The organism is Pseudomonas sp. BIGb0164, from assembly GCF_024810135.1.
Taxonomy (GTDB): Bacteria; Pseudomonadota; Gammaproteobacteria; order Pseudomonadales; family Pseudomonadaceae; genus Aquipseudomonas.
The window spans coordinates 168,092-225,762 of sequence record NZ_JANUEA010000011.1 but is presented as its reverse complement, the minus strand read 5'-3'; the positions used below and the strand labels follow the sequence as shown (position 1 = coordinate 225,762).

47 protein-coding genes (2 of these 47 running past the window's edge) are annotated in these 57,671 nt (G+C 61.0%); 16 read left to right on the top strand and 31 right to left on the bottom strand.

Annotated features, from left to right (window positions below):
- Positions 1-1,140, bottom strand: partial view of an NADP-specific glutamate dehydrogenase gene (gene gdhA, locus M2394_RS26685; protein ID WP_178919513.1) — the 5' portion only. Its footprint begins 198 nt before the window's first position; 1,140 of the gene's 1,338 nt are visible here — the first part of the coding sequence; it begins with the start codon at positions 1,138-1,140; the stop codon falls past the left edge of the window.
- Between the two features lie 360 nt (positions 1,141-1,500).
- Positions 1,501-3,165, bottom strand: a complete 1,665-nt coding sequence (gene ettA, locus M2394_RS26680) for an energy-dependent translational throttle protein EttA (RefSeq protein WP_178919511.1) — start codon at positions 3,163-3,165, stop codon at positions 1,501-1,503.
- Positions 3,166-3,449: 284 nt separating this feature from the next.
- Here ettA and M2394_RS26675 point away from each other — a divergent pair, with 284 nt between their 5' ends.
- Together M2394_RS26675 and glyA are read left to right on the top strand one after the other, a co-directional pair.
- Entirely contained in the window at positions 3,450-7,301 is a 3,852-nt protein-coding gene (locus M2394_RS26675) for a bifunctional diguanylate cyclase/phosphodiesterase (RefSeq protein WP_178919510.1), read from the top strand.
- 240 nt (positions 7,302-7,541) lie between these two features.
- Positions 7,542-8,795 carry a serine hydroxymethyltransferase gene (gene glyA, locus M2394_RS26670; RefSeq protein WP_058427701.1) on the top strand — a complete coding sequence of 418 codons (1,254 nt, stop codon included), beginning with the start codon at positions 7,542-7,544 and terminating at the stop codon, positions 8,793-8,795.
- Positions 8,796-8,851: 56 nt separating this feature from the next.
- Here the strand turns inward: glyA and M2394_RS26665 are convergent, their stop codons facing one another.
- The 5 genes from M2394_RS26665 to M2394_RS26645 all read right to left on the bottom strand — a co-directional run bounded on the left by M2394_RS26665 (position 8,852) and on the right by M2394_RS26645 (position 13,859).
- Complete coding sequence (locus M2394_RS26665; RefSeq protein WP_259175147.1) at positions 8,852-9,592, bottom strand: hypothetical protein; 741 nt, start codon at positions 9,590-9,592, stop codon at positions 8,852-8,854.
- 110 nt (positions 9,593-9,702) lie between these two features.
- Entirely contained in the window at positions 9,703-10,359 is a 657-nt protein-coding gene (locus tag M2394_RS26660; protein WP_256732816.1) for a YopT-type cysteine protease domain-containing protein, read from the bottom strand.
- Between the two features lie 101 nt (positions 10,360-10,460).
- Entirely contained in the window at positions 10,461-11,423 is a 963-nt protein-coding gene (gene yjiA, locus M2394_RS26655; protein ID WP_259175145.1) for a GTPase, read from the bottom strand.
- Between the two features lie 156 nt (positions 11,424-11,579).
- Positions 11,580-11,777 (bottom strand): YbdD/YjiX family protein, encoded by a 198-nt coding sequence (locus M2394_RS26650; RefSeq protein ID WP_003194308.1) that lies wholly within the window; start codon positions 11,775-11,777, stop codon positions 11,580-11,582.
- 15 nt (positions 11,778-11,792) lie between these two features.
- Positions 11,793-13,859, bottom strand: coding sequence for a carbon starvation CstA family protein (locus M2394_RS26645; protein ID WP_178919504.1), 2,067 nt, complete (start codon positions 13,857-13,859; stop codon positions 11,793-11,795).
- 175 nt (positions 13,860-14,034) lie between these two features.
- On the opposite strand from M2394_RS26645, the gene M2394_RS26640 reads away from it, so the two are divergent.
- The gene (locus M2394_RS26640; protein WP_178919502.1) at positions 14,035-14,403 is read left to right on the top strand and encodes a PilZ domain-containing protein; all 369 of its coding nucleotides are present in this window, start codon (positions 14,035-14,037) and stop codon (positions 14,401-14,403) included.
- A 3-nt stretch (positions 14,404-14,406) separates the two neighbouring features.
- On the opposite strand, the gene M2394_RS26635 is transcribed toward M2394_RS26640, so the two are convergent.
- The 4 genes from M2394_RS26635 to katB all read right to left on the bottom strand — a co-directional run bounded on the left by M2394_RS26635 (position 14,407) and on the right by katB (position 18,755).
- On the bottom strand, positions 14,407-15,132 hold the full coding sequence (locus M2394_RS26635; RefSeq protein ID WP_259175144.1) for a hypothetical protein: 726 nt from the start codon (positions 15,130-15,132) through the stop codon (positions 14,407-14,409).
- Between the two features lie 16 nt (positions 15,133-15,148).
- Positions 15,149-16,516, bottom strand: a complete 1,368-nt coding sequence (gene radA, locus M2394_RS26630) for a DNA repair protein RadA (protein WP_259175143.1) — start codon at positions 16,514-16,516, stop codon at positions 15,149-15,151.
- 35 nt (positions 16,517-16,551) lie between these two features.
- Positions 16,552-17,091: an ankyrin repeat domain-containing protein gene (locus M2394_RS26625; protein ID WP_178919498.1), complete on the bottom strand. Its 540-nt coding sequence runs from the start codon at positions 17,089-17,091 to the stop codon at positions 16,552-16,554.
- Positions 17,092-17,213: 122 nt separating this feature from the next.
- A complete protein-coding gene (gene katB / locus M2394_RS26620) occupies positions 17,214-18,755 on the bottom strand; it encodes a catalase KatB (protein WP_259175142.1) in 1,542 nt (513 codons plus the stop codon).
- A gap of 287 nt (positions 18,756-19,042) precedes the next feature.
- Here katB and mscL point away from each other — a divergent pair, with 287 nt between their 5' ends.
- Positions 19,043-19,462 carry a large-conductance mechanosensitive channel protein MscL gene (gene mscL / locus M2394_RS26615; RefSeq protein ID WP_178919494.1) on the top strand — a complete coding sequence of 140 codons (420 nt, stop codon included), beginning with the start codon at positions 19,043-19,045 and terminating at the stop codon, positions 19,460-19,462.
- A gap of 44 nt (positions 19,463-19,506) precedes the next feature.
- Here the strand turns inward: mscL and M2394_RS26610 are convergent, their stop codons facing one another.
- Positions 19,507-20,283: a ferredoxin--NADP reductase gene (locus tag M2394_RS26610; protein ID WP_259175141.1), complete on the bottom strand. Its 777-nt coding sequence runs from the start codon at positions 20,281-20,283 to the stop codon at positions 19,507-19,509.
- A gap of 444 nt (positions 20,284-20,727) precedes the next feature.
- Between M2394_RS26610 and M2394_RS26605 the strand changes: the two genes are divergently transcribed.
- Positions 20,728-21,438: a LuxR family transcriptional regulator gene (locus tag M2394_RS26605; protein ID WP_259175140.1), complete on the top strand. Its 711-nt coding sequence runs from the start codon at positions 20,728-20,730 to the stop codon at positions 21,436-21,438.
- 171 nt (positions 21,439-21,609) lie between these two features.
- On the top strand, positions 21,610-22,734 hold the full coding sequence (locus M2394_RS26600; protein WP_259175139.1) for a class I SAM-dependent methyltransferase: 1,125 nt from the start codon (positions 21,610-21,612) through the stop codon (positions 22,732-22,734).
- A gap of 65 nt (positions 22,735-22,799) precedes the next feature.
- Here M2394_RS26600 and M2394_RS26595 read toward each other — a convergent pair whose 3' ends face one another.
- From M2394_RS26595 to M2394_RS26585, 3 genes are read right to left on the bottom strand one after another with little or no spacing between them, the layout of a single operon-like run.
- The gene (locus M2394_RS26595; RefSeq protein WP_176998468.1) at positions 22,800-22,967 is read right to left on the bottom strand and encodes a DUF2474 domain-containing protein; all 168 of its coding nucleotides are present in this window, start codon (positions 22,965-22,967) and stop codon (positions 22,800-22,802) included.
- A 12-nt stretch (positions 22,968-22,979) separates the two neighbouring features.
- On the bottom strand, positions 22,980-23,987 hold the full coding sequence (gene cydB / locus M2394_RS26590) for a cytochrome d ubiquinol oxidase subunit II (protein WP_176998469.1): 1,008 nt from the start codon (positions 23,985-23,987) through the stop codon (positions 22,980-22,982).
- 1 nt (position 23,988) lies between these two features.
- Positions 23,989-25,428: a cytochrome ubiquinol oxidase subunit I gene (locus M2394_RS26585; RefSeq protein ID WP_178919486.1), complete on the bottom strand. Its 1,440-nt coding sequence runs from the start codon at positions 25,426-25,428 to the stop codon at positions 23,989-23,991.
- A 318-nt stretch (positions 25,429-25,746) separates the two neighbouring features.
- Between M2394_RS26585 and M2394_RS26580 the strand changes: the two genes are divergently transcribed.
- A complete protein-coding gene (locus M2394_RS26580) occupies positions 25,747-26,985 on the top strand; it encodes an MFS transporter (protein WP_178919484.1) in 1,239 nt (412 codons plus the stop codon).
- A 133-nt stretch (positions 26,986-27,118) separates the two neighbouring features.
- The gene (locus M2394_RS26575; protein ID WP_259175137.1) at positions 27,119-30,043 is read left to right on the top strand and encodes a membrane-targeted effector domain-containing toxin; all 2,925 of its coding nucleotides are present in this window, start codon (positions 27,119-27,121) and stop codon (positions 30,041-30,043) included.
- An 80-nt stretch (positions 30,044-30,123) separates the two neighbouring features.
- On the opposite strand, the gene M2394_RS26570 is transcribed toward M2394_RS26575, so the two are convergent.
- The 4 genes from M2394_RS26570 to M2394_RS26555 all read right to left on the bottom strand — a co-directional run bounded on the left by M2394_RS26570 (position 30,124) and on the right by M2394_RS26555 (position 34,342).
- Complete coding sequence (locus M2394_RS26570; protein WP_259175136.1) at positions 30,124-32,307, bottom strand: xanthine dehydrogenase family protein molybdopterin-binding subunit; 2,184 nt, start codon at positions 32,305-32,307, stop codon at positions 30,124-30,126.
- The gene (locus M2394_RS26565; protein WP_259175135.1) at positions 32,304-33,293 is read right to left on the bottom strand and encodes a xanthine dehydrogenase family protein subunit M; all 990 of its coding nucleotides are present in this window, start codon (positions 33,291-33,293) and stop codon (positions 32,304-32,306) included. Before M2394_RS26565 ends, M2394_RS26570 begins: the two co-directional genes overlap by 4 nt.
- A complete protein-coding gene (locus M2394_RS26560) occupies positions 33,290-33,799 on the bottom strand; it encodes a (2Fe-2S)-binding protein (protein WP_259175134.1) in 510 nt (169 codons plus the stop codon). The genes M2394_RS26565 and M2394_RS26560 overlap by 4 nt, the downstream gene beginning before the upstream one ends.
- Positions 33,800-33,895: 96 nt before the next feature.
- Positions 33,896-34,342: a YolA family protein gene (locus M2394_RS26555; RefSeq protein WP_259175133.1), complete on the bottom strand. Its 447-nt coding sequence runs from the start codon at positions 34,340-34,342 to the stop codon at positions 33,896-33,898.
- Positions 34,343-34,564: 222 nt separating this feature from the next.
- On the opposite strand from M2394_RS26555, the gene M2394_RS26550 reads away from it, so the two are divergent.
- Positions 34,565-35,860, top strand: a complete 1,296-nt coding sequence (locus tag M2394_RS26550) for an NCS2 family permease (protein WP_025858939.1) — start codon at positions 34,565-34,567, stop codon at positions 35,858-35,860.
- Positions 35,857-36,936: a tRNA (uridine(54)-C5)-methyltransferase TrmA gene (trmA, locus tag M2394_RS26545; RefSeq protein WP_178919473.1), complete on the top strand. Its 1,080-nt coding sequence runs from the start codon at positions 35,857-35,859 to the stop codon at positions 36,934-36,936. Before M2394_RS26550 ends, trmA begins: the two co-directional genes overlap by 4 nt.
- Before the next feature lie 144 nt (positions 36,937-37,080).
- Here the strand turns inward: trmA and M2394_RS26540 are convergent, their stop codons facing one another.
- The 7 genes from M2394_RS26540 to M2394_RS26510 all read right to left on the bottom strand — a co-directional run bounded on the left by M2394_RS26540 (position 37,081) and on the right by M2394_RS26510 (position 46,894).
- Positions 37,081-38,397 (bottom strand): TolC family outer membrane protein, encoded by a 1,317-nt coding sequence (locus tag M2394_RS26540; RefSeq protein WP_178919472.1) that lies wholly within the window; start codon positions 38,395-38,397, stop codon positions 37,081-37,083.
- Positions 38,394-39,719, bottom strand: a complete 1,326-nt coding sequence (locus M2394_RS26535) for an HlyD family type I secretion periplasmic adaptor subunit (RefSeq protein ID WP_178919471.1) — start codon at positions 39,717-39,719, stop codon at positions 38,394-38,396. Before M2394_RS26535 ends, M2394_RS26540 begins: the two co-directional genes overlap by 4 nt.
- Complete coding sequence (locus tag M2394_RS26530; protein WP_259175132.1) at positions 39,716-41,458, bottom strand: type I secretion system permease/ATPase; 1,743 nt, start codon at positions 41,456-41,458, stop codon at positions 39,716-39,718. Before M2394_RS26530 ends, M2394_RS26535 begins: the two co-directional genes overlap by 4 nt.
- 173 nt (positions 41,459-41,631) lie before the next feature.
- Positions 41,632-42,255, bottom strand: coding sequence for a heme acquisition protein HasA (locus M2394_RS26525; RefSeq protein ID WP_178919469.1), 624 nt, complete (start codon positions 42,253-42,255; stop codon positions 41,632-41,634).
- A 103-nt stretch (positions 42,256-42,358) separates the two neighbouring features.
- A complete protein-coding gene (locus M2394_RS26520; protein ID WP_178919468.1) occupies positions 42,359-45,115 on the bottom strand; it encodes a TonB-dependent receptor in 2,757 nt (918 codons plus the stop codon).
- 195 nt (positions 45,116-45,310) lie between these two features.
- Positions 45,311-46,309, bottom strand: a complete 999-nt coding sequence (locus M2394_RS26515) for a FecR family protein (protein ID WP_259175130.1) — start codon at positions 46,307-46,309, stop codon at positions 45,311-45,313.
- Positions 46,310-46,372: 63 nt separating this feature from the next.
- Complete coding sequence (locus M2394_RS26510) at positions 46,373-46,894, bottom strand: RNA polymerase sigma factor (protein ID WP_178919466.1); 522 nt, start codon at positions 46,892-46,894, stop codon at positions 46,373-46,375.
- A gap of 206 nt (positions 46,895-47,100) precedes the next feature.
- On the opposite strand from M2394_RS26510, the gene aroQ reads away from it, so the two are divergent.
- Together aroQ and M2394_RS26500 are read left to right on the top strand one after the other, a co-directional pair.
- On the top strand, positions 47,101-47,541 hold the full coding sequence (gene aroQ, locus M2394_RS26505; RefSeq protein WP_106579308.1) for a type II 3-dehydroquinate dehydratase: 441 nt from the start codon (positions 47,101-47,103) through the stop codon (positions 47,539-47,541).
- 5 nt (positions 47,542-47,546) lie between these two features.
- Complete coding sequence (locus M2394_RS26500) at positions 47,547-48,395, top strand: shikimate dehydrogenase (RefSeq protein WP_259175129.1); 849 nt, start codon at positions 47,547-47,549, stop codon at positions 48,393-48,395.
- Between the two features lie 148 nt (positions 48,396-48,543).
- Here M2394_RS26500 and M2394_RS26495 read toward each other — a convergent pair whose 3' ends face one another.
- Both M2394_RS26495 and quiC read right to left on the bottom strand, forming a co-directional pair.
- Positions 48,544-49,209 (bottom strand): TetR/AcrR family transcriptional regulator, encoded by a 666-nt coding sequence (locus tag M2394_RS26495; RefSeq protein ID WP_178919462.1) that lies wholly within the window; start codon positions 49,207-49,209, stop codon positions 48,544-48,546.
- Positions 49,210-49,286: 77 nt separating this feature from the next.
- Positions 49,287-51,188, bottom strand: coding sequence for a 3-dehydroshikimate dehydratase QuiC (quiC, locus tag M2394_RS26490; RefSeq protein WP_259175128.1), 1,902 nt, complete (start codon positions 51,186-51,188; stop codon positions 49,287-49,289).
- Positions 51,189-51,400: 212 nt separating this feature from the next.
- On the opposite strand from quiC, the gene M2394_RS26485 reads away from it, so the two are divergent.
- On the top strand, positions 51,401-52,735 hold the full coding sequence (locus M2394_RS26485; protein WP_259175127.1) for an MFS transporter: 1,335 nt from the start codon (positions 51,401-51,403) through the stop codon (positions 52,733-52,735).
- A gap of 1 nt (position 52,736) precedes the next feature.
- Here the strand turns inward: M2394_RS26485 and M2394_RS26480 are convergent, their stop codons facing one another.
- On the bottom strand, positions 52,737-53,615 hold the full coding sequence (locus M2394_RS26480; protein WP_259175126.1) for a DMT family transporter: 879 nt from the start codon (positions 53,613-53,615) through the stop codon (positions 52,737-52,739).
- 199 nt (positions 53,616-53,814) lie between these two features.
- On the opposite strand from M2394_RS26480, the gene M2394_RS26475 reads away from it, so the two are divergent.
- The 3 genes from M2394_RS26475 (at position 53,815) to M2394_RS26465 (ending at position 56,264) form a co-directional block, all read left to right on the top strand.
- Positions 53,815-54,231 (top strand): membrane lipoprotein lipid attachment site-containing protein, encoded by a 417-nt coding sequence (locus tag M2394_RS26475; RefSeq protein ID WP_259175125.1) that lies wholly within the window; start codon positions 53,815-53,817, stop codon positions 54,229-54,231.
- A 158-nt stretch (positions 54,232-54,389) separates the two neighbouring features.
- A complete protein-coding gene (locus M2394_RS26470; protein ID WP_176998489.1) occupies positions 54,390-55,277 on the top strand; it encodes a neutral zinc metallopeptidase in 888 nt (295 codons plus the stop codon).
- The gene (locus M2394_RS26465; protein ID WP_178919453.1) at positions 55,278-56,264 is read left to right on the top strand and encodes an alpha/beta hydrolase; all 987 of its coding nucleotides are present in this window, start codon (positions 55,278-55,280) and stop codon (positions 56,262-56,264) included. It abuts the gene before it with no gap.
- Between the two features lie 133 nt (positions 56,265-56,397).
- Here M2394_RS26465 and M2394_RS26460 read toward each other — a convergent pair whose 3' ends face one another.
- Positions 56,398-56,985, bottom strand: a complete 588-nt coding sequence (locus tag M2394_RS26460) for an HAD family hydrolase (RefSeq protein WP_178919451.1) — start codon at positions 56,983-56,985, stop codon at positions 56,398-56,400.
- On the bottom strand, positions 56,982-57,671 hold the 3' portion of the coding sequence (gene tesB, locus M2394_RS26455) for an acyl-CoA thioesterase II (RefSeq protein ID WP_178919449.1). Its footprint extends 180 nt past the window's final position; only the last 690 of its 870 coding nucleotides appear in the window; its start codon lies beyond the right edge, outside the window; the stop codon is at positions 56,982-56,984. Before tesB ends, M2394_RS26460 begins: the two co-directional genes overlap by 4 nt.

Genomic DNA, 57,671 nt, shown 5'->3' with positions numbered 1-57,671 from the left:
CAGCCCGCTCACGGCCACGCCACCGGCGTTGGAGGCTTTGCCCGGGGCAAACAGAATGCCCGCGTCGATAAAGATATCCACAGCCTCCAGCGTGGTCGGCATGTTGGCGCCTTCGGCCACGCAGATGCAGCCATTGCGCAACAGGGTGCGCGCGGCCTCGGCGTCGAGTTCGTTCTGGGTCGCACAGGGCAGGGCAATATCACACGCCAGCTGCCAAGGGGTCTGGCCCTTGCGGAACTCCAGGCCGAAGCGCTCAGCCAGTTCGCTGATACGCCCGCGCTGGACGTTCTTCAGTTCCAGCAGGGCCGACCATTGCGCCTCAGTCAAACCGCTTTCGGCGTAAAGAGTGCCTTCGGAGTCGGACAGGGAAATCACCTTGCCGCCCAGGTCCATGACTTTACGCGCTGCGTATTGCGCCACGTTGCCCGAACCCGACACCGCCACGCGCTTGCCTTCCACCCGCTGGCTGTTGCGCTTGAGCATCTCTTCGGCGAAGTACACACAGCCGAAACCGGTGGCTTCCGGGCGGATCAGGCTGCCGCCGTAGTTCATGCCCTTGCCGGTCAATACGGAGGTGAACTGGTTGCTCAGGCGCTTGTACTGGCCGAACAGGAAGCCGATTTCACGGGCGCCCACGCCGATATCGCCGGCCGGTACGTCCACGTCTGCGCCGATATGGCGGTACAGCTCGCTCATGAAGGCTTGGCAGAAGCGCATCACTTCGGCGTCGCTCTTGCCCTTGGGGTCGAAGTCCGAGCCGCCCTTGCCCCCGCCCATGGGCAACGAGGTCAGGGAGTTCTTGAAGGTCTGCTCGAAGGCGAGGAATTTCAGCACACCCAGGTTCACCGAAGGGTGGAACCGCAGGCCGCCCTTGTAGGGACCGATGGCGCTGTTCATCTGGATGCGGAACCCACGATTGACCTGAACCTTGCCGTGATCATCCACCCACGACACCCGGAAGGTAATGGCACGTTCCGGCTCGCAGATGCGCTCCAGGATGCCCGACGTCAGGTAGTGGGGGTTGGCTTCAAGAAACGGCCAGAGGCTGCGTAGGACTTCTTCTACGGCCTGATGAAATTCCGGCTGGTCCGGGTCGCGTTTCTTGAGGCGAGAAAGGAAAGATTCGACAGATTCGATCATGGGAAGTCTCGGCAAATTGATTGTTTTTAAATGAGATTGAGCCGGACCTTAGCAACTCATGTCGCACCTGAAAAGGGCAAAATGTCGCCTTTGTGAATTTAAATGGTGCATTAGATATAAATAAATCAGGAAAACAGGACTTTTGTGCACCTTAAAAGGGATTGCCAACCCTAGGCATGCACCAGCCTGTAAATTGTCTTCGCAGGCGAGCCAGCTCCCACATTTGATCGATTTCTACTGTTGGAATGCGGCCGAATGTGGGAGCTGGCTTGCCTGCGATAAACCCACCTCGGTCCACCTGAAAAAATGCAAAAAAAAACGGAGCCCGAAGGCTCCGCTTTTTCAAACCACAGACCCGAATCAGGCCAGTTTCTTGTGACGCACACGGTGCGGCTGGGCAGCGGCTTCGCCCAGGCGCTTCTTGCGATCGGCTTCGTACTCGGTGTAGTTGCCTTCGAAGAACACCGCTTGGGAATCGTCTTCGTACGCCAGGATGTGGGTCGCGACGCGGTCAAGGAACCAGCGATCGTGAGAGATCACAATGGCGGCGCCCGGGAAGTCCAGCAGGGCTTCTTCCAGGGAACGCAGGGTTTCAACGTCAAGGTCGTTGGACGGTTCGTCGAGCAGCAACACGTTGCCGCCTTCTTTCAGGGTCAGGGCCAGGTGCAAGCGACCGCGCTCACCACCGGACAGGTCCTTGACGAACTTCTGCTGGTCGCCGCCCTTGAAGTTGAAGCGACCCACGTAGGTGCGCGACGGGATTTCATAGTTGCCGATGCGGATCTGGTCGGAGCCGTCGGAAATCTGCTGGAACACCGTCTTGCTGCCGTCCAGGTCCTCGCGGCTCTGATCAACGCAAGCAAGCTGCACGGTTTCGCCGACTTCGATGGTGCCCGAATCCGGGGTTTCCTTGCCCATCAGCATGCGGAACAGTGTGGATTTACCCGCACCGTTACCACCGATAACGCCGACGATCGCGCCTTTTGGCATGGAGAACGACAGGTTGTCGATCAGCACGCGGTCGCCATAGCCCTTGGTGACGTTCTTGAATTCGATGACCTTGTCACCCAGGCGCGGACCGGCCGGAATGTAGATCTCGTTGGTTTCCGAACGCTTCTGGAATTCCTGGGACTGCATTTCTTCAAAGCGCTGCAGACGCGCCTTGGATTTGGACTGGCGGGCCTTGGCGCCTTTGCGCACCCACTCCAGTTCTTCCTTCATGGCCTTTTCGTGAGCAGATTGCTGCTTGGACTCCTGGGCCAGACGGTCGGACTTGGCTTCCAACCAGCCGGAGTAGTTGCCCTCGTAAGGGATACCGGCGCCGCGGTCGAGCTCGAGGATCCAGCCGGCGACGTTGTCCAGGAAGTAACGGTCGTGCGTGATCGCAACCACGGTGCCCGGGAAATCGTGAAGGAAATGTTCCAGCCAGGCGACGGAATCGGCGTCCAAGTGGTTGGTCGGTTCGTCGAGCAGCAGCATGTCGGGCGCCGACAGCAGCAGGCGGCACAGAGCCACACGGCGCTTCTCACCACCGGACAGGTGTTCGACCTTGGCATCCCACGCCGGCAGGCGCAGCGCGTCGGCGGCGACTTCCAGCTGGCGCTCCAGGTTGTGACCGTCGCCGGCCTGCAGGATGGCTTCCAGCTTGGCCTGTTCGGCGGCCAGCTTGTCGAAGTCGGCATCCGGCTCGGCGTAGGCGGCATAGACCTCGTCCAAGCGCGCCTGGGCGTCCTTGATCACGCTGACGGCCTCTTCGACCACTTCACGCACAGTCTTGGACGGGTCCAGCTGCGGCTCCTGCGGCAGGTAGCCGATGTTCAGGTCCGGCATCGGGCGGGCTTCGCCTTCGAACTCGGTGTCGACACCCGCCATGATTTTCAGCAGCGTGGACTTACCCGAACCGTTGAGGCCGAGTACGCCGATCTTGGCGCCCGGGAAGAAGGACAGCGAAATGTTTTTCAGGATTTCCCGCTTCGGCGGAACAACTTTTCCCAGCCGATGCATGGTGAAGACGTATTGAGCCATGGTAAACCTAGCGTCAGTGACTGATGAATTGAGCGAGCGGAGCCCGTGCAGGCCATGCGCCGCGCGGGCCGTTGACGGTGATCAATGCCTGCGTGCGGAAAAAGCCTGAATGTCTGGGGCTGGAACGCCCCGCGTAACCGGCAAAGCTACCTGAATGCGCTTGGTCAGTCCAGCCAGGCAAGGGCTGGCACTTTGCCACAAGTCAAGGCATGCTAGCCGCCCTCCGGGCGTCCGGCTTATAGTGCACGTCGCGCGCCAGTCCAGCCAAACCGCAGGATCACAGCTTGTCCAAAGTCACGCCGCCAACTCCCCTGCGCGCCGCTCATATAGCGCCGGGAGCGCCCCTGCACGGCACCCTCAAAGGCGCATTGGCGACGCTTGTCCTCATGTTGCTCGCACTGTTGTTCTGGCAACTGCTGGACCAGTTGCAGCAAAACCAGAAAAACCAGCAGCAATACACCATCGACTACAGCGCCGACCTGGCTGAACAGATCAGCCTGAACATGGCCCTGAGCGCAAAGATCGCGCTGAACCTGCTCCCGATGGTCGAGCCGCCGCGCAACGATGAACAGCAACAGGCCCTGATGCGCACCCTGCAACGCTCGTTGCCGGAGCTGCGCAGCGTCGCCCTGCTGGCCCCCAGCGGTGCGATGATCAGCGACAGCGCCAAGGACAGCCAGGACGGCGCCTGGCTGGAAGAGTTGGTGCAACGCAGCCACTCCCAGCCTTATTACCTGAGCAACAACAACGACGGCACCATCATCTATCTGCTGCTGCACCAACCCAGCGGCGGTTCGCGGATGTACTGGGCGCTGCGCCTGGCACCCAGTTACCTGACCAACCTCACCCGCCAGGACGGCCAGGGTCAGCGCCCGGTGTGGGCCATCGAGAACCGCGTGAACCATCGCGTGGTCGCCCGTGACAGCGGCATGCCGGCGCAATGGGCCTCCGCCCTCACCCCGGACGAATTGAACAAGAGCGTGCTGGTCACCCCCCTGAGCAAAAGCGATTGGCAACTGCGCGGCCTGTTCGACCGCACGGCGGTGCTTGAGCAACTGCTGCCAGCGTTTATTGGCAAATGCCTGCTGGGCCTGGCGTTCTCCCTGATCCCGGTGATCGTGCTGCTGAACATGCGCCGCCGCCAGCGCCAGGTGCATGAAGGCCGGCGGCGCTACCAGGATATTTTCGAAGGCACCGGCGTGGCCCTGTGCGTGCTCGACCTGTCGGGGCTCAATGCGTTCTTCGACAGGGCGCAGTTGCACAGCCGCGAGCAATTGCACGACTGGCTGCAGGACAACCCCGCCGAGCGCCAGCAACTGCTCAAGGAACTGCGCATCACCGAGGTCAACCAGGTGGCGGTGCGCCTGCTCAACGTAGGCTCGTGCGAAGAGGCGTGGGAGCGCCTGATCGACGATTGCCCGCGCAACGCCACGGCCATCGGCTACCAGGTGCTCGAGGCGGTGCTGACCCAGCAGAAGCAGTTGGAACTGGAAATCCAGCTCAACGATGTCGCCGGCAACGAACAGTACCTGTGGCTGGTGATGCGCCTGCCGGAGCAGCAGGATGACTTCAAGGCGGTGATCCTCAGCATCAGCGACATCACCAGCCGCAAGCTGATCGAGCTGTCGCTGGTGGAGCGCGAGAGCTTCTGGTCGGACGTGGTGCGCACCGTGCCTGACCACCTGTATGTGCAGGACGTGATCAGCCAGCGCATGATTTTCAGCAACCACCACCTGGGCCACACCCTCGGCTACAACAAGGCCGAACTGCAGCAAATGGGCGAGTACTTCTGGGAGATCCTGCTGCACCCCGAAGACGCCGAGCATTACCACGACCTGCGCCAGCAGCAGCGCCAGGCCGGCTACAGCACCCAATTGCAATGCCAGTTGCGCTTTCGCCACCGCAACAACCAGTGGCGTCGCTTCGAGATCCGCGAACAGGCCCTGGCCCGGGACAAGACCGCCGTGGTCACGCGGATCATCGGCGTGGCCAAGGACGTGACCGACCAGATCGAAGCCAGCGAATCCCTGCGTGACAGCGAACAGCGCTACCGTATGCTGGCCGAAAGCATCAGCGACGTGATCTGCTCCACGGACAGCCAGTTGGCCCTCAACTACATCAGCCCGTCGGTCAGTGCGGTGCTGGGTTATGACGTGGACTGGGTGTTCAAGAACGGCTGGCAGTCGATCATCGCCAACCCGCAGCAACTGAGCGGCATTTATAGCCTGGTGGAGCGGGTCAGCCGCGCACTGGGCGATACCGCAGCGCTGAACCAGCTGCGCGACGAAGTGCAAACCCAACTGTTCCTGTTCGACTGCCTGCGCGCCGATGGCCGCAAGGTGCCGATCGAACTGCGCCTGGTGCTGGTGTGGGACGAGCACGGTGCATTTGAAGGCATCCTCGGCGTCGGCCGCGACATCAGCCAACAACGCCGCGCCGAGAAAGACCTGCGCATGGCGGCCACAGTATTCGAGCACTCCACCTCGGCGATCCTGATCACCGACCCGGCCGGCTATATCGTGCAGGCCAACGAAGCGTTCAGCCGGGTCAGCGGGTATGCGGTGAGCGATGTGCTCGACCAGTTGCCCAACATGCTCACCGTCGACGAGCAACAGGAAGCCCACCTGCGTTATGTGCTCAAACAGTTGCACCAGCACAGCACCTGGGAAGGCGAAGTGTGGCTCAAGCGCCGCAACGGTGAGCACTACCCGGCCTGGGTCGGCATTACCGCCGTGTTCGACGATGAAGGCGACCTGGCCAGCTATGTGTGTTTCTTCAGCGATATCAGCGAGCGCAAGGCCAGCGAGCAGCGCATCCACCGCCTGGCCTACTACGACGCCCTGACCCACCTGCCCAACCGCACGCTGTTCCAGGACCGCCTGCACACCGCGCTGCAATCGGCCGAGCGGCAAAAGTCGTGGGTGGTGCTGATGTTCCTCGACCTCGACCGCTTCAAGCCGATCAACGACTCCCTGGGCCACGCCGCCGGCGACCGCATGCTCAAGGAAATGGCCACCCGCCTGTTGGGCTGCGTGGCCGAAGACGACACCGTGGCGCGCATGGGCGGCGACGAGTTCACCCTGCTCCTGCAACCGCGGGTCAGCCGCGAAATGGCGCTGAACCGGGCGATCCACGTGGCCGAGCAGATCCTGGCCAGCCTGGTGAAGCCCTTCGTGCTCGAAGGCCGTGAGTTCTTTGTGACGGCCAGTATCGGCATCGCCTTGAGCCCCCAGGACGGCAACGAGCTCAGCCAACTGATGAAAAACGCCGACACGGCGATGTATCACGCCAAGGAACGCGGCAAGAACAACTTCCAGTTCTACCAGGCCGACATGAACGCCAGCGCCCTGGAGCGCCTGGAGCTGGAAAGCGACCTGCGCCACGCCCTGGACCAGAACGAATTCGTGCTCTATTACCAACCGCAGTTCAGCGGCGACGGCAAACGCCTGACCGGCGCCGAAGCCTTGCTGCGCTGGCGCCACCCGCGTCGCGGCCTGGTGCCGCCAGGGGACTTCATCCCGGTGCTGGAAGAGTTGGGGCTGGTGGTGGACGTGGGCGACTGGGTGCTCAGCGAAGCCTGCCGCCAGCTCAAGACCTGGCACCAGAACAAGGTGCGCGTGCCGAAAGTGTCGGTGAACATCTCCGCGCGGCAGTTTTCGGACGGCCAGTTGGGTGAGCGCATTGCCACCATCCTCAAGGACACCGGCCTGCCACCGGCGTGCCTGGAGCTGGAGCTGACCGAAAGTATCCTGATGCGTGAAGTCAACGAAGCGATGCAGATCCTCGACAGCCTGAAAAACCTGGGCCTGAGCATCGCGGTCGACGACTTCGGCACCGGTTATTCGTCGCTCAACTACCTCAAGCAATTCCCCATCGACGTGCTGAAGATCGACCGCACCTTCGTCGACGGCCTGCCGTCCGGCGAGCAGGACGCGCAGATCGCCCGCGCCATTATCGCCATGGCCCACAGCCTCAACCTAGCGGTGATCGCCGAAGGTGTGGAAACCCACGAACAACTCGACTTCCTGCGTGAGCATGGGTGCGATGAGGTTCAGGGCTACCTGTTCGGGCGGCCGATGCCGGCGAATCGGTTCGAGGCGCAGTTCAGCAATGATGCGCTGTTCATGTTCGATTGAGACTGTGTAGTGAGGCCACTGGCCTCTTCGCGAGCAAGCCCGCTCCCACACTCGACCGCATTTCAAAGATGGAACTCGGTCAAGTGTGGGAGCGGGCTTGCTCGCGAAGGGGCCCTCACAGGCACCACTCATCCCTAAGTGAACCCCACTTGTCCGCGACATGATGTCCTTTCATATGCCATCTAAAACCCATTGGGTTAGAATGCCCTCCTTTTCTGCCCCCGATCCTTGAGGACCGCCATGTTCAGCCGTGATTTGACTATTGCCAAGTACGACGCCGATCTCTTTGCCGCCATGGAGCAAGAAGCCGTGCGCCAGGAAGAGCACATTGAGCTGATCGCTTCGGAAAACTACACCAGCCCAGCGGTGATGGAGGCTCAAGGTTCGGTCTTGACCAACAAGTACGCCGAAGGTTACCCAGGCAAGCGCTACTACGGCGGTTGCGAGTACGTCGACGTGGTTGAGCAACTGGCCATCGACCGCGCCAAAGAGCTGTTCGGCGCCGACTACGCCAACGTCCAGCCGCACGCCGGTTCCCAAGCCAACAGCGCCGTGTACCTGGCCCTGCTGCAAGGCGGCGACACCATCCTGGGCATGAGCCTGGCCCACGGTGGTCACCTGACCCACGGCGCCAGCGTTTCCTCCTCCGGCAAGCTGTACAACGCCGTCCAGTACGGTATCGATGCCAACGGCCTGATCGACTACGACGAAGTCGAGCGCCTGGCGGTCGAGCACAAGCCAAAAATGATCGTGGCCGGTTTCTCTGCCTACTCGCAGATCCTGGACTTCCCACGCTTCCGCGCTATCGCTGACAAAGTCGGCGCCTACCTGTTCGTCGACATGGCTCACGTAGCCGGCCTGGTGGCTGCGGGCGTCTACCCGAACCCGGTGCCTTTCGCTGACGTCGTGACCACCACCACCCACAAGACCCTGCGCGGTCCACGTGGCGGCCTGATCCTGGCTCGCGCCAACGCCGACATCGAGAAGAAGCTGAACTCTGCCGTATTCCCAGGCGCCCAAGGTGGCCCGCTGGAGCATGTGATCGCTGCTAAAGCGATCTGCTTCAAGGAAGCGCTGCAGCCTGAGTTCAAGACCTACCAGCAACAAGTGGTCAAGAACGCCCAGGCCATGGCCAGCGTGTTCATCGAGCGCGGCTTTGACGTAGTGTCTGGCGGTACCGAGAACCACCTGTTCCTGCTGTCGCTGATCAAGCAGGACATCTCCGGTAAAGATGCTGACGCTGCCCTGGGCAAAGCCTTCATCACCGTGAACAAGAACTCCGTGCCAAACGACCCACGTTCCCCGTTCGTCACCTCCGGCCTGCGCTTCGGCACCCCGGCTGTGACCACTCGTGGCTTCAAGGAAGCAGAGTGCAAGGAACTGGCCGGCTGGATCTGCGACATCCTGGCAGACCTGAACAACGAAGCCGTGATCGACGCGGTCCGTGAGAAGGTCAAGGCCATCTGCAAAAAGCTGCCGGTCTACGGCGCCTGATTGCAGTCGCTTGAAAAAAAGCGCTGACGGCAACGTCGGCGCTTTTTTTTGCCCGTTTAAAAGCTGCCCGAAGGTGGCAGCGCACCGCCTATCTCACGGTAGAAGTTGCTCACACCGCTATCAAAAGACTTGCCCGACAGGTGGGCGGCAAAGGTTTCCGCCACGAACTCCAGCGGGTTGGTCATGGCGTACATGCTCACCGCCGTACCGTTGTTGGCCGCCTTGAGCGTGATCGACGGGTCTTGCGCACCGAGCTTGAAGGTCCAGAACGTCTCGGGCTGATTCATCTCGTGAAGGATATGGCCGATTTCGTGGATCACCACGGTCGCGGCATGCCCATGCATCTTCGGGTCGCCGAACCAACGCTGGGTGCCGTCGTACACCTGGTCGGCGACGCCCCTTCCCGGGTCCTTGCCCAAGCCACCTTCAATGCCGTTGAGCTGGATCTGCGGGTTGTGCTGCCCGGTCTTGGGGCCCATGAAGACGGTGTATTCGGGGCCGCCGCGCAGGTTACCCATGCAGGCAATGCACGGCACGCCCTCGGTGGCCGAGCAGAGGAAGGTGATCGGCGGCAGGCTGAAGCCCTTGGCCGCCAGCACTTGCAGGGCCTTGTCGATGGCGGTGCGTTTCAACTGGGCGAGCGGGTCACCGTTTTCGCTGCCGATGCTCATCATCGCCGCGCCAGGCCCGGTATAGGCCTGGTAGGTGAAGGTCATCATGCCGGTCTTGGCCCGGTAGGTCTGGGCCAGTTTGCCGTCACTCTTTCTGCCCGCTTGGATCTGTGCTGCCGTGGCCATGGGGTCGATCTCCGACGTCTGAACGTGCCTGTTGAAATAACAGTCGGTGATCGCGGTTTATTCCGACGGCCTGGGCTTCGGCTTGATGAGCAGGCCAACAGGGTGCCCGACTACAGGCGTCCCAGCTGAATCAGGTACAGCTTGTCGAATTGAAGGTCGGCCTTGACGCCTTTCATCGACACGTAATGCCGGTAGTGGTTATACAGCTGCTTGAAAAAGGCCAGCTTGCCCTTCGACCCGATACGGTACTCGCCCGAGTTGGGGTCGAAAAAACTCATCCCGCTGCCGTCGGCGTACAAGGCAAAAGCGTGGGACGTGACGCCCTCGGTAAAGGTGCATTCCCACAGGTAATAGCCCGGCAGTGTCTCGTCGAGATGACTGGCCAATACCTCCAAGCCCGTCAGCCCGCTCGCTTCGATGGCCGAACGGCTCGACATGCCGCAGATATTGGGCGCTGCCGCGACAATTCGTTCGATGCCACGGGCGGACCTGTAGTAGCAGCGATTGAAGGAGCTGCAATCCACATCGACCTTGTACAGCGTGTCTTCCTGCCCCAGGTACTGTATGCGCCGCTGCGGCGTCTCCGACGGTTGCTGCAGCCTGCGCCGCAACCACGCAAACGCCAGCCCGATGCAGGCGCCGTTCTGCACGCCGGGCATCTCCTTGATCGCGGCGTTATTACTCAATGCCGAGCGCTGTTTGAACTTGGCGACCCGGTGCACTTTCATGCCGATCGGGGTTTTCCAGGAAACATAATTAGCCGGCATTGGCACTGCCCCCAATGCCTGCGTTGATCCGTGCCACTTTCACCATGGGTCTGCCTCTGCGATCTCACCTGCCTGATGAGATAACAGCTCGCGTGGGCAGTTTATTCCGGCTGGTACAGCTGCTGGAAACCTTGGCGGATCTTGTCTTCGGGCAGTTCATCGGCAATGAATACGATCACGCTTTCACGCGCTTCGTCCTCGGCCCACTCGGTGTCCCAATCGAAACCGTAGAGCTTGAGCACGCCCTGGAACACCAGTCGCCGGTCTTCCCCAACGATGTTCAGCACGCCCTTGTAGCGCAGCAGTTGCTTGCCATGGTCTTCCAGCAACGCGTTCATGAACTCGCTGAGGCGGTCGATATCCAGCGGCTGGTCAGTGCGCAGCACCAGGCTGGAGATGCGGTCGATGGACGGCGCAGCACTCACCGGGCGCAGGCTCATGCCGGCGTTGAGGTTGAAGCCGCGCACATCGAGCAGCTCGGCCAGGTCGATGTTGCCGTGGTCGACCACACGAATCGGCGCACGGCGGTTGATACGGGTGAGACGCTGGCTGAGGGCGTCGAAGGTGGCTTCGTCTACCAGGTCACGTTTGCTCACCAGCAGGCGGTCGGCAAAGCCGATCTGGGCCTGGGCGATGGTCTGGGTCAGATGATGCTCGGCGTGAGCCGCGTCCACCAGGGTGATGATGCCGTCGAGGATGTAGCGCTCGCGCAGCTCTTCATCGATGAAAAAGGTCTGGGCCACGGGCGCTGGGTCGGCCAGGCCGGTGCACTCGATCACCAGGCGGTCGAAGGCGATTTCGCCGCTGTCCAGGCGTTCGAGCAGCAGGTACAGGGCTTTGGTCAGGTCGGTGTGGATGGTGCAGCACACGCAGCCGTTGGACAGGGTCATGACTTGCACCGGCTCGGCGCCCAATAGCTGGGTGTCGATACCGGCGTCACTGAATTCGTTTTCGATCACGGCGATTTTCAAACCGTGCTCGGCCTTGAGCAGGTGGCGCAGCAAGGTGGTCTTGCCGGCGCCGAGAAAGCCGCTGAGGACTGTGACGGGGATGGGAGAGGACAAAAGCAGTTCTCCTTATAACTGAAGGAACACAAAACAAATGTGGGAGCGGGCTTGCTCGCGAAGGCGGTTTATCAGTCAGCACATACATCAACTGACAGACCGCCTTCGCGAGCAAGCCCGCTCCCACAGTGGATCACCGCCAGCCCGAATACCGGGTCAGCAGCACTTGGGCCCACCCTTGCCACCGTAACGGGCTTCCTGGCGTTCCCGGAAGAACGCCTTGTAGTCCATCACCGGTTTGTCCGGGTGTTTGGTTTGCATATGCTCGACGTACGTGTCGTAGTCGGGCATGCCGACCATCAGGCGCGCGGCCTGACCGAGGTATTTACCGAGGCGACTGATGTCATTGAACATGGTTGCAATCCTCGATCATGCGTCCGGTACGGCCTGGAACGGGGCTTCTTTATCCGTACGTTCCTTGTTGCCCCAGGCGGCGACACCGACCTTGAGCGCATAGAACAGGATGCTGAAGACCACGAACAGGAACAGCGCCGTCAGCGTTGCGTTGGTGTAGGCGTTCCAGATCACGTGCTGCATCTGGTCGATGCTCTTCGCCGGGGCGAGGATCTGACCATTGGCCAATGCATCACTGTACTTCTTCGCCAGCGACAGGAAGCCGATCGCCGGGTTGGCGTCGAACAGCTTGATGAAGCCCGCGGTGGTGGTGCAGATCAGCAGCCACACGGCCGGCAGCATGGTCACCCAGATGTAGCGCTGGCGTTTCATTTTGATCAGCACAACGGTGGCAAGCATCAGCGCGATACCGGCCAGCATCTGGTTGGAGATACCGAACAGCGGCCACAAGGTGTTGATGCCACCCAGTGGGTCGATCACGCCTTGGTACAGCAGGTAACCCCACATCGCCACGCAGCCTGCGGTCGCGATCAGGTTGGCGGTCCAGGACTCGGTACGTTTGAGCGCCGGAACGAAGGAACCCAGCAAGTCTTGCAGCATGAAACGACCGGCACGGGTACCCGCATCCACTGCCGTGAGGATGAACAGCGCCTCGAACAGGATCGCAAAGTGGTACCAGAACGCCATGGTGTTCTCACCCGGCAACACGCTGTGCAGGATCTGCGCGATCCCCACTGCCAAGGTCGGCGCACCACCGGCACGGGCCAGGATCGTGGTTTCTCCGATGTCATGGGCGACCGCAGTCAAGGCTTCCGGGGTAATTGCGAAGCCCCAGCTGCTGACAGTTTGCGCCACAGCCACCACATCGCTACCCACCACGGCAGCCGGGCTGTTCATGGCGAAGTACACGCCAGGCTCGATCACCGATGCGGCAACCATCGCCATGATGGCCACGAACGACTCCATCAACATGCCGCCGTAACCGATGTAGCGCGCGTTGGTTTCGTTATCCAGCAACTTGGGCGTGGTGCCCGAGGAGATCAGCGCGTGGAAACCCGAGACCGCGCCACAGGCAATGGTGATGAACAGGAACGGGAACAGGCCGCCCTTCCACACCGGGCCGGTGCCGTCGATGAATTGGGTCAGGGCCGGCATTTTCAGCTCTGGCATGGTGACCAGGATGCCGATCGCCAGGGCGATGATGGTGCCGATTTTGAGGAAGGTGGAGAGGTAGTCACGCGGTGCCAGGATCAGCCACACCGGCAGTACCGCAGCGACGAAACCGTAGCCGATCAGCATCCAGGTGATCTGGATGCCCGTGAAGGTGAAGGCCTTGGCCCAGACCGGGTCGGCGGCAATCTGCCCGCCCAGCCAGATGGAACCCAGCAGCAACAGCACGCCGATGATCGAGATCTCGCCGATGCGGCCCGGACGGACGTAACGCATGTACACGCCCATGAACATCGCGATCGGGATGGTAGCCATCACGGTGAAGATGCCCCATGGGCTCTCGGCCAGGGCCTTGACCACGATCAGCGCCAGCACCGCGAGGATGATGATCATGATCAGGAAGCAGCCGAACAGCGCGATGGTCCCCGGGATACGCCCCATTTCTTCGCGGACCATATCCCCCAGGGAACGGCCGTTGCGACGAGTGGACAGGAACAAGACCATGAAGTCCTGCACCGCACCGGCCAGCACCACGCCGGCAATCAGCCAGAGCGTGCCGGGCAGGTAGCCCATTTGCGCCGCCAGCACCGGGCCGACCAGCGGGCCTGCACCGGCAATCGCCGCAAAGTGGTGACCGAAAAGGATGTGTTTGTTGGTCGGCACATAGTCCAGACCGTCATTGTTGAGCACTGCGGGGGTGGCCCGCCGTGGATCGAGTTGCATCACGTTATTCGCGATGAACAGGCTGTAGTAGCGGTATGCAACCAGGTAGATGGCCACCGCAGCGACCACAATCCACAAGGCGTTGATCGCCTCGCCGCGGCGCAAGGCCACTACGCCCAGGGCGCACGCTCCTACGATTGCCAGCACCAGCCAGGGTAGGTGGCGTAGCAGGCTATTATTATTTTTCATTTTTATATTCCAGCCAGGGTGGACAGAAAGGACAGCCATCCCGAGTTTAGCGCTGTTGGCTTCAAAGACCACCCCCCTACGTTGGTCTAGAGCCTTGCCATCGCAAAAAAAGCAGAAATAAAAGCCGGGTGATGGCGCAAGGCTACAATCCTTCTATTCACAGAGGGTTTAACCAATGACCGAGCAACCGTCTGACCGCCGCCGTTTTCGACGTATCGCCTTTGATGCCAGGACGACCATTGCCCAGGACAGCTGGAATTCGCCGGTGCAACTGGTGGACTTGTCGCTGCACGGGTTGCTGGTGGAGCGCCCTGACGACTGGCGAGGCAATGGCAAGCGCCTATTTGACGTGGATATCCGGCTGGACCCACAGGCGCATATCAAGATGCAGGTAAAGCTGGCCCATGACGATCACGGGCAGTTGGGTTTTGTGTGCAAGGAAATTGACTTGGAATCGATCAGCCACCTGAAGCGGCTGGTCGAACTGAACCTGGGCGATGAGGATGAGCTGCACCGCGAACTGGGTGCATTGCTCGAGGTTTAGCCTTCAGGGAAACGCCGTACGCACCGGGAAGTCGCCTTCCGACTCCCAGAAGCCGGCTTTCTGAGTCGACGCAGCCTGCCACAGGCCGTCGGCAAAACGGTAGGTGGTGTAACGGGTGACAAAGTCTTCGTCGCCGTCACCGTCCATGAAGGACGACACTTGCAGCAGTTCATCCACGCCGCCAGCGGCGGGCGTCGCAGCTTGCCACGCCGCCTTGCCGGTCTGGGCCAGGGTCAGTGGCTTGACCTTGCCATCGGTGCCTTTGAAATCCATTGGTTTGAGGTGTTGTGTGGCGGGCATCAGCAGTTGCGTGGCCGGGCCGCTGTAGCTGCCCATGGGCGCGGTCTGGTCGATGGTCAAAAAATACACAGGTTGCGGCAACCCCTTGAGCGGCGCCTTTTTGAGTTCAGCCAGCGGGTAGCCGAGGTCTTCGTGGGCGATCACATCGCCGGAAGCCGACACCAGCCGCACCTGGGCTTCCAGCAGCGGGTTCTCCACCAGGTCGCCGGGCTCGTCGAAGGAGTCCTCATCGAGCCCGTTGCCCCAACTGTCCTTGTGCAGTTGAGCGCTGATGCGCTGGTCCTCCAGCACCTGCAGGACACTGCCGTCATCCGTCGCCAGCTTTTGCGCCAGGCGGTAACCCGCTGGCAGTTCAGCCCATGCCAACGCGGGCAACCCGGCCAAGGCCACAAACAGGGCGAGCGCGCCCCAGCATTTCGAACGTTGCATGGCATCCCTCCCTGGTTTATTCAAAAAGTGCATCCAACGCCTGCTCCAGGCGCGTGACAGCAATGATCTGCAAGCCCGGCGGCGACTCCTTCGGCGCGTTGCCCTTGGGCACGATCGCGCGTTTGAAGCCGTGCTTGGCCGCTTCCTTCAGGCGCTCCTGGCCACTGGGCACCGGGCGCACTTCGCCCGACAGGCCCACCTCACCAAACACCAGCAGGTCGTGAGGCAACGGCCGGTTGCGCAGACTGGACATGACCGCCGCCATCAACGCCAGGTCGGATGCGGTCTCCAGCACCTTGACCCCGCCGACCACGTTAAGGAACACGTCCTGATCGTGGGTCGGAATGCCGCCGTGACGGTGCAACACCGCGAGCAGCATGGCCAGGCGATTCTGATCCAGGCCCAACGTCACGCGGCGTGGGTTGGCCAAGTGGCTGTCATCGACCAGGGCTTGCACCTCCACCAGCATTGGCCGGGTGCCTTCCCACGTCGCCATCACCACACTGCCCGGGACTTCTTCCTGAGCACGAGTGAGAAAAATCGCCGACGGGTTGGAGACTTCTTTCAAGCCCCGGTCGGTCATGGCAAACACGCCCAACTCGTTCACTGCACCGAAACGGTTCTTCACCGCGCGCAACAGGCGCAGGCGGCCATCGGACTCGCCTTCGAAATACAGCACGGTGTCGACCATATGCTCCAGCACCCGTGGCCCGGCCAGCGCACCCTCTTTGGTCACATGGCCCACCAGAAAGATCGCCGTGCCACTCTGCTTGGCATAGCGCACCAGCAGCGCCGCACTTTCGCGCACCTGGGACACGCCGCCCGGCGCCGATTGCAGTTGTTCGGTGAAAATCGTCTGAATCGAGTCGATCACCATCACCTTGGGCTTTTCGATGCGCGCCGTGGCGATGATGCTTTCAATGCAGGTTTCGGTCATGACCCGCAGCTGTTCCTGGGGCAGGCCCAGGCGCCGGGCGCGCATGGCCACTTGTTGCTGGGATTCCTCACCGGTGACGTACAGCGCCGGCATGCGGCTGGCGATGCTGCACAGGGTCTGCAGCAGGATGGTCGACTTGCCGATGCCCGGGTCGCCGCCGATCAACACCACCGAGCCGTCCACCAGGCCGCCGCCGAGCACTCGGTCCAGCTCACCGGAAGCGGTGGAGAAGCGCGGGATTTCTTCGACGCTGACTTCGGCCAGGGTCTTGATCTGCGCCTGCTGCCCGGTCCAACCGGCACGGCCGGTGGGGGCCGCGGCGCCACCGCTTTCGATCATGGTTTCAGTCAGGGTGTTCCACGCACCGCACTCGGTGCACTGGCCGGCCCACTTGGGAAAGGTCGCGCCGCACTCCGTGCAGCCGTACATGCGCTTGGCCTTTGCCATTTGAGAACCTCCAACCGAAAAACCGCGATGATAGCTCAGCGCGGCGCCGGGGTCCGGATTTCACCACTGGCCAATCGTGAAGCACTGTTGCCGATCGGGTCTTCGGCATTCAGGTCGGCGCCCTTGGCCTTGAGGGCATCGAGCAGCTCGACCCGCTTGAACAGCCCGGCGTACATGGCGGCGGTCTGCCCGGCACCGTTGCGCTGGTCGGGGTTGCAGTCGGTGGCCAGCAGGCGCTGGGCGATTTTCAGCTCACCCTTGAAGATCGCGCCCATCAGCGCGGTGTTGCCGCGCTTGTCCTGCACACAGGCGTCGGCGCCGGCGCTGAGCAAGCGCTCCACGAACGGACCCTGGCCGTGGTAGGCGGCGAGGATCAGCGCGGTGTAGCCCTTGTCGTCTTGGGTGTTGAGGCTGTAGCCGGACTCGATAAAGGTGTTGAGCATGTCGAGGTCGCCACGGCGGGCGGCGTCGAAGTAATAATCCTGCAGTTGTGCCTTGAGCTTCGCAGGGTCGGCAGGCTCGGCCCATGCGCCGAACGCCAGGCAAGCCAGCACGGCGCCCATCAAGATTCGCATCACACATCCTCCGTAAAACACGCCCTTTGTAGGAGCCGGCTTGCCGGCGATGAGGCCCTTGAAGATTACATATATTTCAACGGCGCCATCGCCGGCAAGCCGGCTCCTACAGGGGTGTGGGGTTAGTCGGTGAGTTTTTCGGCCAGCGCCTTCACGCGTGCCAGGTCGCCCTTGGCCACTTTGGTCACACCGGTGCCGTATTCCGGGTCCGCCTTGTAGAGGAACGACAGGATGATGTGCTTGCTCTCGTCATCGGTGCTGGCCAACGAGCCGCCAAAGTTTTCGATCAAGTCCTGGCGCTCCTTCTTGCTGTAGCTGCGGTAAAGATCACCGGCCTGCTTGAAGTTCTGCTCACGCTGGATCTTCGCCTGCTGGGTGCTGCCCGACAGCGGCGTCTGGCTGTAGCGCGCGGTTTGCGGTTCTTCCCGCGGTTCCAGGCGACTTGGCTGGTAGTTCACGCCGCTGGTGGTCTTGCCAATGTTCATCGCGCCATCCTGGTTACCGTTGTTGACGGTCACCCGGGGAGCGTTGATCGGCAGTTGCAGGGCGTTCGGACCCAGGCGGTACATCTGGGTGTCGGCGTAGGAAAAGACCCGACCTTGCAGCAGGCGGTCTTCCGACGGCTCGATGCCCGGCACCAGGTTGGCGGGGGCCATGGCCACTTGTTCGGTTTCCTGGAACACATTCGCCGGGTTGCGGTTCAGGACCATCTGCCCCACTTTGCGCTCGGGCACATTCGGCCAGATCTTGGTGGCGTCCAAGGGGTCGAAGTCGAACTTGGCCAAGTCCTCAGGCTTGAGCACTTGCACATACAAGTCCCACTTGGGGAAGTCGCCCTTGTTGATATGGGTGACCAAGTCATGGGTCATATGGCTGTAGTCACGCCCCTGTACGTCGATGACTTGTTTGGGGTCCAGGTTCTTGATGCCTTGCAGGCTCTTCCAGTGGAACTTGACGTAGTGCACTTCACCCTTGGCGTTGATCAACTTGTAGGCATGTACGCCGTTGCCGTCCATTTCCCGGTAACTCGCTGGCGTGCCGGAGTCGGAATACAACTCGGTGAGCGTGCGAGTGGCTTCCGGAACATGGGAGAAGAAGTCGAAACGGCGCGAGTCGTCATCCAGGTTAGTGCGCGGGTCTGGCTTGAACGCATGGACCATGTCCGGGAACTTGATGGCGTCGCGGATAAAGAAGGTCGGGAAGTTGTTGCCCACCAAGTCCCAGTTACCTTCGGCGGTGTAGAACTTAGTGGCAAAGCCGCGTGGGTCACGCAAGGTTTCCGGCGAATGGTTGCCGTGGACCACCGCCGAGAAGCGCACGAACACCGGGGTGGCTTCGCCAGCGGCGAACACCTTGGCCTTGGTCAGGTCGCTGAGCGAGTCGGTGACCGTGAAGGTACCGTGAGCGCCGGTGCCACGTGCGTGCACCACACGCTCCGGGATGCGTTCGCGGTCGAAGCGCTGCAGTTTCTGGATCAGTTGCACATCTTGCAGCAGCACCGGGCCGTTGGCGCCGGCCGTTTGCGAGTTCTGGTTGTCGCCAACCGCCGCGCCGTTATCGCGGGTCAGGTTGGCGGCTTGCACAGAGAGGGACAGCAGGCTGGCGGTGGCCAAAGCCAGCGCGACTCGCGCGGATACAGGCCTGCGACTCATGGGGGTCTTCATCGAGGTTTCCTCTGGTTTTTTTAATGCACATTCAGTTGTGCTTGCCAGAGGCTAGTGACCCGAGCGCCGGAAGATAAATAGAAAAGCCGTACCAACCCGATTAATAAAATAAGATGGTAAGCCACTGAAATGGCGGCTATTTCGCGCGCGATTGGTGGCACTTTGCAAACTATTTGCGATTTAATGTGTCGATAAAAATCAACAGTGTTAACAGTTGTGACGGGCAAGCCCTCTACGACTGACTTACACTGACCTCCACCCTTCTCATCTGTAACAAGGAATAACCTATGGGCGTGATCAGTGAGTTCAAGGCCTTCGCGGTCAAAGGTAATGTGGTCGATATGGCCGTCGGTATTATCATCGGCGCCGCCTTCGGCAAAATTGTTTCCTCGTTTGTAGGCGATGTGGTGATGCCGCCACTCGGCCTGCTGATCGGGGGGGTGGACTTTGGCGATTTGGCGATAACGCTCAAGGCGGCACAAGGTGACGCTCCGGCGGTGGTACTGGCCTACGGCAAGTTCATCCAGAGCATCATTGACTTCGTGATTATTGCGTTCGCCATCTTCATGGGCGTGAAGGCGATCAACCGCCTGAAACGTGAGGAGGCCGTGGCACCCAGCCTGCCGCCGACGCCGACCAAGGAAGAAGTGTTGCTGGGCGAGATCCGCGATCTGCTCAAGGCACAGAATGACAAGCCGCGCCTGTAAAGACCGGCTTGAGAAAAAGGCGCCTGCTGGAGGCGCCTTTTTTATTACCAGTAGTTTTCCACCGCCACCTGGCCGGGGCGCCGGCTCAAACTCAGGTTCATACCGCGCTGCTTGAGCAATTGCCGTGTGTCATCGACCATCTGCGGGTTGCCGCAAATCAGCACGCGGGAATGTTCCGGGGTCAATTCGACACCGGCTGCACGCTCAAGCTCGCCATTTTCGATCAGTGTGGTGATCCGCCCATTCAAGGCGCCAGGGTGCTGCTCACGGGTGACAATCGGGATGTAGGTGAGTTTGTGCGCGTACTCAGCCAGGTATTCACGCTCGCCCAACGACTTGATCAGCGTTTGATACGCGAGCTCCTTGGCTTCCCGTGCGCTGTACACGAGGATGATGCGCTCGAATTTTTCCCAGACTTCAAAGTCCTGCAGGATCGACAGGAAGGGCGCCACCCCGGTGCCGGTGCCCAGCAGCCACAAGTCGCGCCCATCCACAAAGCGGTTCAGGGTCAGGAAACCCGTGGCCTGGCGCTCCACCATCAAGGTATCGCCCACCTGCAAGCGGCTCAGCTCGCTGGTGAATTCGCCGCCCGGAACGACGATGGAGAAGAAGTCCAGATGCTCATCAAACGGTGAAGACACCAGGGAATAAGCGCGCCACACGGTACTGCCATCGGCCTTGGTAACGCCCAGGCGTACAAACTGGCCAGCCGTGAACCGAAAGCCGGAGTCGCGGGTTGTGCGCAAGGTGAACAGACTAGGGGTCAGCGATTGCACATCGAGCAAGGTTTGGCGGGTGAATTTCTCAGCACTGGCCGTCATGGGGAACTCCGTTTTGCACAGGCCGCTAGTGTCCCTCAAAGCGGCGCCCGCAAACACCGCTGTTTTGTACTGGCATTGTGGCGTTCAGGGTTTCTCCGGCCCTTTGAGTGGATTTGCGTAACTTTTTTGGAACAGTAATAGACAAACAGTCAAAACTAATCATTTCGCTATTAGGAAGCTCGGAATAATTCGCTAAATGTTGCTGGACACTTGTTAGCTATCACTTTGGCACTAGCGGTAAACCATTAAAATAAAAGATTTTTCTCGAAGACTGAATAATTCGTACCAAAAGCAACGCGTTGTACAAGGCATAAGCCTCTAAAGCCAAGTTATCCATAACTTTTTTTTCACCAGCGTCAGTAGGCTATGTCCTACACTCAATTTCGTGCTGCTTTGGGGGATTAGGACGTACCCAAGTCACGGAGAACCTATGGAGATTTACTCATGCTTAACTGGCGCAACACACGGCTCCCCAAACTGGAAGGCGAGAGCGAGATCACCAGTGTGTTTGAAATGGTTGTCAACCACACCTACGAGCTCGGCTTCCAATTCTGCTCATTTACGATGAGTTCCCAATTACCTAAAAATCAAACTGAACCCATCCAGATAAACAATTACCCCAATGAATGGAACACGATTTATAAGCAAGCGCACTTCTATGATGTAGACCCCGTTGTAGGCCACTGTAAACGTTGCGTGCTTCCGATTGTCTGGGAGGAAAAAGCCTTCCATGCCACGCCCAACTTGTGGGACCTGGCGCAATCGTTCGGTGTGCACTTAGGCTGGAGCCAATCGGTCCACGACTTCCAGGGCGTATTCAGTATGTTGACCTTGGGGCGCGGCGAAGGTGATGTCAGCCTGGAAGAACTTTACGAAAAAGCCGGCCAGGTGTTGTGGATGTGCCACGCGATGCACGCGGTGGTCGCACAAAAATACGCAGACAAGCCCGCTCCACCGCCCACCAACAAGCTATCGCCCCGAGAAACTGAGATTCTTAAATGGTCGGCCATGGGCAAGACCGCCGGGGACATCGCGACGATTCTTTGCCTCTCGGAACGTACGGTAGGCTTTCATTTGAAAAATTCTTTCATCAAGTTAGGGGTCAATAACAAGATTGCAGCTGTGCTCACGGCCTCGAAAGCAGGCTTGTTTTGAGTGTCCTATCAATCGCCGCATGTAATTACACCGAAAAAAAAGTAACATTTGCAGCCAATTCTGAGTGTTGACGCAGTGCTTCAAGCGCCGCTTCGCAGTTCACTCCGACGGTTCCGCCAGCGCCTACGCAGCCGGCCGAACACTCATCGATGACCCAGAGCCTCCCCCGCCATGCCCCTGCTCGACAGCCCCTTCGCCCAGCTCGATCTGATTCGCCAGCCAGAGCAACACAACGACCCCTTGCAGGCCTTCGATGCGGCCGACGAGTATTTGCTCAGCTACCTGGCCGAACAGCAGCCGGCAACCACAACCCGTGTGCTGGTGCTCAACGACAGTTTTGGCGCCCTGGCCGCCAGCCTCGAGGGGCACGTGCAGGTCACCTCCAGCGGCGACTCATTCCTCGCCGCCCTGGGCCTGGAGAAAAACCTGGCACGCAACGGCAAGGCGTTTGACGCGGTCACGTTCGTCCCGGCGAGCCAGGTGCCGAGCGGACCGTTCGATCGCGTGCTGATCCGCGTCCCCAAGACCCTGGCACTGCTGGAGGAACAACTGATCCGCCTGCAAGGCCAATTGGCCCCGGGTGCCGAAGTGATCGCCGCGGGCATGGTCAAGCACCTGCCACGGGCCGCGGGTGACTTGCTGGAACGCTACATCGGCCCGATGCACGCCTCCCTGGCGGTGAAAAAGGCGCGGTTGCTGATCGCGACCCCAGCGGATCGCCCAACGGCGGTATCGCCCTACCCGACGCGTTATGCCCTGGAAGCGCCGGCCATCGAACTGCTCAACCATGCCAACGTGTTCTGCCGCGAAGGCCTGGACATCGGCACCCGTGCCTTCCTGCCCCACCTGCCAAAGAACCTGGGCAGCGCCCGCGTGGCAGACCTGGGCTGCGGCAACGGCGTATTGGCGATTGCCAGCGCCCTGCACAACCCCGACGCGCAGTACACCCTGGTGGACGAGTCTTATATGGCCGTGCAATCGGCCGCCGAGAACTGGCGTGCCGCGCTAGGCGAGCGCGAAGTGAGCGTGCGCGCCGGCGATGGCCTGGCCGGCCAGGAACCTCAATCGATGGACGTGGTGCTGTGCAATCCGCCGTTCCACCAGCAACAGGTGGTGGGTGATTTCCTCGCCTGGCGCATGTTCCAGCAAGCCCGGGAAAGTTTGGTCGTCGGTGGTGCCCTGTATATCGTCGGCAACCGCCACTTGGGTTATCACACTAAGCTGGCGCGGTTGTTCCGTGGGGTCGAGCAAGTCGCCACCACGCCGAAGTTCGTGATCCTCAAAGCGCGCAAATAAAAAAACCCTGCCTTTCTTGCGAAAGGCAGGGTTGAAAACCGGGCCGCGAAGCCCGGATCGGGATGTCAGTGGGTGGTCAGGCCGGCCGCATTCATGAACATGCGCATCAGGCTGGCCACGACAAACAGGGCCAGCACGCTGCCGGTCCAGATCATCGCCAGCCACCCCAGGCGCCGCCACAACGGCTGTTTCTCGGCCTGTTCAATCTCGTGCAACGAAGGTTTGCCCGCCATGTCGCGACCCTCCTAGTGGTAGCCGTCTTCGTGGGTGACCTTGCCGCGGAACACGTAGTAGCTCCAGAAGGTGTAGCCCAGGATGAACGGGATGATGAATAGCGTGCCCACCAGCATGAAGCCCTGGCTCTGCGGTGGCGCGGCGGCGTCCCAGATCGATACCGATGGCGGAATGATATTCGGCCACAGGCTGATCCCCAGGCCGCTGTAGCCGAGGAAGATCAGCACCAGCGTCAGCAGGAACGGCGTGTAGTGCGCATTGCGCGCCACGGCGCGGATCAACCCGTACATGGTCACCAGCACCAGGATCGGCACCGGCAGGAACCAGAACAGATTCGGCAAGGTGAACCAGCGCGAGGCGATTTCCGGGTGCGCCAGCGGCGTCCACAGGCTGACGATACCGATCACGGCCAACACCACGAAGGCCAGGGGCCGCGCCAGGTTGTGCATCTGTTCCTGCAGCTTGCCTTCGGTCTTCATGATCAGCCAGGTGCAGCCGAGCAAGGCATAGGCCACCACCAGGGCCACACCGCAGAACATCGTGAACGGCGTGAGCCAGTCCAGGGAGCCCCCGGCAAACTGGCGGTCGACCACCGGGATGCCATCGATAAAGGCGCCCAGCGCCACGCCCTGGAAGAACGTCGCCGCGAGCGAGCCGCCGATGAACGCCTTGTCCCACAGGTGACGCTTGTGGTCCTTGGCCTTGAAACGGAACTCGAAGGCCACGCCGCGAAAGATCAGCCCGATCAGCATCAAAATCAGCGGCAGGTACAGCGCCGACAACACCACCGAATAGGCCAGCGGGAACGCACCGAACAACGCCGCGCCACCGAGTACCAGCCAGGTTTCGTTACCGTCCCATACCGGGGCGACGGTGTTCATCATCACGTCACGGTCAGTCTTGCCCGGGATGAACGGAAAGAGGATACCGATGCCCAGGTCGAAGCCGTCCATGACCACGTACATCATGATGCCGAAGATGATGATCACGGCCCAGATCAGCGGAAGATCAATACCCATCTCAATGCCCCTTGTGCTGGATGTGGGTGTGGTCGTCATCGCTGTCATCGTCTGCGGCAGACAGCGGACGGGCCGGCGTGCGTTTCTGGCCGGGGCCACCGTGGGTTGGCTCTGTGCCTTCATGGGTTACAGGGCCTTTGCGCACCAGGCGCATCATGTAGCCCAGGCCTGCACCAAACAGCGCGAAATACACCACCACGAACAACACCAGGGTGATCGTCATCTGCGCCAGGCTATGCCCCGATGAAGCATCCGCCGTGCGCATCAGCCCGTAGACCACCCACGGCTGACGGCCGATTTCGGTGGTGAACCAACCGGCGAGAATCGCGATCAGGCCAGACGGGCCCATCCACAACGCCAGGTACAGGAACGGCTTGGACGTGTACATCTTGTCGCCCCGGCGCAGCCACAGGCTGAACAAACCGGTGAAGATCATCAGGAAGCCCAGGCCGACCATGACCCGGAACGACCAGAACACAATGGTGGAATTAGGACGATCCTCAGGCGGGAACTCCTTGAGCGCCGGCACCTGTTTATCCAGGGAGTGGGTCAGGATCAGGCTGCCCAGGTAGGGAATCTCCACCGCGTATTTGGTTTTTTCGGCCTTCATGTCAGGCCAGCCGAACAGGATCAGCGGCGTTGGTTCGTTACCGATGTTTTCCCAGTGGCCTTCAATCGCAGCGATTTTCGCCGGTTGGTGCTTGAGGGTATTGAGGCCGTGGAAGTCACCGATCACTGCCTGGATGGGCGCAACGATGAGCGCCATCCACATCGCCATCGAGAGCATCTTGCGGATCGCCGGGTTGTCCTTGCCGCGTAGCAAGTGCCAGGCCGCCGAAGAGCCGACAAAGAACGCGGTGGCCACGAAGGCCGCCGTGGCCATGTGCGCCAGGCGATACGGGAACGACGGGTTGAAGACCACTGCAAACCAGTCAGTCGGGATCACACGGCCATCAATGATCTCGAAGCCCTGGGGCGTCTGCATCCAGCTGTTGGACGACAGGATCCAGAACGTCGAAATGAGCGTACCGACCGCAACCATCACGGTGGAGAAGAAGTGCAGGTTGCGCCCCACCTTGTTCCAGCCGAACAGCATCACCCCAAGAAAACCGGCTTCAAGGAAGAAGGCCGTGAGCACTTCGTACGTCAACAGCGGCCCGGTGACGGCGCCGGCGAAGTCCGAGAAGCGGCTCCAGTTGGTGCCGAACTGGTAGGCCATGACCAAACCGGAGACCACGCCCATACCAAAGTTGACGGCAAAGATCTTCGACCAGAAATGGTAGAGGTCACGGTAGGTGTCGTTGTGGGTCTTGAGCCACAGGCCTTCCAGTACCGCGAGGTAACTGGCCAGGCCGATGGTGATCGCCGGGAACAGGATGTGGAAAGAGATGGTGAATGCGAATTGAATTCGGGCGAGATCTAGCGCCTCCAAACCGAACATAAGTCTTCCTCTGTCAGGTAATACCGGCTGCTGGCTGGGAGCCTGCACCCACTGCCCCCACGGATATGGAGTGTGGCGAATTCAAATTCGTTTCTTTTTTAACCAACCACGTAGGGAATCTGGCCTTGCGGCCGCCAGAGCAATCCCCGCGTGGGTTTTGATCTGGATCAAGCATTGCTGAAAGAGTAGTCCTAATTTTGACGTAGGACGGCGTGGTCTTTTGCCGCGTGACAGACTGCCTCAGCTCAGTTGCTGCAACTATCTGTTACAACTTAATGATAACCTCGGCGCTCCCTCCGGCCCTGATCTGAACCTCCGATGCCTAGTGAACCCGCGTTGCTGTTGCGTCACCACCGCCCTTTCATCGCGTTCTGGCTGGCGCGCATCTTCACCGCCAGCGGCTTCCAGATGCTCACCGTGGCCATCGGCTGGAACCTCTACCAACTGACCGGCAATGTGTTGGACCTGGGGCTGGTCGGCCTGGTGGAATTTGTGCCACGCGTGCTGTTCATGCTGCACACCGGGCATGTGGCCGACCGCTACGAGCGGCGCAAGGTGGCGGCCATCTGCCAGACCGTGCAGGCGTTGATCGCCCTGAGCCTGGCCATTGGCGGCCTGACCGGCAACGTGACCCGCGAGATGATCTTCATCCTCGCCTTCCTGCTGGGCGCCGCACGCTCCTTTGAAATGCCCACCACCCAGGCGCTGCTGCCCAGCATCGTGCCGACCGCACTGTTTCCGCGTGCGGTGGCGTCGTCGCAATCGGCCCAGCAACTGGCGACCATCGTCGCACCGGCCCTCGGCGGCCTGCTCTATGCGTTCGGCAGCGTATGGGTCTACGGCCCCACCGTGGCGCTGTACCTGATTGCCTGCGTGCTGACCCTGAACCTGCCTGCGCGCCAGACCCCGCTAAACAAAGCCAAGGCCACCCTGGACTCGCTGCTCGCCGGGATTCGCTTTATCCGCAGCCGCCCGGACATCCTCGGCGCCATCTCCCTGGACCTGTTCGCCGTGCTGCTGGGTGGCGCCACTGCGCTGCTGCCGGTGTTTGCCAAGGACATCCTGCTGACCGGCGCCTGGGGGCTGGGCCTGTTGCGCTCGGCGCCTGCGGTGGGGGCATTGTTGATGTCGCTGTGGCTGGCGCGGTTCTCGGTCGACCGCCAGGTGGGCCGTGTCATGTTCACGGCAGTGGGTGTGTTTGGCGTGGCAACCATCGCCTTCGGCCTGTCGACCTCGTTCTGGTTTTCCCTGGCCGTGCTGGTGGTACTGGGCGCAGCGGACATGATCAGCATGGTGATCCGCGCATCGTTCGTGCAATTGGAAACACCGGATGAAATGCGTGGGCGGGTCAGCGCGGTCAACGGCCTGTTTATCGGCGCATCCAACCAATTGGGCGAGTTCGAGTCGGGCATCACGGCCCACTGGTTCGGCACCGTGCCGGCTGTAGTGATGGGCGGGGTTGGGACGCTGCTGGTGACTGGGGTGTGGATCAAGCTGTTCCCGACACTGGCCAATCGCGACCGCATGCATGTGCCGAAGGGGGAGGAAAAAACTTAAACACCGTTTCACCAGCGCCATGGCTACGCCCTATATCAAAAGATGAAAAGGCTGACAGTGGCACTGGAACTCTTCTTACTTCGCAACCACACAAAAGGAAACCTTTGCCGCCAAACACATCCGGATTACAGCCATGCACGTCAGATCCGGGGCTTTGCCCCCTCCCACCAACACTCATCTGCCACTGCCCACGCACACGCGCCTTAAACGCACTGTTGATGAGGCTCCAAGCGTCCAGAACACTGTCGGTGATAACCCCAGGCTCGATAAAAACATCGGCACGGGTCAAAAAGTGACAGTACCCGTCGATGTAGGCCCGAACCCCAGCGTTGACCCCGCCACGATAGAAATCAACGAGTCATTCAAGTCGGTCTCGCAAGAAGCCTCCATTTTCCTGAAAAAGAAATTCGCCGAAATGGCAGCAAAGGCACAGACCCCTGCCGAAAAGGAAAAGTGGAATATTGACCCGGATAACACCTACCTGGTCACGTTCGACTACAACACCCAGGGCAAAGCCCCTTACCCGGCGAAAGTCCTCAAGAGGATCTCGCTCACCCAGGCGCTTATCACCAACGCACAAGATACGCCAACGGGAAAAGGCTACTTGGTGCCCTTCTACCCAGGGGGACCAGAAGTAATCGTCAAGCCTGAGATTAAAACCGAGAAACCTGGCGCGTTTGACTTCTCAAGCCGCTTCAACCCAAACAGTGAAAAATCTGACATCACCCATACCTATCAAGGGATTTACATTGAATCCCCTGAGTCAGTTGCCCCCGTCTACAACGGTGGCAACCAGAGTTTGATCACACCGGAGGAGTTCAAGAAACTGATTTGGAAGGCCGACTTTCAAACGCCCTACACGACGTTTCTGGACACTTTCTGGAACACTCACAAAGAAAAATACCCGACGTTAGCCAAAGCTTCCTTCGCCAAATCAGCCATGGCCCAGCACCAGGAGGGTAGCCTCACCGACGAAGGCCGGAAGTTGGTTCTGCGGGCTGTCGGTTTGCCAGACAGCCAGACATCCTGGCCGGATATCACAATTGAGCAACTGCAGAAAAACCCACCGAAGGACCCGAATATTGAAGTTGGCCTGCTCAAGATTGGCGACTATCAATCCACCGACCTGGTTTACATCACAGATACCAAAGTCAGACTGGATGCCAACGGCAACAAGATCCCACCGCTGACGCTGCTTTACATTCCAGGGAATTCATCGCCCATTCACACCTTCAGTAGCCAGGCTGAAATGAAGACATGGCTCGCCAGCCAACTGGCTGATCCGATGAAACGTGCAGCGCTGGCCGCGCATTTCCCCCTCAAGGACAAACCCAACGGCTACGCCCGGGCGGGGATAGACGAGACACTCGCTGGGCTCGGGACTTGGCCTGAAAAACGCGAAACACCCGGCGGTTTGCTTTCCTATGATCATCGGGCATTTTCCGGTTTCTGGAACCCGCAGGAGTTCATCACGACAGAGCCCAGCAACTTACCCTTCGAGGAAGTCGCAAAACGCCAAAAGGAGCGCTCCTACTCCGACGCAGCCACCGAAATAACCACTGATGCAGACGTCAATAAAGAACATGTCCTTGCCGGCGTCGACAAGGCAATGAAAGCGGCGCTATTTCTCGCGCCGCTGGCGTTGGTCATGCCCGAAGTCGAATCGGCGCTGAGCCTCTTCTATCTGGCTGTTGGGGCAACCGAAGGCGGTATAGGCGTCGACGATAAAATAAAAGGCAAACCAAAGGGCAATGAGCGAATCATATTCGGCGTATTCAATGCCGGCTTGGTAGTGCTCCCCCATATTGTGAAAGCGGGCAGCGCTGGCGAAGGTGTTGCCAATGAAATCAAACAGCCGAAAGTCACAACCGACACAGAGACCGTGCCGGAAAGCGGCGAGCGAACGCCACCTGCGCCTGAGCATAAAATTGAACCGAGTGTTAATCCTCAGCCAGGCATTGAGTCTAACGATATCAAGGACTACGCCGTGCAAGACGGTGAACAACTGATCTCCGGCGTTAAACCAAATGCCAAAGGTATCTATCAAGTCAAAGGTCCCCTTGGCGAAGACCGATGGTTGATCAAAGTGAGCCATGACGAAAAAACCACCCGAGTATTTGAGATCCAGAGCAGTTTTAAACTGGGAGGCGATACCGTCGAGATCATCGACCCCTTCACCCGAAAACCGGTGATGACCGCACGTAATATCGGTGATGAGACGTGGGAAGCCGTTCGCGGCCCGGGGGGAATAAAATTCCCGTGGCAAACGAAAGGCGCCGGGAACCAAGCATTTGACCCCGGCGCCTATGAGTACCCGGCCTCAGGCGAGCCTTCAACGTCGAAGGTCACGGACAAGATTGATAAAAAGCTGAAAGCGGATGCCAACGACTATCACAAAACCGCAAAAACCAAGCCGAGGCCTGCTCTTGCCGAGTTGCCTAAAAATGCCTCGCCCAAAGAGGTGATTGACACGGTTTACAAGAAATCTTCCGGGATGGTCCTTGGCGAGGATCATTCCCAGCCCTCCGGCTTGCAGTTTTTGATTGATAACGCAGGCGAGTTCAAGAAGAACCAAGTGACCACCTTGTATTCCGAAGGGTTCGATCACTCGCTTCAACCCGACCTGGACCACTTTTTCGAAACCGGTGAGTTCTCGCCTGCCCTGCGCAACAATCTGAAGCTCATTGACCGCGCTCATGCCGGCCACGGGCGCTACACCAACAGAGACCTGCTGTTGACGATGCGAAAGCATGGCATACGGGTCAAAGCTATCGATGTGCCCTCCGTGGAGCCCAAGACCACCCGCCTTAAAAACATGAACTATTACGCGAGCAGTGTCATTAATGCTGACCAGGCCAGCCAACCACAAGGCAAGTGGGTTGCAAGGGTTGGCAGTGATCATGTGTCCAGTTATGACGCAGAACCGCCTATACGAGGCATTTCAGAGCTCACAGGCGCAAGCGGTGTAAGCCTCGACGAGGCAGCCCCCAACCAGGGCACCTCGGTCACTCAGTCACGAGACAGAACAGAGCTTTTCATCGACCTGAAAAAACCTTGATAGCGGGTGGGAGTCACCCCCGATTCTGGCGAAGCCAGGCATTCGATACTTCCCTCCCGCCCCCCATCAGCACGACGTTTTCACAGCACCTTATCCAAGGTGATGGGAAAGTCCCGCACCCGCTTGCCAGTGGCGTGATACACCGCATTCGCCACTGCGGCTGCCACCCCGACAATGCCAATTTCGCCTACGCCCTTGGACCCAAGGGCGTTGACGATTTCGTCGTGTTCTTCGACAAAAACCACGTCTATGTCGCCGATATCGGCGTTCACCGGGATGTGGTACTCGGCCAGGCTGTGGTTCATATAGCGCCCGAGCTGATGATCGGTCTGGGTTTCTTCGTGCAGCGCCATGCCGATACCCCACACCACACCGCCGAGGATCTGGCTGCGCGCCATCTTCGGATTGACCACGCGCCCCGCCGCAATCGCGCTGACCACACGGCTCACCTTGATCGTGCCCAGGTCTTCATCCACACGCACCTCGACGAATACCGCCGAGTGAGTAGCGGTTGAATAACCTTCGCGCTTCTTGTCAGGTTCACTGTTGACCTGCACTTCCAGAGCGTCTTTGCCGCCGTCCTTGACCAACTGCGCCAACGACACACTCACGTCGCGGGTATGGAGCTGGCCGCCTTCAAAACGGACGGTCTCGGCATCCTTGAACACGGGATAAGTCTGCCGGGCGATTTCCAGCAACTTGACGTTAAGCGCTTCACACGCCTGCTGCACCGCGGTCCCGACCGACGAAACGGTAAACGAGCCGCCCTGCAAAGGCGCGGTGGGCAACGATGAGTCACCGAGCAAAAAGCGGATATCGACCATTGCCACGCCGCTGGTTTGCGCCGCAATTTGGGTCATCACGGTGTAGGTGCCGGTGCCGATATCCGTGGTGGCGCTGCTGACCGTCAGTTTGCCGTTAGCGTCGAGCCTTGCCTTGGCACTGGCCTTCATCTGCATCGCTTCCCACACGCCGCCGGCCATGCCCCAGCCGATCAATTGGCGGCCGTCGCGCATGCTGCGTGGCTCCGGGTTGCGCTGGCTCCAGCCGAAACGCTCGGCGCCTTCGCGGTAACACTCGCGCAAGGCCTTGCTGGACCAAGGCTTATCTTCGTTCTGATTGCGTTCGGCATAGTTGATCAGGCGCAGTTGCACGGGGTCGATGCCCAGCGCGCAGGCCAGCTCATCCATCGCACACTCCAGGCCGATCACACCGAGGGCGGCGCCGGGCGCGCGCATGTCCAGCGGCGTGTACACGTCCAGTGGCACCAGCTTGTAGGTCAACTGCATGTTGTCGCAGTGGTAGAGCATGCCGCTCCACTCCACCACGTGTTCGCTGAAATCCTCGAAACGTGAGGTTTGGCCAATCGCGGTGTGCCCCAGTGCCATCAACCGACCGTTGGCCGCCGCGCCCATCTGCAAACGCTGCAAGGTGCGCGGGCGATAACCGAAGGTGAACATCTGTTGACGGGTCAGCGTCACGCGCACCGAACGCTTGAGCGCCAGGGCCGCCATCACGGCCAACGGCAACTGATATTGCGGGCGCAAGCCTGATCCAAATGCCCCGCCGACAAACGCGGCAAAAACCCGCACCTGGGTTTTATCCAGGCCGAAGACTTTTTGCACATAGGCCTGACAGTTTTGCGGGCCTTGGGTTTTGTCGTGGATATGCAATGTGCCATCGGACTGATAAAGCACGGTACTGGCATGGGGTTCCATGGGGTTGTGGTGTTCGATGGGCGTGCTGTAGTGCACGTCCAGGAGGACAGCGGCTGCGCTCCATTCAGCCTGGAAATTTCCGCGTGGCGCAGGCGGAGTTTGTGGCGACGGGTGCGCTTGTTCCTGCACGGCCAGCAAGTCGGTTTCGAAGGCTTCGGTGGCATACTCGATTTCCACCAAGGAGCCCGCATGCCGCGCCAGTTCCAGGTTGTCAGCGATCACCAAGGCCAAGGGCTGGCCGCTGTACAACACGCGGTCGTTGTACAACGGACGAAACGCTGAGCCGTCGGCCGCATCGGCGTCAGCGAAAGCGTCATCGTAACTCGCAAGTTTCGGCCGGTTGAGGTGATCAAGCACCATGACCACGCCCGGCAATGCCAAGGCTTTGGCGGCATCGATGCGGGTCACTCGCCCTTTGGCAACGGTGCTGGACACTACGCTGCCATATAACAAGCCTTCTTCCGGGAACTCACCGGCATAACGCGCTTGGCCGGTAACCTTAAGCAGACCGTCCACCCGGTCCAACGGTTTGCCAATAGCAGTCATGGCCGTGCTCCAGCGAGAGCGGCATCACTCAGGGCGCGAATAATCCCGCGGCGTGCCAGCTTGATCTTGAACGCGTTGTGCGCCAACGGTTCGGCATCTTGCAGCAGGGCGTCGGCGGCCGCGCTGAAAGTCTCACGGCTGACGACCTGGCCGATCAACCCCGTCTCCACCGCGCGGTCACGCCAGGGTTTATGCGCCACACCGCCAAGCGCCAGACGGGCATCGACGATGGTCTCGCCGTCCAGCTCAAGGGCGGCGGCTACCGACACCAGCGCAAACGCATAAGAGGCGCGGTCGCGAATCTTCAAGTAATGGCTGTGTTGGGCCAGTTGATCGGCTGGCAGCTCGATGGCCGTGATCAGTTCGTCGTCGGCCAACTGGTTATCGCGTTGCGGCGCGTCGCCGGGCAGGCGGTGAAAGTCAGCAAACTCGATGACCCGCGCGCCGCCACGCCCTTCAACATGTACCCGCGCCTCCAGCGCCGCCAAGGCGACGCACATGTCTGAAGGGTGAGTGGCCACACACTGGGCGCTGGCGCCGAGGATGGCGTGGATGCGATTCAAGCCGGTGCGCGCCGGGCAACCGCTGCCGGGCTCGCGCTTGTTGCACGGCACAGCGGCGTCATAGAAGTAATAGCACCGCGTGCGCTGCAACAGGTTGCCTCCGGTACTGGCCATGTTGCGCAATTGCGGCGAGGCCCCGGCGAGGATGGCTTGAGACAACAGTGGGTAACGCTGTTCGATCAGCGGGTGCCAGGCCAGGTCGGCGTTGCTGACCAATGCACCGATCATCACCCCGCCGTCGGCGGTCGCCTCCACGCCTTGAAGCGGCAGGCCGGTGATATCGATCAGGTGTTCGGGGCGGCTGATGTTTTCTTTCATCAGGTCCAACAAGTTAGTGCCGCCGGCAATGAAGCGCGAGGCGGCGCTGCTCAGGTGAACGGCCTCCTGTATGTCCACCGGCTTGCTGTAATGAAAGGGATTCATTGCTCACCTCCCAGTACAACCTCTTCGATGGCATCGCGAATATTGCTGTAGGCGCCGCAGCGGCAGAGGTTGCCACTCATCAATTCCTGGATTTGCGCAGGGGTGCGCGCACGGCCTTCATTGGCCAGGCCGACGGCGGAACAGAGTTGACCGGGGGTGCAATAGCCACACTGAAAGGCATCGTGTTTGATAAAGGCCCGCTGAATCGGATGGAGCACGTCGCCGCTGGCCAAACCCTCGACCGTCGTCAGCTCGGCGCCGTCGCACATCACCGCCAGGGTCAGGCAGGCATTCACCCGTTTGCCATCGCGCAACACGGTGCAGGCACCGCATTGGCCGTGGTCGCAGCCCTTTTTACTGCCAATCAGGTCCAGTTGTTCGCGTAGCAGGTCCAGCAGAGTGGTCCAGGGCAACACATCCAATTGGCGATCTTGACCGTTGAGGATCAGGCGTATCGGGTGGCTGGCGAACGGTCGAGCCGACGCGCCGTTGGGGGTTGCGCTCATAAACACCTCACGGGTTGGTGTACATCCGCGGCGTTCAGGAAAGTCGCCGTCTCAGGGGTACGACTTCCCGGGGTAATGAGCGTTCAAGGGGATTGATCAGCGGATATTGAGCAGCGTCTTCAAGGTGTTCTGCGGGCCGTTGATCGACGAGTTGCTGTACTCGAACCAACCGGGCGCTTCGACATTCAGGCTGAACACGTAGATGTAGCCCATCAGGGTGCCTGCGCCGTTGCACGCCTGACTGATATTACCCACCTGGCACACGGGGGTACGCGTACCGTCCAGCTCCGCACCATCGAAACGGCCCATGGGGTTCTTGCCCAGGCCGACTTCCATCACCGAGACCCGGGTAGGCCCGCGGTGCGTGCACATCTGGGTGCTCTGCGCCCGTTCCGGGATGGTTTCAGTGCAAGCTGCCGACTCGACCTTGAACACGCGCACTTCGCTCAAGGCCGGTGCAGTCGCGCCCCACGCCGGTGCCGCACTTAGCCACAGGCTGATACTGGCGATCAGAGCTAGACTCCACGCGTTGGCTTTTTTCATGCTGGCAATGACCTTGGATTAAACGTCGGCGCAGTATGCCTCAAGGCCATGATCCGGAGCGATTGTTCAAGAGGCCCAGCCCATACACCATATGGCCTCGGCTGCTGGTATGATGCGCCGCTTTTTCCGATCCTCTCTGAAACCACAGGCGCTTGGCGCAGTTTGTGCTTTGACTTAGAGGTCAACAAATAACGACGCACAATAGCGTCACAGGGAGCCGGCATGCTGGAAAAGCTGTTTCAACTCAAGGCACACAACACCAACGTGCGCACCGAGATTCTCGCGGGGATCACGACATTTCTGGCCATGGCCTACATCCTGTTCGTGAACCCGAGCATCCTCGGCGAAACCGGCATGGACAAGGGCGCGGTGTTCGTCGCGACCTGCCTGGCGGCCGCCATCGGTTCGACCGTGATGGGCCTGATTGCCAACTACCCGATCGCCCTGGCGCCGGGCATGGGCCTCAACGCCTTCTTTACCTACACCGTGGTCCTGCACATGGGCCATACCTGGCAAGTGGCGCTGGGCGCGGTGTTCATTTCGGCGGTGCTGTTCTTCCTGCTGTCGATCTTCCGCATCCGTGAGTGGATCATCAACAGCATCCCCCTGCCCCTGCGTTCGGCGATTGCCGCCGGTATCGGCCTGTTCCTGGCGCTGATCGCCCTGCACAACGCCGGCATCGTGGTGAGCAACCCGGCCACCATGGTCGGCCTGGGCGACCTGAAGCAACCGGCGCCGATCCTGGCCACCCTCGGTTTCGCGCTGATCGTCGCGCTGGAAGCCCTGGCCGTGCGCGGTGCGGTGCTGATCGGCATTCTGGCAGTGACCATCGTCTCCATCGCCCTGGGCTTCACCCCGTTCGGCGGCGTGACCTCGATGCCACCGTCCCTGGCCCCGACCTTCCTGCAACTGGATATCAAAGGCGCGCTGGATATCGGCCTGGTCAGCGTGATCTTCGCCTTCCTGTTCGTCGACCTGTTTGATAACTCCGGCACCCTGATCGGCGTCGCCAAGCGCGCCGGCCTGATGGGCAAGGACGGCCACATGCCGAAAATGGGCCGTGCGCTGATCGCCGACAGCACCGCCGCCATGGCCGGTTCCCTGCTGGGCACCTCGACCACCACCAGCTACATTGAATCCGCCGCAGGCGTGAGCGCCGGTGGCCGTACTGGCCTGACCGCCATCGTGGTCGCGATCCTGTTCCTGCTGGCGCTGTTCTTCTCGCCACTGGCCGCCAGCGTGCCGGCCTTCGCCACTGCCCCGGCGCTGCTGTTCGTGGCCGTGCTGATGACCTCCGGCCTGGCCGAAATCGACTGGGACGACATCACGGTTGCCGCGCCGGTGGTGATCACCGCCCTGGCAATGCCATTCACTTACTCCATCGCCAACGGCATCGCCTTCGGTTTCATCGCCTGGACCGCCATCAAGCTGCTTTCGGGCCGCTACCGTGAGCTGAACCCGGCACTGGTGATCCTGTCGATCCTGTTCGTGATCAAGCTGGGCTGGTTCAACGCATGACTTTCGACGCCGCAAGCTACACCGCTCAACTGCAAGACAAGGTCACGCGCTTGCGTGACCTGTTGGCACCGTTCGACGCACCCGAGCCGCAGGTATTCGACTCGCCGCTGCAGCACTTCCGCCTGCGTGCGGAGTTCCGTCTGTGGCGCGAAGGCGGTGATCGCCACTACGCGATGTTTTCGCAAGACGACAAGCGCACGCCGATCCTGATCGAAGAATTCCCGATTGCCAGCCTGCGTATCAACCAGTTGATGCCGCAACTCAAGGCCGCCTGGCAAGCCAGCGCCGCCCTGAGCCACAAGCTGTTCCAGGTGGAGTTCCTCACCACCCTGGCCGGCGACGCGATGATCACCCTGTGCTACCACCGCCCGCTGGACGAGCACTGGCACACCGCCGCGAACCAGCTGGCGGCGGATTTGAACGTGAGCATCATTGGCCGCTCCAAGGGCAAACGCGATGTGATCGGCCACGACTACGTGGTGGAAAAACTCGACGTGGGCGGTCGCACCTTCAGTTATCGCCAACCCGAGGGCGCCTTCACCCAGCCCAACGGCACGGTGAACCAGAAGATGCTCAACTGGGCGTACGAAGCCTTGGGCGATCGCCCGGATGATTTGCTCGAGCTGTATTGCGGCAACGGCAACTTCACCCTGCCGCTGGCCACCCGCGTGCGCAAGGTACTGGCCACCGAGATCAGCAAGACCTCGGTCAACGCAGCCTTGAGCAACCTCGATGAGAACGCCGTGGATAACGTCACCCTGGTGCGCCTGTCTGCCGAAGAACTCACCGAGGCGCTCAATGAAGTGCGCCCGTTCCGTCGCCTGCACGGCATTGATCTGAAGAGCTACGAGTTCGGCAGTGTCTTCGTCGACCCGCCACGCGCCGGCATGGACCCGGACACCTGCGAACTGACCCGCCGCTTCGACAACATCCTGTACATCTCCTGCAACCCGGAGACGTTGGCGGCGAACATTGCGCAACTGCACGACACGCACAAGATCACCCAGTGCGCGATGTTTGACCAGTTCCCGTGGACGCACCACATGGAATCCGGCGTGCTGCTGACCCGCCGATAAACCTGTGAACACCACGGATTAAAAATGTGGGAGCGGGCTTGCTCGCGAATGCAGAGTGTCAGTCACTAGAGATATTGACAGAACCACCGCATTCGCGAGCAAGCCCGCTCCCACATTGGTTCTGTGCTCTGACAAAGATCGCAATCAGGCAGAGGGTTGGAAATACCCCGCCAACGCTCGCAAGTCCTGCTCGCTGAGCAACCCCGCGTAATACTTCAATTGAATCCTTGCCAGCAGGTACGCATGCCGCGCATCCGCCAGGTCGCGGCGGGCGGTGAAGAGCTGTTGCTCGGCGTCGAGCACATCAAGGTTCACCCGCTCACCGCCGCTGACGCTCTTCTTGGTCGCCGCAACCAGCGCCGTGGCCGAGCGGACGGCCATCTCATACGCCCGCACTTTCGCCGCACCGCTGGTGTTGAGGTTGAACTGCTTGCGCAATTCGACCAGCGTGGAAGAGGTTTGCGCATCCAACTGGTACTGGGCCTGTGACAACTGGTTCGCCGCCTGGCGCGTGGACGCCGACACCGAACCACCGGCAAACAGCGGCAGGCTGACCTGAATGCCCACGCTGTTGGTGTCGTATTTCTGGTTGTAGCTGCTTTCTGAATCGGAGCTGGTCTGGCGGCTGCTGGCGTACAGGCTGACCTTGGGCAGATGGCCTGCGCGCTTGCGCTCCACTTCATAGGCCGCCACGTCCAGCGCATGGTGCTGGGATTTGAGTTCCGGGTTGTTGGCCATGGCCATTTCGCGCCAGGTTTCGAAACGGTTGGGCTCAAGCGGCGGGATATCGAACTGGCGGGTCAGGGGCGCCAACGCTTCGATCTGCAACGGCTGGCCGACGATGGCTTCCAGTTCGCGCAAGGCGCTGTCCTGGGCATCCAGCGATTCGATCTCTTCGGCCTGGGCCAGGCTCAGGCGCGCTTGGGTTTCCAGCACGTCGGTGCGCGTGCCTTCACCGCCCTTGAGCAAACGCTCATTGAGTTGCAGGCGCTCGGCAAACGCGCGTTTCTGTGCACGGCTCAACTCGATGCGTTCCTGCGCCAGCAACGCCTGGCTGTAGGCATTGAGCACGCGCACCGCCAGTTCCTGACTCTTGCCGCGAAAGCGCTCATCGGCCATCAACGCCTGGGCCGTGCCCTGGCGAAAACGCGCGTAGGCTTCGTAATCCAGCAACGGTTGCTGCAGGGTGAGGGTCGAGGCGTAGCTGCGGTAATCGCGGTCGCTGGTGGTGTTGCCCGCCGTCACTTCCGATTCATTGCGCGAATTGTTGTAGCTCCACGACAGGTTCGGCAGCAGCGCCGAACGGCCGATCACGCGGTTCTCTTCACCGGCTTCACGCTCCTGGATGGCCGCCTGAAAGGTCGGGTCATTGCGCAGCGCCAAATCGTAGGCGTCCAGCAAACCCAAGGCGTTTGCCGCCGAGGTGCAACCGAAACACAAGGTAAACAACAGCGCCTTCATTCTTCCACCAGGGCCATATGGGTGCGATCGAGCAGGGGTTTGAACAGGTAGTTGAGCATCGAGCGCTCACCGGTCTTGACGAAGGTTTCCACCGGCATGCCCGGGCGGATCTGCACGCCATCGAGCTGTTGCATACCGGCAGCGCTCACCTGGGCGCGCAGCGTGTAGTAAGGCTCATCGGTGCGTTCATCGACCTGGCGGTCCGCCGACACCAGCGTCACTTCGCCCGCGATCCGCGGCGTGGTGGCCTGGTTGAAGGCCGAGAACAGCAGCTCCACGGGTAAGCCCGGATGCACCTTGTCGATCATCTGCACCGGCACGCGCGCCTCCACCAGCAACGGTTCGCCTTGGGGCACGATGTCCATCAGCGCCTGGCCGGGCTTGATCACGCCGCCCTCGGTGTACACGTCCAGTCCCACCACCACGCCGGACGCAGGCGCCCGCACCAAACTGTTGGCCAGCTCGAACTCGGCCGACGCCAGGCGATTGCGCAGGTCATCGCTGCGGGTGCGGGTGTCGGCCAGCTGGCTGCGCAGGTCTTTCTGGAAGTCTTCGCCGAGCTGGCGAATGCGCAGGCGCAGTTCGAGCACCTGGCGCTGCAATTGGCCGATGCGGCCATAGTCCTCGGCGATGGTGCCGTCGATCTGCGCGTACAGGCGCTCGCTGTCGAGCAGGCGATTGCGCGGGATATAGCCATCCCGGGCCAGTTCGCGCAGGCCGTGCAGTTGCTCGTTCAGGGCGGCGCGCTGCTGGACTTTGCTGGCTTGAGAATCCCGTGTGCCGCGCAGCTGTGCCTCGGCACCGGCGATGGTTTCGCGCAGGCCTTGTTGCTCGGTGGCCAACGCCTGGGCGCGGCTGTTGAACAACTGCCGTTGCAGGCTCAAGGTGCCTGTGGCGTCGGGGTCGTTGAGCAACTCCGGACCGAAGTTAATGGCCGGCAGCCCCTCGCTTTCGGCACTCAACCGCGCCTCACTGGCCAGGGACGCCAGGTACTGGCTGCGCAGCGACTGCATCTGCCCGCGCAACGGCGTTTCCTTCAAGCGCAACAGCACCTGGCCGGCGCTGACGACGTCACCGTCGCGCACCTCGATACGCTCGACGATCCCACCGGCCGGGTGCTGCACGGTCTTGCGATGGCCCGAGACCATGACCTTGCCGGACACCGCCACACCCTTGTCCAACGGCGCCAGCGCGGCCCAGCCGATAAACCCGACGAACCCGCCCAGCACCAGCCACCAGCCCAGGCGCGCGTACTTTTTGTCGTCCAGCGCCAGCACGTTGTGGGGCTGGTCGCTCACCAGCATCGGTTTGCCCTGGCTCATGCCTGTTTTCCTTCACCGAGTCGGTAACTCATGCTCATGGTCGACACCGGTTTGGTCACCGGTGCGGCTTGTTTTTGACGTGCTTCCAGCACCCGTGCTGTCGGGCCGAAGGCTTGCAGTTGGCCGTCCTTGAGCATCAGCAGTTGGTCGGTGAGGGTCAGCACGTTGGCTTTGTGGGTGATCAACACCAGGGTGCGTCGCTGCTGCTTGAGCTGGGCGATGGCCTGGAGCAACGCTTGCTCGCCCGCTTCATCGAGGTTGGCGTTGGGCTCGTCCAGTACGATCAGCGCGGGCAGGCCGTACAGCGCCCGCGCCAGGGCCACGCGTTGTTTCTGGCCACCGGACAAGCCGGCACCGCCCTCCCCCAGCACGGTGTCGTAGCCCTGGGGCAACTGCAGGATCAGCTCGTGCACGCCGGCCATTTGCGCGGCGGCGAGGACGTTGTCCGCTTCAACCTCGGCAAACCGTGCGATGTTCTGCGCGATGCTGCCGGCGAACAACTGGATGTCCTGGGGCAGGTAGCCGATGTGCGGGCCCAGTTGCTGTTTGTCCCACAGGGTCAGGTCGGCGCCGTCCAGCCGCACCTTGCCGGCCAGAGGTGCCCAGGCGCCTACCAGCACCCGCGCCAGGGTGGACTTGCCACAGCCCGATGGGCCGATCACCCCGAGCACTTCGCCCGCCGGCAGGTTGAACCCCAAACTGTTCAAGGCAGGGCGGCGACTACCGGGGGCGGATGCGCTGAGCTGCTCCACCGTCAGTTGACCCTTGGGCACCGGCAAGTGCATGCGCGCCGGGCGTGCAGGGTTGGCCGCCAGCATCTGCGACAAGCGCTCATAGGCCAGACGCGCCGACCCCCATTGCTTCCACACGCCGATCAACTGGTCGATCGGGCTGAGCACCCGCCCCATCAGGATCGACCCGGCAATCATCATCCCCGGGGTGATATCGCCCTGTACCGCCAGCAACGCGCCCAACCCCAACACCAGCGACTGCAACGCCAGGCGCACGCCCTTGGACCAGGCGGTGACGGCGGCGGTCTTTTCGCTGGCCAGGTTCTGCTGGGCCAGAAACGCCTGGTGCTGGTCGAACCAACGGCCGCGCAACGTGGCGAGCATGCCCATGGCTTCGATGGTGTCGGCATTGCGCAGGTTGGCCGTGGCCTGCTGGCTGGCACTGATGGACAGCTGACTGGCCAGGGCCATCGGCGCCTGGCTGACGTGGTGGTTGATCCAGGCGAGTGCGATCAGGATCACCGCGCCGCCCAGGGCCAGCACGCCCAGCCAGGGGTGGAACAGGAAAATCACCAGCAGGTACACGGGGAACCACGGCGCATCGAAAAACGCGAACAGCGCCTGGCCGGTGGCGAACTGGCGCAGCGTGGTCAGGTCATTCAGCGCCTGGCCTGCCGCCTGAGGGCTGCCCTTGAGTTGTGCTTCGAACGCGGCGTCGTAGACCCGCTGGTTCAAGCGCATGTCCATTTGCGTGCCCAAGCGGATCACCACCTGGCTGCGCACCCATTCCAACGCGCCCATCAGGCCGAACAGGCCGAGGATCATCAGCGTCAGCATCAACAGGGTCATCTGATTGCCCGACGCCAGCACCCGGTCGTACACCTGCAGCATGTACAGCGCCGGGGCGAGCATCAGCAGGTTGATCACCGCCGAGAACAGGCCGATGTTGAAGAAGCCACTTTTATAGGCCGTGAGGGCGGCCAGGGTTTCGTTGCCGGCGTGGCGCATCTGGGGAGTCTCGAAGGGTTGAGCGGGCAGCGTCGCCGCGTTGACAGGCGATACGACGCTGCGCAGAATTCGGCACCGCCGCCGCCGAAGAATTAGAAGGCTTGGCGACAGCGGTGTGTCATGCGGCGAATGGGCGAGCGATCCCCCATTCGCTTTTTTCATGCAGCAGGGGTTCAGGCCGCCAGGGCGAAGTCCTGAGGGACGTCTTGCACGCCGACCAGCGCGACGTCGGCAGTGGCCACCGAGGCGGCGTGGCTGGCCAAGGTGGAAGCGACGTGGTCGAAGGTGTCGGCGGTGGACAGGCCGTAGTCATCCAGCAGGTTGTTGAGCACGGTTTCCAGCGCAGTGGTGTTGCCCTGCATCAGGCCGTAGATCACGCTTTGGACTTCGTTGCCGGTGCGGCCCGCGCCTTCGGCGGCGAACAGGTCGAGACCGTTGAAGGCCACCTTGTAGGCGCTGAGGTCGAAATCACTGCCGTTGCCGCCGGTCAGGCCGGTGCCCAGCTCGACGTTATCCAGGTTGCCCCACAGGTAGTGGTTCTGGTTGCTGCTGGCAGGCAGCAGCGGGTTGAACACGTAGTGCAGGCCGTTGCTGGTGTTGCTGTCGGCGATAAACGCGTAGTCGGAGTTGTTGGCGCCATGGGTCGAATACTGATCGCCACTGAAGGTGCCGTTGCTGAAACCGCCAGTATTACCGGTGCCATGGCCTGCCGTGGCAAAACCAAGAGCCCAGTCCGACAGGTAGTCAGACAGCGAAGTAGTGCCCAGGTACGACTCGTAGCTAACAGAAATAGTCATCACTAAACCTCGTTATAAACAGCGCTAGTATCAGTACGCAGATGCGCACTTTTTGCCCAACCCTGGGCAAAACCTTGGTTGATCCGGTGCCTCGGCCTCGGTATCAGAATTTGTATTCGAGCATCCCGCTCAACGTCCGCCCGCGCGCCAGGCTGAGGTTGTTGGCATCGCCCATGGCGACGAAGTAGGCCTCGTCGGTGGCGTTCTCCAGTGCCAGGGCGATGTTCAATTGATCAGTCATCCAGTAACTGGCGTAAAAGTCATAGACGGTGTATTTGGGCCACATGGCCTGGTCGATGAACTGATAGCCCTGGTTATTCAGGTTCTCCCCATTACCGGAGCTGTAGCGAACCCGCACACCGGTATCCAGGCGTTTGTCCAGAAAGCGCGCGCCCAGCGTCAGCGACCCACGGTCAGCCGGGGTGTAGGTGGCATTGCCCATGATGCGGCCGCAGCTTTCCTTGGCATTGGCGACGTCGTCGTCCAGCACTTCATACCGCGTGACCGGACGGAAGCCGATGGTGCCGTTCGGGCGCGTGAACTGCTCGATCACGGTGGTGGTAGGCCCGGCCTTCTTGGCACCGCCCATGTAGTAGTTCTTCGAACAGAACTCGTTGCTGCCGATCATGTGGGTGTAGCTGAGGTTGGTGTAGGCACGCCCCATGTCGTAGTTGAACTGGTATTCAAGGCCCCGGAACCGCGTGTCATTGAGGTTATTGGTGTAGGCCATGATCCCGTTGAACCCGCCGACGGAGGTTTCCGGCAGACTCACGCTGGTGTTGAGGAAGGTAAAGTTCTCAATCTTGGTATCGAAGTACGCCACTTTGATGCCCAACCGGTCGTCGTTGAAGAACAACGATTCCTTGAACACATTCATCCCCACTTCCCAATCACGGGACTCCTCAGGCTTGAGGTAAGGGTTGGGGAATACCCGCTCGCCCGAACCGCCACCGTGGGGGCGGCCGGTCATGAAGGTTTCGGTGACGGCCGGCGGACGCCAGCCCTTGCCCCAGCGGGTATAGAGTTGCAGCCAGTCGACCCCGGGCTTGATGCCGAGACCAAACGTTGGCGAAAAGCGCCCTTCCTCACGGTCGATGTCGAAAATGTCCTCGACGCGCCGGGCCGGTGTGCTGCTGGTGTAAAAACGATCACGCTTGTAGAGCGTCATCCCAGTAACGCCTTCCAGCCGGTAGCGGTCGTAACGCAGCCCCGCATCCACGGTCAGCCAATCGTCGTATTCGTATTGAAGGTTGTTGAACAGACTGGCAATGGTGCGCTTACCTTCCGGGTCGGCACTGGGGGTGTAGGGCAATGACCCGGTCGCGAGGACGTTGCTCGACTCGACTTTATTGGTACTGGGCTTGAAGGTGTCCTGATACATCTCCAGACCATAGTTCCAACTCAAGTGCCCGCCTCTGCCCAGGTCAAAGCGCGAGGTGTTTTCCCCTTGCAGGCCCCAGGTGTCGGTCTGGAAATGGTCGGTGTAGGGCGCGAAGTAATTGCCCGAACTCAGCGACGCCACATTGGGCGCATTGGCCCGGTCCAGTTGGGTGGTGACGTAATAGAGCTTGGCCTTCAGATCAATCAGCGGGTTATCCGGGCTGTAGCTGTAGTCCAACGCGACGTTTTTTGCGTTGAGGTTGTTTTTGCTGGTGCGCAGGTAATAGGTACTCAGCAGATCATCGGCGATGTAACCCCATGAATCGTTGCTGTCGGTGTCGCTTTCCAGGTAGCTCAGCTGCACGCGCTGGTCATTGGGCAGGTTCAGGCCGAACTTGACGATCTGCGAGCGGGTCACGCTGCCGGTGTCGCCGACTTCGCTGTTGAGCCAGTCATCAAAGGCTACGGGGGCATATTTACGGGCACGCATGTTGGTGCCGAGGTTTTGGTCGTTGTGCTTGCCGCCGTGGTAGTTGCCGAAGTGGCGCTCGCTGTAGCCGAGCATCACGTCGCCGCGCTCATCACCAAAGGCGAACACGCCGCTGCCGTTGAAGTCGGTGCCATTCCCCAATTTGCCGATGCCACTGCCCGCGCGCAAACGTCCGCCGTACTCCTTGCCATCCTTGAGAAACTCGCTGGCCTCCAGGGTCTTGAACGAGGCAATGCCGCCCAACACCGCCGCGCCGCCCTGCCCCGACTGGCTGCCCTTGTCGATCTGGACGCTGGAGATGAACTCCGGGTCGATCAGCAGGGTGCCGTTGCGTTGCTGGTGGCCGTTGACGTTGAAGTTCTGGCGCATGCCGTCGATGTTCATGTTCACGCGGCCGTAGTCCTGCACGCCACGGATGTTCACCGACAGGCCGGGGTCGCGCTGGTCGACGGCGGTGTACACGCCGGCCGTTTCTTCGAGCATGTCGGCGGCGTGACGGGGCGGGCGTTTATCGATCATGTCACGGCTGATCACCGCCACGGACTTTGGGCTCTGGTACACCCAATCGCTCGCCTGGCCATGGGTGCCGCCGGTGATGGTGGTGGTGCCTACGGTGATAGCGTTGTCATGGTCGGTGGCAACCCGGTTGAGGGTGACTTGGCGCTCGCCGGTGAAGCGGTACTCCACGGGTGCGCCACCCAGCAGGCGACCGAGGCCTTCCTGCACGCTGAAGTGGCCTTTGAGCGCGGTGCTGCTCAAGCCTTGCAGGCGCTGGCTGTCGAACAACACTTGCAGGCCGGCCTGGTCGGCGAACGCCAGCACGGCACTGCCCAGGGATTGCGCAGGAATATCGAACATCAGCACGGCGGGCTGTGCTGCACCTGCCGGAGGTTGCGCGGCATACACCGGGGCCGCTGTGGCGAGCACCCCCAAGTGAATGGCCAGGGCCAACCGGCTACCGGTGATGCGCCCCTTGGTGAATGCTGACATTTCTGGTTTTCCCTGCACTGAGCGTTTTTGTTTATGCGAATGCTTCTCACCTAGCAAGACGTACGAGGCGCAGGAACTCAGTAAGGTTTTTTTGAAAGTTTTTTAATCGAAGGGAATTTCAAGGAGCACAGCCCCTTTGTAGGAGCCGGCTTGCCGGCGATGGCGTCCGAGAGATCACCACCGCCCGCAGAGAAATCAATAAATCAGGCTAAAACCCGCCAGGTCCAAGCGTTGCACTTGAAGCTCCTGGGTCAAGGTCCCGAGGGCCGTATCGAGCATGTCGAGACGGAACACTCCGCTGACTTCCCGCTCGCCCAAGGCGGCGTCGGTCAACACCACCCGCCCGGGACGATAGCGATTGAGCTGCTCGACCACCTTGGCCAACGGCAGCCGGTCGAAAATCAGCACACCCCGCCGCCAACTGGTGGCACGTTCCACGTCGAACTGATCCAGCGGCGCCACGCCCTCCTGCGGGTTGTAACGCGCCGCTTGGCCTTCCTTGAGCACGCGTTCGGCCGGGCCTTGACGAGGTGGCGCCTGCATCGAGACTTCGACGCTGTGCTGCAACACCCCGACCCAGGCTTGCCGGTCATCCTCACGCGTCACCACAAACCGCGTGCCAAGCGCCCGGGTTTGCGCGCCGGCGCTTTGCACCACGAAGGGCCGCGTTTCCGGGCCCACCCTCGGTGCCACGTCAAAAATCGCCGAGCCCTGGATCAGGCTGACACGCCGTTGCACACCGTCGTAATCCAGGCGGATCGCGCTGTTGGAGTCCAGCTCCACCGTGCTGCCATCGGCCAGGTGCACGGTGCGCACTTCACCTTTTTGCGTCACGTAGTCTGCCTGCAGGCGCAGCAACGCATCCGGCCCGCGCACCCAGCCCACGCCCGCCACCACCACGACCAGCGCCACCGCGGCCGCACGCTGCCATGGCCTGCGCCGCTTGGACCGACGCACCGGCAACGTTGCCGCCACCGGACGCTGACGGTGTACGGGCTCATCCTTGTAGACCTCACCCAACGCCGCCCAGGTCTGTTCGGCAAAGCGCAGCGCCGCTTCGTGGCGGCTGTCGCAGGCGATCCAATGTTGCAGCTCGGCCTGCTCCTGTTCGGTCAGGGCACCGGCGTGCAGGCGCACCGCCCATTCGGCCGCCGCCTCGGTAATGCTGTGCTGTTGCGGACCCTGGCTATTCACGTGTGCATCTCGAATTTTTCGTTATGTAACGCTGTGACGTCTGACCCAGTGCATTTCGGTAACTCATTCGTCGGATGGCGCCCCCTCGCCTTCCTGCAAACGCTGCATCACGTAGGCCAAGGCCTTGGCCAGGTGCTTCTGCACGGAGCTGTCGGAGATATCCAGGTGCCGGGCCACCTGGGCGTGGGTCATGCCTTCGATGCGGTTGAGACGGAAGATCTGCTGGGTGCGTTCCGGTAATTCCGCCAGTGCCTGCTTCAATGCCAGTCGCTGTTGCTGCGCCATTGCCTGAGCCTCCAACCCGGCCACTTCATCTTCAATCTCGGCCAGCGCCTCATGGGGCACGGAGTCTGTCTTGCGCCGCGCTTCCTGGCGAATATGGTCGATCAGCAGATTGCTCGCCGTTCGATAGAGATAGCCCTGGGAATTGTCGATACGCTCGCCGGCCGGTTTTTCCGCCAGGCGCAGGAAGCTCTCCTGCACCAGGTCTGCGGCCAACTGCGGGTCCCGTACCTTGCGCGCCAGATACCCGCGCAGGGTATCGGCATGCTTGAGAAACAGGCCTTTGAGATCCACGTCCGACAAACCGACTCCCTGGAATGTTAAGGAAACAGGCGGGCATAGTAAGCGTTGTCGAGAATGATTTTCAATTGATATCTAATCTGATTCTGGTGTGGGAACCCTCTGAATATCGGTTCGATAATCGAACACATCCGCCGCGATCAATTGACCAAATTAACCATTCAGTACATTTTATCTCCACAACTAACAAGAACAGTGGAGATCCCCTTATGCCGCCTATCGTGCTGGTGCTCAACGGCCCCAACCTCAACCTGCTCGGCACCCGCGAGCCCGCCACCTACGGCCATGAAACCCTGGCTGACATCGCCGCGCTGTGTGGGCGCAGTGCGGAAAAACTCGGGCTGAAGATCGAATTTCGCCAGACCAACCACGAAGGTGAACTACTCGACTGGATCCACAGCGCCCGCGCCCGCTGCGCCGGCATCGTGATCAACCCGGCCGCCTGGACCCACACCTCAGTGGCCATCCGCGACGCGCTGGTGGCCAGTGAAGTGCCGGTGATCGAAGTGCATTTATCCAACGTGCATGCGCGTGAAGCGTTCCGGCACCACTCCTTTGTTTCGCCGATCGCCAAGGCCGTGCTGGCCGGGTTCGGCAGCCATGGTTATCACCTGGCCCTGGAACATTTCAGCCACACCTTGAAAGGGTGAGCCCGATGAAACCGCGCATTCTCGCCGGCCTGATCGGCGCCGGTATCCAGGCCTCCCGCACGCCCGCGCTGCATGAACAGGAAGGTGACGCCCAGGGCATGCGCTACCTGTATCGCCTGATCGACCTGGAACCCCTGCACCTGAACATCAACGCCCTGCCCGACCTGCTCGACGCCGCCGAACTGATGCACTTCACCGGGTTGAACATTACCTACCCGTGCAAGCAGGCCATCCTGCCGCTGCTGGATGAACTGTCTGACGAGGCGTGCGGCATTGGCGCGGTCAATACGGTGGTGTTCAGGAAGGGCAAACGCATCGGCCACAACACCGACTGCCTGGGTTTCGCCGAGGGTTTTCGCAGAAACCTGAGTGATGTGGCACGCCAACGCGTGGTGCAGATGGGTGCTGGCGGTGCAGGTGCGGCGGTGGCCCATGCGCTGCTGGCCGAGGGTGTGGAACAGTTGAGTATTTTTGACGTGGACCCCAGCCGTGCCCGCGACCTTGTGGATAACCTCGCCCAGCGCTTCGGTGCCGGGCGTGCGCAGGTGGGCAGCCATCTGGAAAACGCCATGGCCGAGGCCGATGGTTTGGTGAACACCACGCCGATGGGCATGGCCAAACTGCCGGGCACGCCGGTGCCGTCGAGTCTGCTACGCGCCGAGTTGTGGGTGGCGGAGATTGTGTATTTCCCGCTGGAAACCGAGCTGCTGCGTGATGCCCGTGCCCTGGGTTGCCGCACGCTGGATGGCGGCAACATGGCGGTGTTTCAGGCGGTGAAGGCGTTTGAGTTGTTCAGTGGTGAAGTGCCGGATGCCGACAGGATGCTGGCGCACTTCCAAAGCATGAATAGCTAATTGGCAAAACGAAGATCCGAAATGTGGGAGCGGGCTTGCTCGCGAATGCGGTTTGTCAGTCAGCATATGCTGTGAATGACACACCGCATTCGCGAGCAAGCCCGCTCCCACATTTCGATTGCATTTCAGCCTTAGGCACCGTGCGCTCTCACGCCTGCAGGTAACGCATCACCGACTCACAAATCATGTCCCGATGCCGCTGCTTGACCGCCTCATCCGACAATTCAATCTGAAAGATCTCACTGAACGTATGACGGTTGGACACCCGGTAAAAGCTGAATGAGTTGATCAGCAGGTGCACGTCCAGCGGCTCCAGCCCTGCGCGGAACACACCCATCTCGGCCCCGCGCTGCAAAGTTGCGCCCAACGCTTCAAGGATGTTGCTGTTCATCGCCTTGATCGCATCCGAACGCTTCACGTACTCGGCATTGTGGATATTTTCGATGCTCACGATGCGCACGAAATCCACGTTCTGGTCATGGTGATCAAAGGTGAACTCCACCAGCCGGCGAATCGCCTCGCGCGGCTCCAGTGCCGTGAGGTTCATGCGGGTTTCGGTGTTGCGAATATCGCCGTAGAGCTTCTCCAGCACCTCGACGTACAGCTGCTCCTTGCTGCCGAAGTAGTAATAGATCATGCGCTTGGAGGTGTGGATGCGTTCGGCGATCGCATCCACGCGAGCGCCAGACAAACCCTGCTGGACAAACTCGACAATGGCTTCCTGGAGAATGTTTTCGCGGGTCTTTTCCGGGTTGTTCTTACGACTCTTGCGCGGTGCGTCTGACACTGCGGGGAGTTCGGGACTCGAGGTCATGGTGCGCTCACGGCCATTGTTATGCAGGCGCTGATTATGGGCCGCGATGCTTCCCGAAGGAAGCACCTGGCCAGCCCTTATAAACGCGCTTGGCGCACCGCACCGCTGCGGGACTTGGCCATGGCCGCCAGGCGCACGGCCACGTTGGCCGCGCCGTAGCCGGCATAGCCGCCCTTGCGCTGGATGATCTCGAAGAAAAACCGCCCTTCGAACGGCTCGGTGTACACATGAAACAACTCGCCGCCCTGGGCGTCGCGGTCGTACAACACGTTGTAGTACGCCAGTTCGCTGAGGAATTCATCGTCAAAATCAAAGCGCGCCGCGAGGTCGTCGTAGTAATTGAGCGGGATATCCAGCAGAGGCACGCCCGACGCTTTGGCCCGACGTACTTCGGCGAAAATGTCCGCGCAATCGAAGGCAATGTGATGCACGCCCGAGCCGCGATAGCTCGACAGCGCGTGGGAAATCGCCGTGTTGCGGTTCTCGGAAATATTCAACGGCAGGCGGATCGAGCTGCAACGGCTGCGCAGCGCACGGCTTTTCACCAAACCGTACGGGTCGGGCAGCACCACTTCATCATCGGCCTCGAAATCCAGCAGGCTCTTGTAGAACAGCACCCAGCTGTCGAGGCTGTCAGCCGGCAGGGCCATGGCCATATGGTCGATGCGCAGCAGGCCGCCGCTGGAGGCCGTCGCCGGTTGCAGGTTGAAGTCGGTGTCGTACAGCGAACCTTCGGACGGGTCCACCAGATAAATCAGGCTGCCATCCGGCGCACGCACCGCTGCCAACTCCAGCTCGTTGGGCCCCACCAGCCCGCGATACGGCTGGCCTTTGTAGGCCACCGCGCGCGCCAGGGCCTTGGCGCTATCCTTGACTCGAATCGCCGTGGCGCACAACGACGGCCCGTGGGCCTCGAAAAAATTGTGGGCGAAAGAATACGGCTCGCAGTTGAGGATCAAGTTGATATCGCCCTGTCGCAACAAGCTCACGCTCTTGGAACGGTGCTGCCCGGCCTTGACGAAACCCAGGCGCTCCAGCCATTGCGTCAGCTTCGCACCCAGGCTTTCATCCACGGCAAATTCAAGGAACTCGATGCCGTCGTAGTCGCTGGCAGCCGGGGTTTCAAACAGGATGTCCGCCGGCGTGGCCGGTTGCTCCTGCGCCAGGCGTTCGCGGGTCTTTTCTTCCAGGTACAGCAGCGAGCGCAAACCATCCGCCGCATTCGCCCGCGTCGGTGCTGCGCGGAAGCCGTCGTTGAAAATCTCCAGGGACAACGGCCCGGTGTAGCCACTCTGGATGATCGGTGCGAGGAAGCCCGCCAGGTCGAATTCGCCCTGCCCGGGGAAGCAGCGAAAATGCCGGCTCCACTCCAGCACGTCCATGGCCAGGATCGGCGCGTCGGCCATTTGCACAAAGAAAATCTTGTCGCCGGGTATCTGGGCGATGCCACTCGGGTCGCCCTTGAGCGACAAGGTGTGGAAGCTGTCGAGCAACACCCCCAGGCTCGGGTGATCGACCTCGCGCACCAGGTTCCACACCTGCTGCCAGGTGTTCACGTGCTTGCCCCAGGCCAGCGCCTCATAGCCGATGCGCAAGCCTCGACGACCGGCGTGCTCGGCCAGCAGGCTGAGGTCATCGAGTAAAATGCGTTCGTCGCCCACCGAATCCGCCGAGGCATTGCTGCACACCAGCACCAGGTCGGTGCCTAGCTCCTGCATCAGGTCGAACTTGCGTTCGGCGCGTTCCAGGTTGCGCGCCAGGCGGTCGCGGCGGCACCCTTCGAAGTCACGGAAGGGTTGGAACAAGGTGATGGCAATGCCCAGGTCAGCGCACATCTGCCTAACTTCCCGGGGGCTGCCGTCGTAATACAACAAGTCATTTTCGAAGATCTCGACGCCGTCAAACCCGGCGGCGGCAATGGCTTCGAGCTTTTCCGGCAGGGTGCCGCTCAAGGAAACGGTGGCAATGGAACGTTGCATGGGGCGACTCCCGGCAATTGTTATTTACGGCAAATTATTGGCCCCAGCTTTACACACAGCAATTAAAATGTACGAACCGGTTAGTTTTTGGTGCGATTATCGAACACTATGCCCCTTTGGCGAATTGACGATTTTTTAACCGCTGCGCACCATCGATTCAGCAACAAGACCCAGAACACACCATAAAAATTTCAAAAAACGGGTACGACCTCATGCCTTCGCAAAACTCCGTCCTGGCCGCGCGCCCGGGCAACCCGCACGCCGGCATCGGCGACAAGATCCGCGGCGCCCTGGCCGTGGGTAAAACTCGCTGGGGCATGCTGGCCCTGGTGTTCTTCGCCACCACCCTGAACTACATCGACCGCGCCGCCCTGGGCGTGATGCAACCGATCCTCGCCAAGGAAATGAGCTGGACGGCGATGGACTACGCCAACATCAACTTCTGGTTCCAGGTGGGCTACGCCATCGGTTTTGTGCTGCAAGGCCGCTTGATCGACCGCGTCGGCGTGAAACGCGTGTTCTTCTGCGCGGTGCTGCTGTGGAGCCTGGCCACCGGCGCCCACGGCCTGGCCACCTCGGCGGTGGGCTTTATGGTCTGCCGCTTTATCCTCGGGATCACCGAAGCGGCCAACTACCCGGCCTGCGTCAAGACCACGCGGTTGTGGTTCCCGGCCGGTGAACGCGCCGTGGCCACCGGCATCTTCAACGCCGGCACCAACGTCGGCGCCATGATGACGCCCATGCTGCTGCCGTTGATCCTGCACGTGTGGGGCTGGCAAGCGGCGTTCCTGTGCATGTCGGCACTGGGCGGGATCTGGCTGGTGTGCTGGGGCCTGAAGTACTACAACCCCGAAGAGCACCCCACCGTTAAACAATCCGAATTGGACTACGTGCAACAGGAAGTCGAGCCGGAACAACCCCGCGTCCCGTTCAGCCGCATCCTGCGCATGCGGGGCACCTGGGCCTTCGCCCTCGCCTACTCGATGACCGCGCCGGTGTTCTGGTTCTACCTGTACTGGTTGCCGCCATTCCTGAACCAGCAATACAACCTGGGCATCAACGTGACGCAGATGGGCATCCCGCTGATCATCATTTACCTGACGGCCGACTTCGGCAGCGTAGGTGGGGGGATTCTGTCGTCGTTCCTGATCGGCCGTGGCATGAACTCGATCAAGGCGCGCTTGCTGTCGATGCTGCTGTTCGCCTGCTGTATCGTCGGTGTGATCATGGCGGCGGGTTCCAGCCAACTATGGGTCGCGGTGTTTGCCATCTCCCTGGCCATCGGTGCGCACCAGGCCTGGACCGCCAACATCTGGAGCCTGGTGATGGACTACACGCCCAAGCACATGATGAGCACGGTGTTTGGGTTCGGCGGCATGTGCGCGGCCATCGGCGGCATGTTCATGACCCAGATCGTCGGCCACATTCTCACCGTGACGAACAACAACTACACCGTGTTGTTCACCCTGATCCCGGCGATGTATTTCATTGCACTGACCTGGATGTACTTCATGGCGCCGCGCAAGATTCCTACCGTAGACGTTTGATCTACTTGCGCCGCTGCTGCCAGGCAGCGGCCAGCCCACTCATGCAGATCACCCCGATGCCGACCACCGTGGTCACATCGGGGGTGTGGTTGAACACCAGCCAGCCCAACAACCCCGCAAACACGATCTGGCAATAGCCGAACGGCGCCAGCAAGGCCGGCGCCGCAAAGCGGAACGCCTGGGTCAACATCAAGTGGGCGGTCATCCCGCAGGTGCCCAGCGCCAGCATCAGCGCACCGTGCCACAAGGTCGGGACCTGCCAGAAGAACGGCACCATCGCACTCATCACCAAGGTATTGCACAGCCCGGCGAAAAAGTTGCTGGTGGTGGGCGTGTCGTATTGGCTGAGGAGGCGCGTGAGCAACTGGTAGAAGCAGAAGAACAGCGCCGAACACAGCGGCAGCAGCACCGCCGGGGTGAACAGATCGCCACCGGGGTGGATGATGATCAGCACGCCGACAAAGCCGCAGATCACCGCCAGCCATTGGCCCCGTGTCACATGCTCGCCGAGCAACGGCACGGAGAGCGCCGTCACCAGGATCGGCGCCAGGAAGTTCACCGCCGTGGCTTCTGCCAGCGGGATGTAATGCAGCGCCGCCGTGAAGAACAGGCTGGTGCCCAGCAGGCACAAGGCCCGTACCACCTGCATCCCCGGCCGCTTGCTGCGCAGCACGCGAAGGCCCGATTGCGGCAGGAAGATCCCGGCCATCAACAGCGTGTGCACCAGGTAGCGTGCCCACACCACCATCACGATCGGGTAGAACCCGGCCAGGTACTTGGACAAGGCGTCGTGGCTGGAAAACAGAAACGTCGCCAGCACAATCAGCAAGATGCCTTTGAACGGATGGTTGACGCCGGAAAGCGGTGTGCTGACAGTCATTGAATTCTCTTGCATGGCAGGCTGAACGCTGAGCACTGAACGTGGCAGCACTCAACCCGGTAATCTAGCAGCCGCGCCTGTGTGCGCCCCAAGAGCATAACCAAACACCGGGCGAACAGCGCACTAAATCACGGGATTCGAGTCCAACGCTGCACGTTTGCCCCCGCATTGTGCACTTTTTAACCAAGGCCTTGCCGCTATGAAAAAAACACTCTTCGTTCTTTCAACCCTTGCCCTGCTCTCCGCCTGTAACAAGGAGGAAGCCCCCGCCCCCAAACCGGCCCCTGCGTCGGTGCAAGCCACCCTGGTGCCGGCCAACCCGCCCACCGACAAATGGGTGGGCAAGTGGGTGGGCGTGGAAGGCCTGAACCTGACCATCGCCAAAGACGACAGCATCGGCCGGGGTCATTACATCCTGACCATGCAATACGGCCTCGACGCCGATGACTCCGGCACCTTCAAAGGCGAAGCCAATGAAGATGGCATCGCCTTTACCCGTCCGGACGGCCCACAACAATTGACCGCCGGCGACGGTGAAGCCACCGGTTTGAAATGGCTGGCGGATAAAAAGGATTGCCTGGTCGTCGACACCGGCGAAGGTTACTGCCGCGACTGATCCAGCTGCAAAGCTGACACAACTTTCATCTGGCCCCTCTGCCGGCACGGACTGACAGCAGCGATACTACGCAGCTCTCGTACCTGTCGGACAGCCGGGCTGGCGCCATGCCCACGCACCAACAACACTGTTTTCAGGTTCATCGAGAGGATTGCCCCATGCTATGGAAAAAAGGCCGACGCAGCGACAACGTGGTGGATGCCCGTGACGACAGTGGCGGCGGGGGTGGCGGTATGCGCTTTGGCGGCGGCAAGGGCCTGAGCCTCACGGCCATCGTGCTGATCGTCGGCATTGGCTGGCTGACCGGCCAGGACCCGCTGCAGATCCTTGGCCAGTTGACCGGCCAGATGGAGCAGGCGCCCTCGGTGAGCACGCAGACCCGCCAGGCACCACCGGCCAACGATGAACAGGCTGACTTTGTACGCGCGGTGCTGGGTGACACCGAAGACACGTGGGGCCAGGTGTTCAAGGAGAACGGCCTGACCTACAAGAACCCGAAACTGATTCTGTTCCGTGGCCGGGTCAATTCCGCCTGCGGTGGCGCCACCTCGGCCAGCGGCCCGTTTTATTGCCCGGCCGACCAACAGGTGTACCTGGACCTGGATTTCTTCCGGGAGATGTCACAACGCTTCAAGGCTGCGGGCGACTTCGCCCAGGCTTATGTGATCGCCCATGAAGTGGGGCATCACGTGCAAACGCTGCTGGGCATTTCGGCCAAGATCCAGGCCGCACGCCAGCAAGGCCGGCAGATGCAAGGCGACGGCGGCCTATTGGTACGCCAGGAGCTGCAAGCCGACTGTTTTGCCGGCGTATGGGCCAACCGCGCGCAGAAGCGCCTGAACTGGCTGGAGCCCGGCGACATTGAAGAAGCACTGAATGCGGCCAACGCCATCGGCGATGACCGTTTGCAGCAACAGGGTCAAGGGCGCGTGGTGCCCGACTCGTTTACCCACGGCACCTCGGCACAGCGGGTTCGTTGGTTCAAGACCGGCTTTGCGGGTGGCCAGATCACTCAATGCGACACCTTTACGGCGAAGAGTCTTTAAATGAATAAACGATTGGGATTGCTGCTGGGTTTGATGTTGTCCTGCTCCACCGCCACCTGGGCCGCCGAGAAAGAACATGGGGTCAAGGTGGTCAGCCCCGATCGTTTTCACCTGGATGCCGGCGACCTCAGCCTGGGCTTGAGCCAGGACTGGAACCAACCGCTGCCGCAGGTCACCCGCGCCCTGATCATCGTGCACGGGCGCCTGCGCAATGCACAGACCTACCTGCAGAGCGGCGAAGACGCAGCTGAACACGCAGGTCAGGCCGCCAACACCCTGGTGATCGCACCGCAGTTCCTGAATGAGCTGGATATCAAGCGCAACCACCTGGACAACCAGGTACTGCGCTGGAACGGCAACGACTGGATGGCTGGCGAGCCGTCTACCGGCCCCGGCCAGATCAGTTCCTACGGCGCCCTCGACCAGATCATCAAGCACCTGGGCAACCGCAAGCTGTTCCCGGCGCTGAAAGAAATCGTGGTGGCCGGCCACTCCGGCGGCGGCCAGGTGGTGCAGCGTTTCGCCCTCACCGGCCACGACCACCCGATGCTGCAAACCGAAGGCATCAGCCTGCGGTATGTGGTGGCCAACCCGTCGTCCTACGCCTACTTCACGCCGCAGCGTCCGGTGAAGTTTGACGTTGCCAGCTGCCCAGGCTTCAACGACTGGAAATACGGCATGCAAAACCTGCCGGCCTACGCCAAGGGCCAGAGCGCCGAGCAGCTGGAACAGGCTTATGTGTCACGCAACATCACCTACCTGCTGGGCCAACAAGACACTGACCCGAACCACCCGGCACTGGACAAGAGCTGTGGGGCCGAAACCCAGGGCGCGTATCGCCTGATTCGCGGGCACAACTACTTCGACTACCTCAAGCAGCGTCACCCGCAACTGACGCATAAGCTGGTGGAAGTGCCAGGCGTTGGGCACAACGGGGATGGGATGTTTACCTCGCCTGAAGGGCAGAAAGTGTTGTTTACCCAATAGTTACTGAAGAAATACGGTCAACCATGTGGGAGCGGGCTTGCTCGCGAAGGCGGTGGATCAGTCAACTTATTTGAATCTGACACACCGCATTCGCGAGCAAGCCCGCTCCCACATTTGATCTTCAGAGGCCGATCTAGATCATTCGGCGCAAGGCCAAGCAGTCGGCTGCATGCCAATCCACCAACTCCGGCCACGGGTTCTCCGGCAGGTTGACCAGGACCGTGTGTGTCCCCGCTGCCCGGCCGCAGTCCAGGTCAAAGCGGTAGTCGCCCACCATCACCATCGCGCTCGGCGAAACATCCCAGGCCGCGGCCAGTTTCAGCAAGCCATCCGGATCGGGCTTGGGTTGCGCATCATCACGCCCCAACACGTCCTCGACAGCAAAGCAGTCGGCCAGGCCAATCGCTTGCAGGGTCACGTGGGCCAATTCCCGCGCATTGCGCGTCAGGATGCCCAGGCGATAACCGCGTCCCGCCAGCTCGCGCACCAGCTCCACCGCGCCTTCGGCGGCGACCGAACCCAGCGCCAGTTCACGTTCATGTTCCAGCAACCAGGCATGCTTGGCCGCAGCCACATCGGCAGGCAACGCCGCCAGGTGGGTGAGGATGTCGTCTTCGGGCGGAATCTCCAGGGCCACGCGAATGGCCGCAAAGTCATGCACGGCCACCGTGAGGGTGCCGTCCATGTCAAATACCCAGTGCTTAACGTCCGCCAGGCTCATGCCCAATCCTTGCGATGGCGAATCAAGCCTTCCTGGGTCACCGACGCCACCAGTTGCCCGGCACGGTTGTACACGCTGCCACGGGAGAATCCACGGGAATTGCCGGCCCAGGGGCTGTCCATGGCGTACAGCAACCAGTCATCGGCACGCAGGTCGGCGTGGAACCACAGCGCGTGATCGAGGCTGGCGACCTGCATGTCTTTCTGCCACACCGTCTTGCCGTGGGGCAGCAACGAGGTGGTCAGCAAACCGAAGTCCGAGGCGTAGGCCAGCAGGTATTTGTGCAGCGCCGGCGAATCGGCCAGCGCGCCATCGGCACGAAACCACACGTACTTCACCGGGTCCGACGGCTGAGGGTTGTACGGGTCTTTTTCGGTCACCGGGCGCACTTCGATCGGCTTGGGGCACAGCAGCTTGTCGCGCATGGGCTCGGGGATCAGGTGGGCGCGTTGCTTCGTCAGCTCAAGCTCCGACGGCAGGTTCTCCGGGCCGACCACCACGGGCATGGTGGTCTGGTGCTCGAAGCCCTGTTCGTCGTATTGGAACGAGGCGCTGCAAGTGAAAATCGGATGGCCCTTCTGGATCGCCGTGACGCGCCGCGTGCTGAAACTGCCGCCATCACGCACGCGGTCCACCGAATACACCACCGGCAAGGCGGCATCGCCAGGGCGCAGGAAATAGCCGTG

Excerpts from the sequence above, each read along its gene's own strand:
- ettA (WP_178919511.1), bottom strand. The coding sequence starts at position 3,165 with ATGGCTCAATACGTCTTCACCATGCATCGGCTGGGAAAAGTTGTTCCG.
- radA (WP_259175143.1), bottom strand. The coding sequence starts at position 16,516 with ATGGCAAAGGCCAAGCGCATGTACGGCTGCACGGAGTGCGGCGCGACC.
- M2394_RS26495 (WP_178919462.1), bottom strand. The coding sequence starts at position 49,209 with ATGACCTCGAGTCCCGAACTCCCCGCAGTGTCAGACGCACCGCGCAAG.
- M2394_RS26465 (WP_178919453.1), top strand. The coding sequence starts at position 55,278 with ATGAATAAACGATTGGGATTGCTGCTGGGTTTGATGTTGTCCTGCTCC.
- M2394_RS26625 (WP_178919498.1), bottom strand. The coding sequence starts at position 17,091 with ATGCGAATCTTGATGGGCGCCGTGCTGGCTTGCCTGGCGTTCGGCGCA.
- quiC (WP_259175128.1), bottom strand. The coding sequence starts at position 51,188 with ATGCAACGTTCCATTGCCACCGTTTCCTTGAGCGGCACCCTGCCGGAA.
- M2394_RS26650 (WP_003194308.1), bottom strand. The coding sequence starts at position 11,777 with ATGTTCAATGACATCAGTCGCCTCGGTAAATACCTCGGTCAGGCCGCG.
- M2394_RS26480 (WP_259175126.1), bottom strand. The coding sequence starts at position 53,615 with ATGACTGTCAGCACACCGCTTTCCGGCGTCAACCATCCGTTCAAAGGC.
- M2394_RS26635 (WP_259175144.1), bottom strand. The coding sequence starts at position 15,132 with ATGCAACGTTCGAAATGCTGGGGCGCGCTCGCCCTGTTTGTGGCCTTG.
- M2394_RS26610 (WP_259175141.1), bottom strand. The coding sequence starts at position 20,283 with ATGACGGCCAGTGCTGAGAAATTCACCCGCCAAACCTTGCTCGATGTG.
- M2394_RS26550 (WP_025858939.1), top strand. The coding sequence starts at position 34,565 with ATGCTGGAAAAGCTGTTTCAACTCAAGGCACACAACACCAACGTGCGC.
- M2394_RS26525 (WP_178919469.1), bottom strand. The coding sequence starts at position 42,255 with ATGACTATTTCTGTTAGCTACGAGTCGTACCTGGGCACTACTTCGCTG.
- M2394_RS26595 (WP_176998468.1), bottom strand. The coding sequence starts at position 22,967 with ATGGCGGGCAAACCTTCGTTGCACGAGATTGAACAGGCCGAGAAACAG.
- M2394_RS26530 (WP_259175132.1), bottom strand. The coding sequence starts at position 41,458 with ATGCGCCACGCCGGCAACGAAACCCTGGCCGCCCTCACGGCCTATAAA.
- glyA (WP_058427701.1), top strand. The coding sequence starts at position 7,542 with ATGTTCAGCCGTGATTTGACTATTGCCAAGTACGACGCCGATCTCTTT.
- M2394_RS26470 (WP_176998489.1), top strand. The coding sequence starts at position 54,390 with ATGCTATGGAAAAAAGGCCGACGCAGCGACAACGTGGTGGATGCCCGT.
- M2394_RS26565 (WP_259175135.1), bottom strand. The coding sequence starts at position 33,293 with ATGAATCCCTTTCATTACAGCAAGCCGGTGGACATACAGGAGGCCGTT.
- M2394_RS26475 (WP_259175125.1), top strand. The coding sequence starts at position 53,815 with ATGAAAAAAACACTCTTCGTTCTTTCAACCCTTGCCCTGCTCTCCGCC.
- M2394_RS26665 (WP_259175147.1), bottom strand. The coding sequence starts at position 9,592 with ATGGCCACGGCAGCACAGATCCAAGCGGGCAGAAAGAGTGACGGCAAA.
- M2394_RS26585 (WP_178919486.1), bottom strand. The coding sequence starts at position 25,428 with ATGTTCGGTTTGGAGGCGCTAGATCTCGCCCGAATTCAATTCGCATTC.
- katB (WP_259175142.1), bottom strand. The coding sequence starts at position 18,755 with ATGAAGACCCCCATGAGTCGCAGGCCTGTATCCGCGCGAGTCGCGCTG.
- M2394_RS26570 (WP_259175136.1), bottom strand. The coding sequence starts at position 32,307 with ATGACTGCTATTGGCAAACCGTTGGACCGGGTGGACGGTCTGCTTAAG.
- M2394_RS26580 (WP_178919484.1), top strand. The coding sequence starts at position 25,747 with ATGCCTAGTGAACCCGCGTTGCTGTTGCGTCACCACCGCCCTTTCATC.
- M2394_RS26540 (WP_178919472.1), bottom strand. The coding sequence starts at position 38,397 with ATGAAGGCGCTGTTGTTTACCTTGTGTTTCGGTTGCACCTCGGCGGCA.
- trmA (WP_178919473.1), top strand. The coding sequence starts at position 35,857 with ATGACTTTCGACGCCGCAAGCTACACCGCTCAACTGCAAGACAAGGTC.
- M2394_RS26660 (WP_256732816.1), bottom strand. The coding sequence starts at position 10,359 with ATGCCGGCTAATTATGTTTCCTGGAAAACCCCGATCGGCATGAAAGTG.
- M2394_RS26600 (WP_259175139.1), top strand. The coding sequence starts at position 21,610 with ATGCCCCTGCTCGACAGCCCCTTCGCCCAGCTCGATCTGATTCGCCAG.
- M2394_RS26535 (WP_178919471.1), bottom strand. The coding sequence starts at position 39,719 with ATGAGCCAGGGCAAACCGATGCTGGTGAGCGACCAGCCCCACAACGTG.
- M2394_RS26560 (WP_259175134.1), bottom strand. The coding sequence starts at position 33,799 with ATGAGCGCAACCCCCAACGGCGCGTCGGCTCGACCGTTCGCCAGCCAC.
- cydB (WP_176998469.1), bottom strand. The coding sequence starts at position 23,987 with ATGGGTATTGATCTTCCGCTGATCTGGGCCGTGATCATCATCTTCGGC.
- M2394_RS26500 (WP_259175129.1), top strand. The coding sequence starts at position 47,547 with ATGAAACCGCGCATTCTCGCCGGCCTGATCGGCGCCGGTATCCAGGCC.
- M2394_RS26645 (WP_178919504.1), bottom strand. The coding sequence starts at position 13,859 with ATGAAAAATAATAATAGCCTGCTACGCCACCTACCCTGGCTGGTGCTG.
- aroQ (WP_106579308.1), top strand. The coding sequence starts at position 47,101 with ATGCCGCCTATCGTGCTGGTGCTCAACGGCCCCAACCTCAACCTGCTC.
- M2394_RS26485 (WP_259175127.1), top strand. The coding sequence starts at position 51,401 with ATGCCTTCGCAAAACTCCGTCCTGGCCGCGCGCCCGGGCAACCCGCAC.
- M2394_RS26555 (WP_259175133.1), bottom strand. The coding sequence starts at position 34,342 with ATGAAAAAAGCCAACGCGTGGAGTCTAGCTCTGATCGCCAGTATCAGC.
- M2394_RS26520 (WP_178919468.1), bottom strand. The coding sequence starts at position 45,115 with ATGTCAGCATTCACCAAGGGGCGCATCACCGGTAGCCGGTTGGCCCTG.
- M2394_RS26460 (WP_178919451.1), bottom strand. The coding sequence starts at position 56,985 with ATGAGCCTGGCGGACGTTAAGCACTGGGTATTTGACATGGACGGCACC.
- M2394_RS26575 (WP_259175137.1), top strand. The coding sequence starts at position 27,119 with ATGCACGTCAGATCCGGGGCTTTGCCCCCTCCCACCAACACTCATCTG.
- mscL (WP_178919494.1), top strand. The coding sequence starts at position 19,043 with ATGGGCGTGATCAGTGAGTTCAAGGCCTTCGCGGTCAAAGGTAATGTG.
- M2394_RS26605 (WP_259175140.1), top strand. The coding sequence starts at position 20,728 with ATGCTTAACTGGCGCAACACACGGCTCCCCAAACTGGAAGGCGAGAGC.
- M2394_RS26640 (WP_178919502.1), top strand. The coding sequence starts at position 14,035 with ATGACCGAGCAACCGTCTGACCGCCGCCGTTTTCGACGTATCGCCTTT.